We start from the raw sequence: 54,637 nt of genomic DNA, 5'->3' as shown, positions 1-54,637 counted from the left end.
TCGGCAAAGTCGAAGAAATGCGGTTCGAGCAATTCCTTGGGCGGGTCGAAACTCGGGCGGATGCCGAGGTTCGCGGCGCCTTTGAGGATGCGTCCGTCGGGCAGCTTTCCGGTAACGGCATAAATGCCGTAGCGCGGGCGCAGATATTGCCCCATTTCGAGGTTCGCAGTGGGAAAGCCGAGCAGGCGGCCGTTCTTGTCGCCGTGCTGCACCACATTGCGCACGGTGAAGGGGCGGGTCAGGAGACGCGTCGCGGCGGCGCAGTCACCCGCCTGCAGTGCCTCGCGAATGCGGCTCGACGAGATCACCTCTTCGCTATCGTCGACCGGGGAGACCATCTCGGTGAAGAAGCCGAGGCGACGGGCATGGTCGGCGAGGGTGACGACATCGCCGCCGCGGCCCTTGCCGAAGACGAAGTCAGCGCCGGTGACGACGCCGGCTGCGCCGTAGCGATCGAGCAAAAGCCCGGTGATGAAATCCTCGGCGGTCGTCGCGGCGAGCGTTGCGTCGAAGGGCAGGACGAGCATCGCGTCGGCGCCGGCGTCGGCGAACAATTCGAGCCGCTGCGCGAGCGTGGTCAAACGAAAGGGCGGGACGTCGGGCTTGAAGAAGCGCACCGGATGCGGGTCGAAGGTCGCCACGATCGCGGGGCGACCCTCGTCGCGGGCATGGCGCACCGCGCGGCCGACGACCGCCTGATGCCCCGCGTGAAAGCCGTCGAAATTGCCGAGCGCGATCACCCCGCCGCGCAGATCGCCTTCGATGCGCTGGTGGCCGTCGAGGCGGATCATGGGGCCGACGTGCTGGACGGGGGCGGCGTCAGCGGAACGAGCCCCGCCTTGAGCACGCGGATCGCATTGTCGCCCATCGCTGCGCGGATTTCATCGTCGGAAAAGTCCGCGTCGATCAGCGCCTGCGTTACCTGCACCAGCTTCGACGTGTCGAAACGCACGGTCGTCGCACCATCATAGTCGCTGCCGAGCGCGACATATTGGATGCCGACGAGGTCGCGGACATGCTTCATCGCTTTCGCGATGCTCGCTGGCGACGTGTCGCAGACTGCGGCGTCCCAGTATCCGATGCCGATCAGCCCGCCCGTCGCGGCGACGCCCCTGATTTGCGTATCGTCGAGGTTACGGTTGACCTTGCACGTCGCCTGTACGCCGCCGTGGCTCGATACGACAGGGCGGCGCGCGATCTTGAGGATGTCGGCGACGCAGGCCTTCGAGCAATGTGCGACGTCGACGATCATGCCCTTCGCTTCCATCGTTTCGACAACCTGCCGTCCGATTGGGGTCAGCCCGCCCTTCTTCAGCCCGTGCATCGATCCCGCGAGGTCATTGTCGAAGAAATGGGTCAGTCCCGCCATCCGGAAGCCCGCGGCGTATAGCTTGTCGAGGTTGGCGAGCTCGCCCTCGAGCCCGTGCAGCCCCTCGATGCTGAGCATCGCACCGACCGGCGGCACCTTGCCGCGGCGCGCGGCGAGCAGCGTGTCGATATCCTTGGGCGTATCGACCGCGCGCAACTGGCCCGCCGATGCGGCGACCGCGCGGTGCAGCTTTTCGGCATGCCAGAGCGAGCGTTCGAGCAGCGAGTTCCACGTCCGCACCGGCTGTTGCTGCGCGATCACGAGCGCGGTGATATTGTCGGTGTCGGCGCCGTTGGCGTCGTAATTCTGACCCTTGGGCGACTTGGTTGTGCTCGCGAGCACCTGCAGCGCGACATTGCCGTCCTCGAGCCGCGGCAGGTCCATATGGCCGCGGTCGGCGCGATCGAGGATGTTCCGCTTCCAAAGCAAGGTGTCGCTGTGGAGGTCGACGATCGTCAGCGTCCGGTGCAGCGCTTTCGCGCGTTCGCTGACCGTCGGCAGCGGTTTGCCGTCAACCTTGTTCATCCCGCGCTCGAGCATGCCGGGGGCGAGGGTGAAGAAAGCCAGCGCCGCAACCGCGACAGCGAGCAATATGCCGATCAGCCAGCGACGCATGGGCCTATGTCCTTGTCAGCGTGACGAAGCTGTACGCCGGGCGGCCGGCCTCGTCGGCGGGATGATCCTCGCGCGCAATTTCCTGCCAGTCCGCAGCGGCGGGATAATCGATCACCGCGTCACCTTTCGGTTCGAGCGCGACCTCGGTCAGTTCGATGCGGTCGGCGAGGGGAAGGAATAGGCGATAGATTTCGGCGCCGCCGATCACCATCACGTGCGGCGCATTGGCGAGTTTGAGCGCTTCCTCGATCGTTGCAACGGGTTCGGCACCCTCGTCCTGCCATTCGGGGTCGCGGGTGAGGACGATGTGGCGGCGGCCTTCGAGGATCGCGGGCAGGCTGTCGAAGGTCTTGCGACCCATGATCATCGGGCGCCCCATCGTCAACTGCTTGAAACGGCGGAGGTCGGCGGGCAGGTGCCAGGGCATCTTCCCGCCGGCGCCGATCACGCCGTTGGCGGCGCGCGCGAGGACCAGCGTGATTTCCGGACGGTTCATGCGGGGCTGGCTCCGGACCATGTGGCGTGTCCGAGCTTGCGCCCCTCACGCACCCCGGTCTTGCTGTAATGATGGACGTGGCAGTTTTCGTCGGCGAGCAGTGCCGGGATGTCCGCGATATCGGTACCAAGCAGGTTGCGCATCGTGACGGGCAGGGTGCGCGTCGCGGTGCTGCCGAGCGGCAGGCCGGCGACCGCGCGAATATGGTTTTCGAACTGGCTGGCGACCGCACCCTCGATCGTCCAGTGGCCGCTATTGTGGACGCGCGGCGCCATTTCGTTGAACACCGGCCCGTTTTCGGTCGCGAAAAACTCCCCGGTGAGCACACCGACATAGCCGAGTTCCTCGGCGATCCGCGCCATCAGCGTGCGCGCCTCGTCCTGTTGGTCGGCGACGACCTGCGGCGGCGGCAGGCTGGATGTTGCGAGAATGCCGGCTTCGTGGACGTTCACGGGGCTGTCCCAGAAACGCACTTCGCCATCGATTCCGCGGACAAGGATCACCGAAAATTCGTGCGCGAAGGTCACAAAGCCTTCGAGCACGGCGGAATGGCGATCGATGCCGTCCCACGCCGCGTCGGCGTCAGCGGGCGCCATGATGCGCGCCTGCCCCTTGCCGTCATAACCCATGCGTACCGTCTTGAGGATCGCGGGCGCGCCGATTTCGGTCAGCGCTGCATCGAGCGAGGCGCGGTCGGGGACCGCCGCGAACGGCGCGGGGCGCCCGCCGAGGCCAACGACGAAATTCTTCTCGGTCAGGCGGTCCTGTGCGATTTCGAGGCCGGCGGCCCCGGGGCGCACCGCCACATGGCCCGAGAGGAAGCGCACGGTGTCCACGGGAACATTTTCGAATTCATAGGTGACGACGTCGCACGCCGCGGCAAAGGCGGCGAGGCGCGGTTCGTCGTCCCACGCTGCCTGGCTGTGATGTGCGGTGACCTCGGCCGCGACGCTTTCGGCGTCGGGGGCATAGATATGGACCTTGTAGCCGAGCTGCGCCGCCGCGACCGCGAGCATGCGTCCGAGCTGGCCGCCGCCCAATATGCCGATCGTCGAGCCCGGTGGCAGCAAGGCGGTCAGCCTTCGCGAACCGGAACGGGGGCGACGCCGTTCGTCTGCGCTTCGCGCCAGGCGACCAGCTTGTCCGCGAGGCCGGCATCCTCGTTCGCCAGCAGTGCGGCGGCGAACAGGCCGGCGTTGGTCGCACCCGCCTTGCCGATCGCAAAGGTCGCGACGGGAATGCCGCCGGGCATCTGGACGATCGAATAAAGGCTGTCGACCCCGCTGAGCGCCGCCGACTGGACGGGAACTCCGAGCACGGGAACGCGCGTCATTGACGCCACCATGCCGGGCAGATGTGCGGCGCCGCCTGCGCCCGCGATGATTGCCTTGAGCCCGCGCTCCGCCGCGCTCTTGGCATAAGCGACAAGGCGATCGGGGGTGCGGTGCGCCGAGACGATCTGCACCTCGTGCGCTATCCCGAATTCTTCGAGGATCTGGACCGCGTGCGCCATCGTCGGCCAGTCCGACTGGCTGCCCATGATCACACCGACTTGCGGCGCGCTATCGCCCATCACCCGATCCCTCCTGTGGGCCGCGATGAATCGCTGCCGCCTTCCCCCTAGCGACTGCTTGGCCTGCGGGCAACGCCGCGCAATTGATGCCTTCGCGTTTACCGATTGGTATCAAGTCGCGGCTAGGGTCGTCACACGATATCCGCCGGCATCCGGCTGGCGGAAGATGAGGGCGCGCCGGGGACAAGGCATGGATAGCGTAGGGGGGGCGCGGCTGGCGGTTGACCATTTCGGCACCGTTGCCGTCGACTCCATCGAGGACCAGCTGCGTGAAATACGCCGGGAACGCGACGCCTTGCGCCGCGAAAACCGCGTATTGAAGATCGCCGTCGCCGAGCTCGAACGCGTGTCCGAGCGCGATACGCTCACGCCGTTGTTCAACCGCCGCTATTTCCTGACCGCGATCCATCATCGCATGGCGCGGTTCGAACGGCACGCCGAACGCGCGGCGGTCGTGTTCATCGACGTCAACCAGCTCAAATATATCAACGACAGTTTCGGCCACGCTGCGGGCGACTTCGCACTGATGGAAATCGCGAAGCGGCTTGCGGGTTCGATCCGCGCGACCGATGTCGCCGCGCGTATCGGCGGCGACGAATTCGGGCTGATTCTCGACCAGTCGAGCGAAGATGGCGCACGCGCGCAGGTCGATCGTCTGTGCGCCGTGCTGACTGCGACGCCGGCCGAATATGACGGGCACGAAATCGCTCTGTCGGCGTGCTTCGGGATTGCGATGCTGCAGACCGGAATGACCGAATCGGACATATTGGCCGCCGCCGACCGCGACATGTATCGCAGCAAACAGGGCCTGGGCGGTCTTCCGGGGCACCGCTGACGGTCTGCTAACCGCGCGTTAACCAAAAGAGCGCATCGTTCCCGATACGAACAGGGGGTGGACGATGCGAAACCAGACCGACCCATATCTCGATATTCAGAACCGGATCACCGGACAGATCGGGGCGCTCGCCGAAGCGTTGCCGCATTGTGCGCTTGCGCAGATCGTGCAGGGGATCGATGACATCCGCTGCCTCGCGCGCGACAATGGCTTTGCTGCGGTCGAAACGCTCGCCAGCCGTCTCGAATCAGCGGTTGCGGGCGGCGGATATCGTGCCGCGATCCTGACCTATCTCGACGCGATGAGCGATGCTGCGGCGGTTCCGCGCGGTACGCTTTCCGCCGCGGCGCACGAGGCCTGGCTGGCATCGGTCGCAGTGCGGCTGGGGCATTGACCGCGCCCACCTGACACGCCAGATCCGACGACATGGATGCAATCATGCTTGCGCTGGTGGCGGTGCTGCTCGCCAACGCCGACGGGCGGAGCGGGATCGCGCTGTCGCGATTGCTGAGCGCGCGCGTCGACCGACGTGTCACGGTCGTCATCGCTTTCGGAGCTTTCCTTGTTAACGCCGTCATCGCCGCCGTGGCCGGAGCGGTCGCGAACGGAATGATCGGGCAGGGCGTGGCAGCCTTGCTCGTCGCGCTGGCGATGCTTTCGGCGGCGGTTGCCTTGATATGGCGGATGAGGCCCGTAGCCGACGCGGGTGTTGCCGAAGCTTCGCCGGTCGTCCTCGCGGGTCGGATGTGTGTGGCGCAATTCGGCGACCGCAGCCATTTTCTGATCGGTGCTCTTGCTGCGACGAGTGGCGCGGGCCAATGGGCCGCCGCGGGCGGATTCGTCGGCTGGGTGCTCGCGATGCTGCCTTTCCTCGCCTTCGGCCCGACGCTCGCCGAGCGCCGCATGGCTCGAAACCTGCGTTGGCTGGCGGCGGCGATTCTGACTCTCTGGGGTATTCGAACCGCGATGGGGGCGTTTGGACTGATCGGATAGTCCGTCGGTATGAATTTGTTTCATCGTTTTTGTCGATGAAACTCACCCAAAGGTTCAATGGGAAAGCGGAGGGCGGCTTCGCTATATCGGCGGGGCAACAGAAAGGATGCTCCCATGTCCGACAAAGATGACAATGCCCCCGCCGTCGCCGATGCGCTGAACGCGCTCCTTGCCGACAGTTTCGCCCTCTATCTGAAGACCAAAAACTATCACTGGCACGTGCAGGGGCCGCAGTTCCGTGAACTGCACCTGCTGTTCGACGAGCAGGCGGCGCAGATTTTTGCGACGACCGACCTGATCGCGGAGCGGGTGCGCAAGAATGGCGCACCGACATTGCGCTCGATCGGCGACATCAGCCGCCGCGCATCGATCCGCGACGACGATGCCACGGGTGTCGGTGCCGAGGCGATGATCCGTAGTCTTGCGGGTGACAACAAGATTCTGCTCGGGCAGTTGAAGGAAGTGAAGGCCGCCGCCGAGGCTGGCGGTGATATCGCAACGAGTGGGCTGGTCGACGGCTGGGTCGACGAGACGCAGCAGCGGATCTGGTTTCTGGAGGCGACGCTGGGCTATTGAACCAGCCATCGTCCCGCCCTCGCGAGGGTGTATAAACAAAAAGGGCGGCTCGAGAGCCGCCCTTTTCGTTTTAGCTGTCCGGCCGATCAGTCCTGATGCGGCTGGATGTTCACCGCCGCGAACTTGCCGCGATCATCGACTTCGATGTCGAACGCGACGCGGTCGCCTTCGTCGAGGCCCGCCATGCCGGCGCGCTGCACGGCGCTGATGTGGACAAAGGCATCCGCCTGTCCGTCATCGCGCGCGATGAAGCCGAAGCCCTTGGTGGTGTTGAAGAATTTGACGGTGCCCGAGGTGCGTTCACCGGTCAGCTGGCGACGGCCGCGGGCGCCGCCCGGGGCGCCGCCGGGGCCGCGATCGTCACGCTGGCGCGGGGCGAATTCCTCGATCGGCATCGGTTCGCCTTCGATCTTGAGATCGATGGCCGAAACCTTGCCGTTGCGTTCGACGAGGGTGAAGGCCATCGGCTGGCCCGAGGCGAGGCCCTGAAGGCCCGCCTGTTCGACCGCACTGATGTGCACGAACACGTCTTCGCCGCCATCGTCGCGCGCGACGAAGCCGAAGCCCTTGGCTGCGTTGAAGAATTTCACCGTGCCATTGCCTTCGCCAACGACCTGCGCCGGCATGCCGCCGCCACGTCCGCCGCCGAAGCCGCCACCGCCACGATCGCCGCCGCCGAAGCCGCCGCGGTCGCCGCCGCCGAAGCCACCACGATCGCCGCCGCCAAAGCCGCCGCGATCACGGTCGCCGAAACCGCCGCGTCCGCCGCCGTAGCTGTCGCCGCCATAGGGTGCAGGTTCGAAGCTGTCGAAATTGCCGAAATCATCGCGCTTGCCGCGCCCACGCTGGCCGCGCCGATCCTTGTTGAAACTCATAGTCTGTTAGTCGCTTTCGGTCGTCCACACCCCATTCAACCGGCTCATTGCGCCGGACGGGGACGCAGTTCACCACAGGCACGGACTCGCCCCATGCCACCAAGGGCGTAATATATAGCCTAATAATCCACAGGCTGCGAACAGAAAATTTCAGAAAGATGATGCGGAATTTTGCACGCTTTGCCGCAGGCTGCAGGCCCTCCGCCATGGTCGTGAAAACCAGTCATTGAGCGGCACGGCTGCTTGGCCTAAAGCGAGGCCATGACTGTCTATTTCCACGAAGAAGATCTGCCCGAGGGCGCGCTGGGCCCCGGCGCGGTCGCGATCGATACCGAAACCATGGGTCTGAACCCGCTGCGTGACCGGCTGTGCCTGGTCCAGATCAGCGACGGGTCGGGCGACGAGCATCTCGTGCGTTTCAAGCCCGGGAGCAGCTATGATGCCCCGGTGCTGAAAGCGATATTGACCGATCCCAACAGATTGAAATTATTTCATTTTGCTCGCTTCGACATCGCGGCGATGCAGCAGGCGCTCGGCGTCGTGACGGCGCCGGTCTATTGCACCAAGATCGCGTCAAAACTGATCCGTACCTACACCGACCGCCACGGACTCAAGGAACTGGTGCGCGAACTGCTGGGACAGGAAGTGTCGAAACAGCAGCAATCGAGCGATTGGGGTGCCGCCGAACTCAGCGACGCCCAGCGCGATTATGCCGCGAGCGATGTGCGCTTCCTGCACGCCATGAAAGAGATTCTCGACAAGCGGCTGGCGCGCGAAGGGCGTACCGAACTGGCGCAGGCCTGTTTTGATTTTCTGCCGACTCGCGCGGCGCTCGATCTTGCGGGATGGCCCGAGGTCGACATTTTCGCACACAGCTAAGAGTGATTCGCACAGGGTTTCTATGAATGTCCGAACGCGCCGATCTTGATCGCACGATGCGCCGGATGTGGGCGACCAGCGGGTCGAGCCACGACCGGGTGGTGCGCATCTTGCGCTATGGCTTGCCGCTCGTGATCGGCGTGGTCGCCGCAGTGCTGGTCTTCTCGCCCTTCACCCAGCGCACCGAGATCAGCTTTCTGCTCGCCAAGGACAAGGTCGATATGGCGAGCGAGCGGATGAAGGTGACGCGCGCCGAATATCGCGGTCAGGATGCGAAGGGGCAGCCGTTCGCCCTGCTCGCGGGTAGCGCAGTCCAGAAAAGTTCGGCCGAGCCGATCGTGCGGATGACCGACCTGTCGGGAGCGATTCGACTGAACGACGGTCCCGCGACGATCGTCGCAAAAGAAAGTGCCTATAATATGGACACCGAAAAGGTTGCGGTGCCGGGGCTGGTCCAGGTGCGCAGCGCGAACGGTTACAGGATCGATGCAAACAACGTCGCGGTGGACCTCAAGACGCGCAGCCTCGTCGGGCAGGGCGGCGTCAACGGCGCATTGAATATCGGTCAGTTTTCGGCCAGCCAGCTCTCGGCCGACCTCGACCAGCGCGTCGTGCGCCTTCAGGGTAATGCGCGGCTCAGGATCAATCAGGGAGTGCTCAAATGAACCGGCTTTGGACGATGAAGAGCACGGCGCTTGCGGGTGTGGGCTTTGCCCTGACCAGTCTCGCGATCCTGTCGTCGGGCGGCGGTGACGCCGCGCAGGCGCAGGCGCTCGCCAATCATAACAGCAACGCGCCGGTCGATTTCGCGGCAGGCAGCATTGAGGTGCAGGACCGCGCCGACCGCGTCGTTCTCGCGGGCAATGTTCGCGTGACGCAGGCGGGGCTGACGGTCACCGCACCGCGGATGACGGTCGCCTACACGCGGAGCGGCGGCACCGACGTCAACCGGCTCGACGCGACGGGCGGCGTAACGGTGGTGAAGGGCGATGAGACCGCGAAGGGCAATGTCGCCATTTATGACCTCGACCGGCGGTTGATCACGATGGTCGGCAATGTCGAACTGCGCCAGCGCGGCAACAACCTGCGCGGCGGACGATTGGTCATCGACCTGAGCAGCGGTCGCGCGACGGTCGACGGGCGCGGCGCAGCGCGCGGGCCCGACGGCAATCCGGTGCAGGGCGGCACCGGTGGGCGCGTTACCGGCACTTTCACAGTACCGGAAAGAAAGCAGTAACCAGATAGTTTGAATGATCTGCAACCACGCGCCTTCACCAAGGGTGCGGGACCAGATCATCGTGGAGCCGGGGGGCGACGCCGCATAAAGTGAAAGCAGCCCCCATGCGCTTTTCCCCCATCGTCCCGCCTCGACGTCCGCTGTTCGGCCGGCGTCAGGAACCGCCTGCGGCGATTGTGCCCACCCCGACATCCGAAGAACGGCGGCTGATCGATCGCATCATCCGCCACGCGGGGTATCGCGAGTCGCGCTAAGCGTTGTTCGCGCGGCGCATCGCCCCTACATGGGGCGCGCATGCCGCCTGATACCTCCACGTCCGCCGACGCCAACCGCGAACCGCCCGTCCTTGCGACGCTGCGGCGCTTCCTGCCCTATCTGTGGCCGGCGGGGCAGGCGGAAGCGAAGGTCCGCATTGTCATTGCGGGGCTCATCGTGCTCGCGTCGAAGGGCGTGCAGCTGTCGATGGGTTTTCTCTATGGCGCCGCGATCGACAAGATGGTCCCGGGGATGGAGGAGGGCGCCGCGCTCGCGATCGGGCTGGTGCTGGCATACGCGGGCGCGCGTTTTGCAGGGGTGCTGTTCGATAATCTTCGCAACGTCGTGTTCGAGCGCGTCGGGCAGGATGCGACGCGCGAGCTTGCGATTACGACGTTCAGCCACCTTCATGCGCTGAGCCTGCGCTTTCATCTGGCGCGGCGGACGGGTGAGGTCACCAAGGTGATCGAGCGCGGCACCAAGAGCATCGATACGATGCTCTATTTCCTGCTGTTCAACATCGCGCCGACGATCATCGAACTTGCCGCGGTGTTGATCATTTTCTGGACCAAGTTCAGTTTCGGGCTCGCCGGCGCAACCGCGCTGATGGTGGTCGTCTATATCATCTTCACGCGCAAGGTGACCGACTGGCGCAATGCGCTGCGCACGCGAATGAACGACCTCGATACGCTGACGATCGGGCGCAGTGTCGACAGCTTGCTGAATTACGAAACGGTCAAATATTTCGGCGCTGAGGAGCGCGAGGAATCGCGCTATCGCGACGTCGCCGACCAATATGCAAAAGCAGCGGTCAAGAGCGAGAACAGCCTCGCGTGGCTCAACATCGGGCAGAGCCTGATCACCAACGCCGCGCTCGCGGGTGCAATGGCCTACACCGTGTGGGGCTGGTCGACTGGCGAGTATAAGGTCGGCGACGTCGTGCTGGTGAACACGCTGCTGGCCCAGCTCTTCCGCCCGCTTGACATGCTCGGCATGGTCTATCGCGTGATCCGGCAGGGTTTGATCGACATGGAGGCGATGTTCCGCCTGATCGATACCCCGCCCGAGATCGCCGATGCCCCGGATTCCTCGGCGCTAGTCGTGAACGGCGGTGCGGTGGCGTTCGAGAATGTCGTTTTCGGGTATGAGCCTGATCGGACGATCCTGAACGGCGTGAGCTTCGCGGTCGGCGCGGGCGAAACGCTGGCGATCGTCGGTCCGTCGGGGGCAGGCAAGTCCACGATCGCGCGATTGCTCTTCCGCTTTTATGACCCGCAGGACGGACGTGTGCTGATCGACGATCAGGATATCGCCAAGGTGACACAGAAAAGCCTGCGCGCCGAGATCGGCATCGTGCCGCAGGACACGGTGCTGTTCAACGACAGCATCGGTTACAATATCGCCTATGGATGCGAGGGCGCGAGCGCCGATGCGATTGCCGACGCGGCCGAGGGGGCGGCGATCGACGGCTTCATCGCGCTGTTGCCGCAAGGTTACGAGACCGAGGTTGGCGAACGCGGGCTGAAGCTGTCGGGCGGCGAGAAGCAGCGCGTCGCGATCGCGCGCACCCTGCTCAAGAACCCGCCGGTGCTGATCCTCGACGAAGCGACGAGCGCGCTCGACAGCCGTACCGAGGCGGCGATTCAGGACACGCTCGAACGCATTGCCGCGCGCCGCACCACGCTGGTGATCGCGCACCGCCTGTCGACGGTGGTGAATGCCGACAGGATCATCGTGCTCGAGCGGGGGCGCGTCGCCGAGACAGGGACGCACGACCAACTGCTCGCTATGCGCGGGCTCTATGCCGATATGTGGGCGCGGCAACAGGCGGAGAAGGAAGAGGGGACGGTCTAGGTCCCGATTCCGGGCCCCGATTCTAGGCGAGGTCGAGCAGCAGGTTTTTCGAGGCCCAGCTCGCAAGCGGCTCGCCCTTGATGTCGACGATCGGCGGGACGGGGGCGGAATTCTCGTCGCAATAGACGTCGATCATGTCCAGCCGGCCATCGACGCCGGAAAACAGCGTGACCGTCAGCATGCGCCCGTCGTGCATCCGGAAATCGGTACCGAAAACGGCCCCGCCCGTTTTGGCGGGGCGGACGAGCGTCACGTCGGTCGGCGAGCGGACGGCAAAGCTGTTGCAACCGCACGGGCAAAATCCCTCGAAGCGGCAATCGTCGAACTGGGCGGCGAGCCGCCGCGGTGCGGGATAACCGCAGCGAGCAAGGATGAAATCGCGCCAGAAGGCGGCCCGGGCGGCGTCGTTGGCCATCGTCAGGGTCTAGCCGCACTGTGTCAGCCGAACAATATCGCCGGTCGAGGCACTGCGGCAACCGGCGATATTTACAATTTTGTAAGTGATTTCCACCAATTGCCCTTTCAGGACCAGTTCGCCGGCTCGCCGGAGATATGATGCGAAAGGTGGGATTTTGATCAGGCTGGCGATGTGTATCGCGATCGACCACGATCCGTGGCTCGTGGCGCTTGCGGTTGCGATTTGCGGCATCGGGGCCTTCGCGATCGTGCAGATGTTCGAGCGCGCGCGCGAGGCGCAGCGCGCGCAGGGTATCGCTTGGGCCTTTCTCGTCGCCGTTGCAGCCAGTGCGACGATCTGGTGTACCCATTTCGTTGCGATGCTTGCCTTTGAGGCCAAGGCCCCGGTGACACTCGATCCGGTGCTGACCATTGCGTCGCTGATGGTCGCGATGGTCGGCTCCTTTGCCGGCTTTGCCGTTGCCGCCTGGGGCAAGAACGAGATTTTCGGCGCGATCGGGGGCACGCTGTTCGGCGCCGCGATCGCCGCGATGCACTTTACCGGGATGATCGCGTACCGCGTCGACGGTATCGTCGCGTGGGACGGCAATTATATCGCCGCCGCGGTGATCAGTGGCATGGCATTTGCAGCCGCCGCGCTGACGGTGCTGCGCACGAGTCGTGCCGTGCGGTATCGCGTGCCGCTCGCGACTTTGCTGATCGTGCTTGCGATCGCTTCGCTCCACTTCCTCGCGATGACCGCGATGCGGATCACGCCGATGGCGCTCGACGAGACGCCGCTGCGTCCGTCGGAATTCAACGCGCTGGCGCTCGCGACGGTTTTGGTCGGCGGCATCGTGATCGCGGCGGGGGTGTTCGCGGCAATGCTCGACCGCCAGACACGCTCGGAAGCGTTGCGCGAACTGACGCGGATGGCGATGAACGACGCTCTGACGGGCCTTCCCAATCGCGTGGCGTTTCGCGCCGAACTGTCGCGCCAGATCGGCGCCGCGCTGGTGAGCGGCGAGCGCGTTGGCCTGTGCGCGATCGATCTCGACCGTTTCAAGGAAATCAACGACGTCCACGGCCATAAGGCGGGCGACGAGGTGCTTGCGCGGATTGCGCAGCGGATGCGCGACACACTCGGGCACAATGAGTTCGTCGCACGTCTTGGCGGCGACGAGTTTGTCGCGCTCACACGTTTCACCGAGCGTGCGCAGCTGGCGGCGTTTGCGGCGCGGCTCGATGCCGAACTCAAGGCGCCGCTCGTCTTTGCCGATTTCGAGGCGCGGCTCGGCGCCAGTATCGGCGTCGCCGTCTTCCCCGACGATGCGGCGACCGCCGAGATGCTGGCAAACAATGCCGACCTTGCGATGTACCGCGCCAAGGCCGACGCCGCGACCGTGCCCTGCCACTATGACTGGCAGCTCGATGAGGCGATCCGCGACCAGCGCGAGCTGGCCACCGACCTGCGCGGTGCGATCGACCGCAACCAGCTCGACGTCCACTATCAGGTCCAGACCTCGGTCACGACGGGCGAAGTCACGGGTTATGAAGCGTTGCTGCGCTGGACGCATCCGGTGCGCGGGCCGATTCCGCCGGCGACCTTCATCCCGCTGGCCGAGGCGAACGGCTTCATCCTGACGCTCGGCGAATGGGTGATGCGGCGCGCTTGCGCCGATGCCGCAGCGTGGCCGCACGGATCGAAGGTCGCGGTCAACGTCTCGCCGCTCCAGCTCGCACACGTCGACCTGCCACGACTGTTCCACCAGATATTACTCGATACCGGCCTTCCGCCGCGGCGGCTGGAGATCGAGCTGACCGAGACCGCGATCATCGCCGACCGCGAACGGGCGCTGCATGTGCTGCGCCAGATCAAGGCGCTTGGCATCGGTGTTGCGCTCGACGATTTCGGCACCGGCTATTCGTCGCTCGAGACGCTGCGCGCCTTTCCGTTCGACAAGATCAAGCTCGACCGCTTCTTCGCCGCCGAACTGGAAGGCAATATCCAGTCGACCGCGATCCTGCGCGCGGTGCTCGCGCTCGGTAAGAGCCTGTCGATACCGATCCTCGCCGAAGGAATCGAGACGCCCGAACAACTCGACGTGCTGCGCCGTGAAGGCTGTGACGAAGCGCAGGGTTTCCTGATCGGGCGCCCGGGACGCTCAGCGGCGCGGGGCGATGAGGGGCCGCAGGTCGCGGTCGCTTAAATCGTTTCCCAATAGGGCGGATCGCGGAACGCCGCCTTCAGATGGTCGCGTAGCGCGCGGAGTTTCGCCGACGGATCGCGGCCCTGTGCGTGCGCCATGTAGATCCACTCTTCGTCCGGAGCGAGGTCGAGGGGAATCGCGACCAGCTTGCCAGCCCGGATCGCCGGGCCAGCAATGAAGGCGGGAAGCATCGCGATGCCGAGCCCGGCGGCGACCGCGTCGCGGATCATGTCGCCGTTGTTGACGCCCAAGGCCTGTTTGGCCTGAACCGTGACCGGGCCATTTGCCGTGCGGAAGTGCCAGTCGCTGGCGCCGCGATTGGTGTAGAAGATACCGCGGTGGTGGCGCAGATCCTCGAAGCAGGTCGGTGTGCCATGCTCGGCCAGATAGTCGGCGGAGGAGACCAGTATGCGCCGGCTTTTCGCCAGCTTCCAGACGACGAGGCGCGTATCGTCGATCACGCCCTGCCGGATGATCGCATCATGGCCGCTCGAGGCGACGTCGATGCGGCGGTCGTCGAGGTCGAGCGTGAGCTGGATTTCAGGATGGCTCTTCAGGAACGGATAGAGTGCGGGACCAAGATGCATATGGCCGAAGGTTACGGGCGCGGCGATGCGCAGCGCGCCTGCGAGCGTCCCGCGGCGTTCGGCGATATCGGCGGCGGCCTCAATCACGTCGCGCGTGATCCGCTGCGCACGCGGGAGGAAGGCGCTGCCGTCCTCGGTCAGGCTGAGCTTGCGCGTGGTGCGGTGGAGCAGCGCGCTTCCGAGCGAACGTTCAAGCTCGGCGAGGCGTTCGCTCACGACCGATTTCGACAGGCGGAGCTGGCGCGCGGCGCCGCTGATCGAACCATGTTCGACCGTGGCGACAAATGCTGCGATGCCTTCGATGCGGATCATTGTTCGGTAATTCCGAATTATAGAACCAAGAGTTGCTGCCTATTCCGAACGCTAGGCAAAGTCCATCTTCGCTTCATCGACCACGGGCATCGGGCCCGCCGCCGAACAGGAGAAAGATCATGGATCGTTTGCTGAACAAGGTTGCGATCGTCGCTGGCGCCAGCTCGGGCATCGGCCGCGAAACCGCGAAACTCTTTGCCGCCGAGGGCGCCTCGGTCGTCGTCGGCGCGCGCCGTCAGGCCGAACTCGATGCGCTCGTCGCCGAAATCACTGCCGCTGGCGGTAAAGCCGTCGCGGTTGCCGGCGACGTCCGCGACGAAGCTTTCCATGAAGCGCTGGTTCGCGCCGCAGTGGAAAATTACGGTCGGCTCGACATCGCTTTCAACAATGCCGGGGTGTTCGGTGAAGCGGGGCCGAGCACCGAGGTGTCGGGCGCCGGATTCGCCGATGCGCTCGCGGTCAACCTCACCGGATCGTTCCTCGGCGCGAAGCACCAGATCGCCGAGATGGTGAAACATGGCGGCGGCTCGGTGATCTTCACCTCGACCTTCGTAGGTTACAGTTTCTCCTTCCCGGGCAGCGCCGCTTACTCGGCGAGTAAATCGGGGCTGATCGGGCTGACGCAGGCACTCGCGGCCGAGTTCGGGGCGCAGAATGTGCGCGTCAACGCGGTACTCCCCGGCGGCGTTGCGACCGACATGTTCGAGGCGGTCAACGACAGCGCCGAAAAGCAGGATTTCGTGACCAACCTGCATGCGCTGAAACGCGTTGCGCAGCCGATCGAGATCGCCAAGTCGGTGCTCTATCTCGCCTCGGACGATGCGAGCTTCGTGACCGGGACGGCTTCGCTGCTCGACGGCGGGGCATCGATCACGCGCAGCTAAACCCGAAGCGCGACAAAAAACGGGCGGGGGTTCCAAAGCGAACCTCCGCCCGAATTCCGTCGCGATGCCGCTAATCGCAACTAAATTACTTGCCTTGGGTTGACCCCTTGCGCCCGCGCCCTTTACGCAAGGACCATGCCGCACGACACCACCCTGATCGGCACCGTGGTTGCCGGGCTGGGCGTTGCCTTCTTGATGGGCGCGCTCGCACATAGACTCAAGATTTCGCCGATCGCGGGCTATCTGCTCGCGGGCATATTGGTCGGGCCGTTCACCCCGGGATTCGTCGCCGATACCGGGCTGGCGATGCAACTCGCCGAGATCGGCGTGATCCTGCTGATGTTCGGCGTCGGCCTGCATTTCTCGCTGAAAGACCTGCTCTCGGTTCGCAAGATCGCGGTCCCGGGAGCGATCGCACAGATTGCGGTCGCAACCGCGCTCGGGATGATGCTCGGGCTGTGGCTCGGTTGGTCGGTCGAGGGCAGCGCGGTGTTCGGGCTGGCGCTGTCGGTCGCTTCGACCGTCGTGCTGCTGCGCGCATTGCAGGCGCGCGACATGGTCGAGACCGAAAAGGGGCGGATCGCGGTCGGCTGGCTGATCGTCGAGGATCTCGTCATGGTGCTCGCGCTCGTGCTTCTGCCGGCGATGTTCGGCGATCGCGGCGATGAGGGGGGCTCTGCGGGGCTGCTCCAGTCTGCGGGCATCGTGCTGGTCAAGGTCGTCGGTTTCGTCGCCTTCATGTTCGTGATCGCGCGGAGGGTTCTGCCATGGGTGCTCCACTGGGTCGCGCATTCGGGCTCGCGCGAGCTGTTCCGGCTCGCCGTACTCGCGATTGCGCTCGGGGTCGCGTTCGGCGCAGCGATCATTTTCGATGTGAGCTTCGCGCTTGGTGCCTTTTTTGCCGGGATGATCCTCGGCGAGACGCAGCTTTCGCGGCGCGCCGCGGAGGAAACGCTGCCGCTGCGCGACGCGTTCGCGGTGCTGTTCTTCGTGTCGGTCGGGATGCTGTTCGATCCCAAGGTGCTGATCGAACAGCCGGGGCCGGTGCTCGCGACGGTCGCGATCATCGTCGTCGGCAAATCGGTCGCCGCCTATGCGCTCGTCCGCGCCTTCGGTCATAATTCGGGAACCGCGCTGACGGTGTCGGTCAGCCTGGCGCAGATCGGCGAATTTTCGTTCATCCTTGCGGGGCTCGGCGTGGGGCTGAAAGTGCTGCCCGAGACGGGGCGCGACCTCATCCTTGCGGGGTCGTTGCTCTCGATCCTGTTCAACCCGATCCTCTTTTCGCTCGCGGTCAAGCGCATGCGCTCCGACGAGCCCGAAGAGGTCGAGGCGGAAGGCGTCGACACGCCCGCGCCGTGCAACGCCGGCGTCGTGCTGATCGGCTATGGCCGCGTTGGCAGTCATATTGGCAGCCTGATCTGCGGCCGCGGCGAGGGGCTGACGGTGATCGAGGACCAGAAGGACATGGCCGCGTCGGCGACGGCGGCGGGCGCGACCGTGATTATCGGCGATGCCACGAAGGAAAGCGTCTTGCGACAGGCCGGAATCGATACGGCTGCGACCTTGTTGATAGCGATTCCCGAGGGGGTCGAGGCGGGAGCGATCGTGCGGCGGGCACGCGCGATCAATCCCAAGCTGGTGATCGTCGCGCGCGCGCATTCGGACGAAGAGGTCGACGATCTGGTGCGTCGCGGCGCCGATCATGTGGTGATGGCCGAACGCGTCACCGCGTCGCGGATGGCCGAGCGGGCGATGCTGACGCTGGCTTAATCATTGAACCGGAGGAGTCCGGGGCTTCCCTCTCCTCATCATCCGCCCTATCGCCCTTCGACAATGTCTGCCGACGCGCTTCTCCCGCTCCTCAAGTCCACCTTCGGTTTCGATGCCTTTCGCGGGCGTCAGGGCGAGGTCGTCGATCGCGTGATGGCGGGTGCGCGGACGCTTGCGGTGATGCCGACCGGGGCGGGCAAGTCGCTGACGTACCAGTTGCCCGCGGTCGCACTGAACGGCTGCGTCGTCGTCGTGTCGCCGCTGATCGCATTGATGCACGATCAGCTCCGCGGCGCGCGCGCTGCGGGGATCCGCGCCGCGAGCCTGACCAGCGTCGATGCCGACTGGGCCGACACACGGCAGGCATATCGCGACGGACAGCTCGACCTGCTTTACGTCGCGCCCGAGCGTGCGACGGGCGAGGGGTTCCGGAATTTGCTCGAAGCGCAGACGCCCGCGCTGTTCGCGATCGACGAAGCGCATTGCGTGTCCGAATGGGGGCATGACTTCCGCCCGGACTACCGCTTGTTGCGCCCACTGCTCGATGCGTTTCCGGCGGTGCCGAGGCTTGCGCTCACCGCGACCGCCGACAAGCACACGCGCGAGGATATCCTCGTCCAGCTCGGGATTCCGGTCGACGGGTTGATCCTTGCCGGCTTCGACCGGCCGAACATTCGCTATGCGATCCGCCCGCGGGTCAGCCCGGCGAAGCAACTCGTCGATTTCATCGCCGCCAATCCGGGGCCGGGGATTGTCTATGCGCCGACGCGCAACGGCACCGAGCGGCTCGCCGAGCAGATCGCGGCGGCGACGGGGCGGAGCGTTGCCGCCTATCATGCCGGGCTCGATCCCGAACTCCGCGCGCGCGTGCAGCATGATTTTGTCGCATCGGAGGATGGCATCGTCACCGCGACGGTCGCCTTTGGGATGGGGATCGACAAGCCCGATGTGCGCTTTGTCGCGCACGCCGGGCTGCCGAAATCGATCGAGAGCTATTATCAGGAAACCGGCCGCGCCGGGCGCGACGGCGATCCGGCCGAGGCGATGATGCTGTGGGGCGCCGACGATTTCGCGCGCGCGCGGATGCGACTTTCGGAGCTGCCCGAGGCACGCGTCGCGGGCGAGCGGGTGCGCCTCAATGCGCTCGCGGCGCTGGTCGAGACGGTCGAGTGTCGCCGCGCGCTGCTGCTGCGGCACTTTGGCGAGAACCCGCCCGAACGCTGCGGCAATTGCGACAATTGCCTTGAGCCTGCCGCCCAGGTCGATGCGACGGTGCTCGCCCAGAAATTGCTCTCGGCGGTCTATCGTACCGGGCAGAGCTTTGGTGCCGGGCATATCGAGGCGGTCTTGTGCGGGCGGAGCGACGGACGGATCGCGAGCCGCGGGCATGACAAATTGTCGGTGTTCGGGATCGTCGCGGGTGAGGAGGCGCGGCTGATCAAGCCGCTGGTGCGTAGCCTGATGGCGCGCGAGGCGCTCGACACCACCGAGCATGGCGGGCTGATGCTCGGCCCCGCAGCGCGCGCGATGATGAAGGGCGAGACCGCGGTGCTGATGGCCGAACCGCCAGTGAAGCGGACGCAAAGGGCTGGGCGCGGCGGGGCGAGCGCCACACCCAATCCGGTCGGCGACCCCTTGTTCGACGCCTTGCGCGTGATGCGGCGCGAACTCGCCGCCGAGGCTGGTGTGCCGCCCTATGTCATCTTCCATGACGCGGTGCTCCGCGCGATGGCGAGCGAGCGTCCGGCAACGCGGAGCGCGCTGGCGGACATCCCGGGAGTCGGCGGCAAGAAGCTCGACGCGTGGGGCGACGCGTTCCTGGGCGTGATCCGCCAGTTTTGATCCTCCGCTTCCCCCTCCAAGCAGACGTTCCCATCGAGCCGGCACCTTCATGCTTGTCAGCAACTATCCGGCGGGAGTAGATCGGCGCCATGAGCGATTTCAGACCCCTGTCCGCCGACTTCAGCGTCGCCCCGCAAATCAGCATCGAGGATGTCGCGGAGGCGAAGGCCGCAGGCTTTGCGATGCTGATCAACAACCGCCCCGATGGCGAGGAGCCGTCGGCGCCGCAGGGCGGCGATATTGCGCATGCCGCCGCGGCCGAAGGGCTTGCTTACGCCGCAATCCCGATCGGTCATGCCGGTTTCAGCCATGCGCAGATCGACGCGCTGGATAAATTGCTGACCGATGCAACGGGGCCGATCCTCGCCTATTGCCGGTCGGGTACGCGCTCGACGCACCTCTGGGCGCTGACTCGCGCGCGCGCGGGCGACGATGTCGATGGCATTGTCGAAGCCGCGGCAAAGGCGGGTTATGACCTGACCGGGCTGCGGCCGATGCTGGATGCGCTCGCGGGGGAAAAATGAATCAGGCCGAGCTGATCCAGCTGGGTGCATCGCTGGTCGCGGTCCTTTTCGTTGCCTGGCTGGTCCGCAAGATCGGACTCGGCGCCGATCCGCGGATTGCCGATGCCGAGCATGCGATCCGGCTGGCCGAAGAGGCCGAGGCGGGGTTTCGCGGCACCGAAGTTGCGCGCGATCGCGCAGGATTCGCCGCGCTCGTGCGCAATGCCGAGGGGCGGATGATGCTGGTGCGTGCGCATGGCAATTTCTTTGCTGCGCGGCCGGTGGACGCCAGCGTCATCGGGCGGCTCGACAAGGATTTCCTGACATTGACGACGCCGGAGAGGACATTCGGCGCGGTGACGTTGCAATTGGGGAAGGATGCGGGGATGTGGGCGTCTCGAATGCGCGAGTTCAACCGTGGATAAGCTGCCGGATCCGGTAACCTATGCCGTTCCCGCCTTCATCCTGTTGCTTCTCGCCGAGATGATCTTTTCACTGCGGCGCGACAAAAGCCGTTATGAGGCGCGCGATACGCTGACTTCGCTGATGCTCGGCACGGTCAGCCAGGTCGCGGGCGCGCTCGTTGGCGCGGCGGTCGTCGGCATGTCGGTGTTGGTGTACCAATACCGCCTGTTCGACATCGGGATCGAATTCCAGAGCTGGTGGTGGGCGTGGATACTCTGCTTCTTCCTCGACGATCTGGCTTATTATGCCTTTCATCGCAGCGCACACCGCGTGCGCTGGTTCTGGGCGAGCCATGTCATCCATCACAGCTCGCAGCATTATAATCTGTCGACCGCGCTTCGGCAGACATGGACGGGCTTTTTCAGCCTGACCTTCCTGTTCCGCCTGCCCTTGTTCCTGATCGGCTTTCCGCCCGCGATGGTCTTTTTCTGCGCGGGGCTGAACCTGATCTACCAGTTCTGGATCCATACCGAAGCGATCAAGCGGCTGCCACGCTGGTTCGAGGCGGTGATGAACACCCCGTCGCACCACCGCGTCCATCATGGCGTGAACCCGCGCTATCTCGATGCCAATTATGCCGGCGTCTTCATCATCTGGGACAAGATGTTCGGCAGTTTCGTTCCCGAACGCGACGACGAGCCGGTGCGCTATGGCATCGTCAAGCAGCTAGGCAGCTTCAACATATTGTGGGCCGCGGTCCATGAATGGGTCGGGATCGCGAAAGATGTGTGGGCCGCGCCGTGGAAGCACAAACTCGACTATATGTGGCGCGAACCCGGCTGGAGCCACGACGGCAGCCGCCAAACAAGTGCGATGATCAAGGAACGCTGGGCGGCGGGGCGGCCGGTGGAGGAACCGGCGGAGTGAAGCTGCCTGATCTAGCAGCTTGCCTCTCCCGCTAATGACATTCATGTAAGCATCCGGGTGACCGCCAGCAGGCGGCGCGAGGGAGAGTCGCAAACATGGATCAGTTCGACATCATCGTTATCGGCGGGGGCAGCGCGGGGAGCGCTGCGGCGGGGCGGCTTGCCGAGGATGGCAAGCGGTCGGTGTGCCTCGTCGAAGCGGGCGGGCGCAACGACACCATGCGCGTGAAGACACCGGGCTTCATGCCCTTCATCCCCGACGCGTCGAACTATCGTTACGAGACGGTGCCGCAAAGGGGGCTGAACGGCCGTACCGGATACCAGCCGCGCGGGCGCGGGCTGGGCGGGTCGAGCGCGATCAACGCGATGGTTTATATCCGCGGCCATGCCTTCGACTACGACCAATGGGCTGCGCTCGGCGCCACGGGGTGGAGCTATGCCGACGTGCTGCCCTTTTTCAAGCGCAGCGAGGGCAACGAGCGCGGCGGCGACGAATTTCACGGCGCCGGGGGGCCGCTCAATGTCATGGACCAGCGCTGGCCCAATGTGACGAGCCGGCGCTTCATCGAAAGCGCGGCGTCGCTGCAATTGCCGCGCACGGCGGATTTCAACGGGGCGAGCCAAGAGGGTTTCGGCCTCTATCAGGTGACGCAGAAGGACGGCGAGCGTTGGTCGGCGGCGCGCGCCTATGTCGAACCGCTGCGCGAGCATGGCAATTTTGCGGTGCGTACCGATGCGCTGGTCGAGAAGATCATCGTCGAAAACGCGCGCGCGACCGGCGTGGTGATCCGTCGCGGTTCACGGCGCGAGACGCTGCACGCGCGGGGCGGCGTGATCCTGTCGGCGGGTGCGTTCAACAGTCCGCAGATACTGATGCTGTCCGGGATCGGGCCCGGCGCGCATCTGAAGGACAAGGGGATCGACGTGGCGCTCGATCGTGCCGGGGTCGGCGACAATCTGCAGGACCATATCGATTATGTGTCGAGCTGGGAGACGCGCTCGACCGAGCCGTTCGGTGACAGCTTGGGCGGGACATGGCGAATGGCGAAGGCGGTTTTCGAGCACCGCACCCGGCGTACCGGGATCATGACGACCTGTTTCGCCGAGGCGGGGGGCTTTTGGAAATCGCACCCCGACCTGCCCGCGCCCGACATCCAGTATCATTTCGTCCCCGCGATGCTGGAGGATCACGGGCGCACCAAGGTGAAGGGCCACGGCTTTTCGTGCCACGCCTGTGTGCTTCGGCCCGAAAGCCGCGGGACGGTTCGGCTGGCGTCGGACGATGCCGCGGCGGCGCCCGTGATCGACCCGGGTTTCCTGACCGACGAGCGCGATATGGCGACCCTGCGTGCGGGCGTTCGGATGATGCATCGCATCGCTGCTGCGCCGCCGCTTTCGGACTATGCCGGGGTCGACCGGCATCCGGTGAATATCGACGATGATGGGGCGCTCGATGCGTTGATCCGCGCCCGCGCCGATACCGTCTATCATCCCGTCGGCACGTGCCGGATGGGAAGCGATGCCGATGCGGTTGTTGATCCGACGCTGAGGCTGGGCGGCATAGACGGGCTGTGGGTTGCCGATGCGAGCGTCATGCCGCGGCTGGTGTCGGGCAACACCAACGCGCCGAGCATCATGATCGGCGAGCGCGCGGCGGATTTCGTGAAGGCGGCTCTGGCGGGCTAAAGTCAAGCCGGTCGAATCCGGGCGCAAAATGCTCCGTCCTTGCCAACCCGGCGTGGCCGACGCGGAGATCGGGAACGGCTGCCGGCCGCACCGAAGCCGTTGCTCGCCTATGGCGGCACGCACCTTATCGGCTGGGTAAATGCGGCAAAATGGTGTCGCATTGGAGCCGTGCCGACGTCGAAATCGGCCGATCGGTCTATGCCCTTGGAAGCCGAAGACAGACTCGTCGACAGCGATTCGATTTTGCAGGGTGGCGACAGCGGGCGTGCCTTTTCGATGCTGCGCCAGACGTGCACAAGTCGCGGAAAACCGTCGTTTTTCTGCGGTATCTGTGTTGCGCACAAAAAAAGAGGGCCGGGACTTGCGTCCCGGCCCAGCCTTTCAGGCTCTCCCCTCCTGAAACTGTTGACGCAATGAATGCCATATTAATGTCATGTTGGAAAGGGCAAAATTGCGGCAATGCTGCACAAAATTTGTGCAGCATTTCAGGGCGTAAAAAGCGGCCTTACGGAGGCGGCGCGCGTAGCCGTTACCGCCGAAATTTTAAGAAAAGCCGGGGATGAGCGCCGGGCCCGTGGCTGTGTGGTCACAAACAAAAAAAGGCCGGGGACAAGCCCCGGCCAGTGGTTCGCAGGAGGAACCTCGGTAGGATCCCGCCGTCGCCGTTTGAAAGGAGAGAGAGCGAACGGCGGCGGGTATCCTGTCTCGTTGATCAGTAGTTGTAGGCGCGCTCGCCATGCTCGCCGAGGTCGAGGCCTTCGCGTTCGACCTCTTCCGAAACGCGGAGGCCGGTGAGGAGCTTGGCGACATAGATGGCGATCACGGTGCCGATGCTGGCCCAGACAATCGTCGCGGCGACGGCCGAGATCTGGGTCACGAGCTGCGGACCCATGGCGAAGTCTTCGGGGCCGGGGCCGCCGAGGCTGGGGGCATAGACGATGCCGGTGCCGATCGCGCCGACGATGCCGCCGACGCCGTGGATGCCGAAGGCGTCGAGCGAGTCGTCATAGCCGAGCTTGGGCTTGAGGACGGTCACCGCGTAGAAAGCGATCAGCGATGCAACCGCGCCGAGGACGATGGCACCGAACGGTCCCGAATTGCCCGCAGCGGGAGTCACCGCGACGAGGCCGGCGATGATGCCCGAACAGAAGCCGAGCGCCGAAGGCTTGTGGCCTGCGAGCTTTTCGGCGAGCATCCAGAACAGGCCGGCGGACGCGGTGGCGACGAGCGTATTGATCATCGCGAGCGCGGCCGAGCCATTGGCTTCGAGCGCCGAGCCGGCGTTGAAGCCGAACCAGCCCACCCACAGCATGCCGGTGCCGACCATGGTGAGGGTCAGCGAGTGCGGCGCCATGATTTCCTTCTGGTACCCGATGCGCTTGCCCAGGATCATCGCCGCAACGAGCGCCGAGACGCCTGCGTTGATGTGGACGACGGTACCGCCGGCGAAATCGAGCGCGCCCATTTCGAAGAAGAGGCCGCCGGCCGCCCACACCATGTGCGCGATCGGGAAATAGACGATGGTCAGCCAGACAGCGCCGAACACCATCACCGCCGCGAACTTCATGCGCTCAACGACCGAGCCGAGGACGAGCGCGAGGGTGATCGCGGCAAAGGTCATCTGGAAGCTGATGAACACATATTCGGGCAGCTTGAAGCCGTCGCTGAACGTGTCGGCGAGACTGTCGGGCGTGACGCCGGCGAGGAAGAATTTGCCCCACGCGATGAAGGCGTTGCCTTCGGGACCGAAAGCGAGACCATAGCCGTAGATCACCCAGATCAGCATCGCGAGACAGGCGGCAGCGCCGATCTGCGTCATCGTCGACAGCATGTTCTTGGTGCGCGTGAGGCCGCCGTAGAAGAGCGCGAGGCCCGGCAGGATCATCAGCAGCACGAGGACGGTCGAGGTCATCATCCAGGCGGTATCGCCCTTGTCGACGACGGCTTCGGGGGCCGCGGCGGCGGCTTCCTGCGCCCAGGCGGGCAGCGCGGCGAACAGCGAAAGGCCAACGGCCCCGGCGCCGGCCGCAAATTTGTTTGCGAACGTCATATTTTCCCCCTTCGTCATTACAGAGCCGCCTCGCCGGTCTCGCCGGTGCGGATGCGCACGGCCTGACCCACGTCGAGCACGAAAATCTTGCCGTCGCCGATCGAACCGGTGCCGGCCGTCTGCTGCAGCGTTTCAACGACCCGCGGTGCGAGCGCGTCGTCGCAGACGAGTTCGATCTTCACCTTCGGAACCATGTTGGTGGCATATTCGGCACCGCGATAGATTTCGGTCTGCCCCTTTTGCCGGCCGAAGCCTTTGACCTCGGTCACGGTCATGCCGGCGATGCCGAGTCCGGTGAGCGCCTCGCGCACCTCGTCGAGCTTGAATGGTTTGATAATGGCCAGGATCAGCTTCATGACGCCCCCTTTTGCTAATGGCACCATGTTGCACTGCAACGGGCGTGCCAGATTACGCAGGGCGCGCGAAAGTTGACATTTTGTGACGGTTTGGTGGCAGGGCAGCGAACAATCGTTCGTTCGCTAAGCAGGTGAGGCAGGCCTTTGCCTAAATTTTAGGCAGGATCGCGGGCCGCCTTGAACCGGGCCCAGATCGGGAGATGGTCCGATGCGCGTGCCGCAAGCGCGCTGCGGTGAACCCCGGCGTCGACCGGTTCGAGGTCGGGGGTCGCAAAGATGCGGTCGAGCTTGGCGACCGGGCGGCGGCTGTGAAAACTGTGTCCGGTGTCGACGAGCCGGTGCTGCGCGCCGAAATCGGCGAGGCAGCCGCCCGTTGCCCGCCATTCGTTGCAGTCGCCCATCAGGATCGTCGGCAGGTCCTCGCCTTCGGACACATGATGGAGAATAGCGCGCGCCTGCTGGCGGCGGCGTAGCCCCGAAATGTCGAGATGCATGCCCACGACGCGGAGACGCGTGTCGCCGATACGGATCGTTGCCGCGACCGCGCCGCGGGGTTCGAGCGTCGGCAAATGGAGCGCGTGGCTTTCCTCGACCTCGGCACCCTTGCGCACGAGTAGCGCATTGCCGTGCCAGCCGATCGCATAGGGGCGCCCGCTGAGCAGGTCGACGGGCACATAGTCGCTATGCTCTTCGAACATGTGCGGCGGGATCGCGCTTGCCCGCGTGCCGAAGCGGCGGTCGGCCTCCTGCAGTGCGACAATATCGGCGTCGACTTCGCGCAGCACCGACAGCACCCGCCCGGGGTCACGGCGCCGGTCGAGCCCGATGCCCTTGCGGATATTGTAACTGGCGACCTTGATCATAACGTGCTTTTCAAGCGCTCAGGCCGCGTTTCCGTTCCCGCCAGCTTCGAATTCGACAATCAGGGCCTGCGCCTCGGCCAGATCCTCGTCGAGCACCATGATGCGGACGGGAATGAGCAATCCCACGCTTTCGGCGATATTCATGCCCGCGTCGAAGCAGACCGCATGAACGCCCGCGCTTTCGAGGCGGCCGCGCAACAGCTCGGCCTCGGCGCCATTAGGAAGGCGTGTCAGTTCGACCAATGGCATCAGGCGTCGCCCGCGATGAAGCGGTCGGTCGGGCGCGTTGGCAGGCCGTCGATGCTTTTCGTGCGGCCCTTGAATTTTTCGACCCACAGGTCGCGGTCGGCCTGGCGGTGATATTTCTGCAGCGTGTCGCGTTCGTGCTGGAGTTCCATCATCGGGACGCCCCAGCCGCAGCTCGTCTGCACGCTCTCGATGTCGATCACGAATATCTGGCGCGTGCCCGGGATCAGCGTGAAATTGGCGGCGAGCCCGTCCCATTCGGCATCCTGCGGCAGCACGGGACGGCCGCGGCCATAGATACGCAGGATCAGCGCGGTGCGGTCAAAGGCGCAGAACATGATCGTGATGCGCCCGTCCGCGGCGAGATGCGCGTGAGTTTCGTTGCCCGATCCGCCGAGATCGAGATAGGCGACCTGCGTATCGGACAGAATCTTGAAGCTGTCGGTATAACCCTTGGGGGACAGGTTGATCCGCGCATCGGCGGCGGCGGTTGCGGTGAAATAGACCGGCTGCTTCTCGATGAACGCGATATGCTTGTCGTTCAGCGTTTCGGTGAATTCGGCCATGGCTGTCCTCCGTATCGCGCGGTGCCTATCACCAATTCTTGCCCTCTTCTATCGCAGCTTCCTCATCGGGCCGCGTTGCACGGCCCAGCGCTTCGTTGCGATGCGGAAAGCGGCCGAAGCGATCGACGACGTCGAAATGCTTCCGGGCATAATCCTGGAACATCGGATCGTCGAATTGCGCGAAAAGGCGTAGCGATTCGCGCTGGTCGTCCATATTTTCGCTGTGCTGGAAGGGCAGACAGGCGAACTGGCGCCGTGCGTCGGACCAGTTTTCGTGCCAGCCGTGCGCGACGATGCCGTGCGCGATCGCGCGCGCCAGATCGTCGGTCGCAAAGGCGTCGGCGTGGCCGCGATAGATGTTGCGCGGCACCTGATCGAACAGGATCGTCGCAGCAAGCGCGGTGTCGGGGTCGGTCAGGAATGCCTCGGCCGGCTGCGATCGCAGCGCCTCATACCATCCTTCCGCCAACGCACGGACTGCGTCGTCGAATTCAGCGCCGCCGCCATACCAGTCATCCATGTCGTGCGCATCGAACCAGAATGCGAGCAATTGCTGCGCCCAGTCGGCGGGAGGCGGATTTTCATTCTCGGCCAAGATCATCGGTTTCCTGAAGAATCGTCCCGGCGAGGGCCGGAATCTCCACGTGGCGATCCGTCACCAGGTGGAGATCCGACCTTCGCCGGGAGACAATATAGCTGTCAGCGTTGCGGACTCATTCACCCTTCGCACGGCGATAGGGCACGAATTCGCCTAGCGATACGAAGCCGCTATACATATGGCTCGTGCGGTCGTGCAGTTCGAGCGTGTCGATGCTGCACAGCTGGCTTCCCGAGGTCTTGAGGACGAGGATATCGTCGTCGTCGAGCGATTCGGCTCCGCCCTTGGGGCGATTGACCCACAATGTGCTGCCGACTCGATAGACGATCGCCGTCTTGTCGATGATCTGCGAACTGCGCGTCGTTGAAAGCGGGATGCAGTCCTGCGGCTTGCCGGCGACGCGGCCTTCGAGCAGCTTGGCGAGTTGATCCTCGGGCGCCAGCTTTTCGCGGGCGGTGGCGGGAGCAGCGGCAAGCGCTGCGGCGACAAAAAGCGTCGGGATGAGGTGACGCATGGTTTCGACTCCTGTCTTCATCATCCCCTACCCGCGGCCCCCATAGGCGCGCGCGGGTGAACAGGGGCTGACTCGCCGCTGATTCAGCACGCCCCGTCGGGAAGCGGGATGCCGAGCGGGCCTTTGCATTTCTTTTTCTTCGCGGGTTCGGCCGGGGTGCTGCCGCCAGTCGACGACCCGCCCATACCGCCGAAATCGGCACCGACCAGCAGCATCGTGTGCGAACGGAAGCGGACCTTTGCGGTCCAGTCGATGTTCCACACCGCATTGCCCGCGGGCTTCGGCGGATAGGAGAAATTGGCTTCGGGGCCGAAGGCGTTAAGGTTGCCCATCAGCATCTCGCCCGACGCCTTCTTGACCTCGGCCGGAATCTGGCAGCTCGTCTGGCTCGGCGGCATCACGATTTTCTTGGTGATGAGGTTCGCGACGACCGATGGCGGCAGCCAGTCCCACAGGCCGCCACCGAATTCTTTCGACGCGCTGCTGGTCCACCACACGATGTCGCCCATATCATTCTTGCCGCTGCCATTGCCCATGCCGCCGATCGTCCATGCGACATAGCCCGTCGCGTTCGGCACCGCATTCCAGCGGACCATCACCGACTGGTCGCCCTGGATCGCGGTCGAGGCGCTGAGCCCCTGCATATAATCCTGTGCGAGGGTGAAGTTGATGTCGGGTCCGATATTGCTCGCAACGCGGTGCGCGCCGAGCAGCGACGATCCCGATCCGGGCTGCCGGCCGCCCTTCTTGTTCGGCCAGTCGATATAGGAGCGGCTGTTCGCCTTGCTCACTTCGCGGATCACCGGGACCGCGCTCGAGAAAAGGTTGGGCGGGACCTGCCCCGCGGCGACCTTGGCGAAATCGATGACCACCGGCTGGCCGGGCCCCGCCTTGGCGCCGCAGCCCCAATAGAGGAGCAGGCGGCCCTTCGGGCGTTCGAAGGTTTCCGTTCCGGGCGTTTCCTTGCCTTCCTCCCAGAAAAGCGGGACCGATTTGCCCATCTTGGCCTGCGGCAGGAAGAAATGGTCGCCCTTCGGCGGCGGTGCGGTGGCGGCATCGTTCGAGCCGAGGCGCAGCAGCAATTGGTGAGCGACCTTGCTCGACGGGTCGCCGCCGAACATCATCCCCATCGCGCCGCCGAGCCCGCCCTTGCCGCCGCCCGCCATCGCGGCAAAGCCCGACATCGTCGCGACGTCCATCTCGTAACGTTCCTTGGGGCCGGTGGTCTTTTGCGCCGAGCCGGGAACGGCGGCGAGGATCGCGGCGACGGTCGCCACGGAAACGAAACGCAGACTCGAACGCATATTATCCTCCCTGTTGCAGGGAGTGCCCCCGCGGATGATGCGACCCGATTCTTCTTTTGTTGGGCTTTTCTATATGCGCGGGAGACGCGAACGCCAAGTGAGGGCGGTCACAGACGAAATTCGCCGGCAGAAGCCAGTTCCGCGTTTGTCGAAACTGGACCCCGGCTTTTCGCCGGGGGACCGCATCAGGCAGTGCCGCCGACGGTCAGCCCGTTGACCAGCAGGGTGGGCTGGCCGACACCCGCGGGGACGCTCTGGCCGCCCTTGCCGCAGATGCCGATGCCTTCGTCGATCGCCATATCATTGCCGATGCCGGTGACCTTGGTGAGCACGCTCGGCCCGTCGCCGATCAAGGTTGCGCCCTTGATCGAATCGCCCAGCTTGCCGTTCTCGATCTTGTACGCCTCGGTGCAACTGAAAACGAACTTGCCCGACACGATGTCGACCTGTCCGCCGCCAAAGCTTTTGGCGAAGATTCCATTCTTAACGCGCGACAGAAGCTCGGCGGGATCGTCGTTGCCGCCCTTCATGAAGGTGTTGGTCATGCGCGGCATCGGGGCGTGCGCAAAGCTTTCGCGGCGGCCGTTGCCGGTGGGCTCGACCCCCATCAGGCGCGCGTTGAGGCGGTCCTGCATATAGCCCTTGAGGATGCCGTCCTCGATCAGCACGGTCTCGCCGGTCGGCGTGCCTTCGTCGTCGATCGAAAGCGAGCCGCGGCGCCCGCCGCCGACCGGGCTGTCCATCGCGCCGTCGTCGACCACGGTGACGCCGGGTGCGGCGACGCGCTCTCCTATTCTGCCCGAAAATGCGCTGGTGCCCTTGCGGTTGAAATCGCCCTCGAGCCCGTGGCCGACCGCTTCATGCAGCAGCACACCGGGCCAGCCGGGGCCGAGCAATACGGTGAATTCGCCCGCAGGCGCATCAACCGCGCGGAGGTTGACGAGCGCCTGCGCCAGCGCCTCGTCGATCGCGCGGTTCCACTGCGCGGGCTCGAACAGATGGTCGTACATGTAGCGGCCGCCCAAGCCGAAATAGCCGGTTTCGCGGCGGCCGTTTTCCTCGACGACGATCGAGACGTTGAGGCGGACGAGCGGGCGGATATCGGTCGCAAGGAAGCCGTCGGCACGGACGATCTCGACCACCGACCAGCTACCCGCGAGCGCAACCGAAACCTGGACGATGCGCGGATCGCGCGCGCGCGCGGCGGCGTCGATTTCCTGGCAGAGCGCGACCTTCTTCGCGAAGGGGACCAGGTCGAGCGGGTTGGCCTCGTCATACAGATGGCGGTTGGTGCGCGGCGGCGGCGCGGCGTGCGCCTGATTCGAAGGGTCGAGCAGCGCAAGCGTCTCGGCGGCGCGGCGGATCGCGCCGGCGCTGATGTCGCTGGCATGGGCAAAGCCCGTCATCTCGCCCGACACGGCGCGAAGCCCGAAACCGGCGTCGGTCGAATAGTCGGCGGTCTTCAGGCGGCCGTCGTCGAAGCCGAAGCTCTCGGTGGCGCGATATTGCAGATAGAGCTCGCCGTCGTCGGCCTTCGCGAGCGCCTCTTTCGCAAGTTTCTGCGCCAGATCGGGGTCGAGCGCATCGGCGCGATAGAGGAAGCGGCGGGGATCGGTCGGGCTTGTCATTTGCCCGATATAGGCACGCGCGTCCCCCGACGCCAGCGGTCAGAGATAATTGACGGTCAGCGTGAAGGTGCCGCTGTAATCGCCATCGGGCTGGTTGGCGGGAACGGTGAGGGTGCCGCCGATATAATAGGTCTGAACGCCGCTGGGCAATAACGTCCCGCCGACCAGCGCGATCCCGCCGCCGCTGGTGCTCGCGGCGCGGACGAGGCTGGCAGTCATCGGCGCAGCGCCGCCGCCGGCGCGGGTAAGCGAGACCGACGTGCTTCCCGATACGGTGATCAGCAAGATGCCGCCGGTGCCCTGGAATACGGCGCGCTGCGCCGCCGAACCCACCGGGGTCACGCCGCCGCTGGTCGTGCGTGCATTGGTGACGGGGTTGATCGTAACCGTGCCGCCGGTCGCGCCGCTGATCAGCGTGCCGAAATCGAGATCGTCGGTCTTGATCAGCGTGTTCGGGCGCACGACCGCCGCATTGGCGGTGCCGGGCATGTCGGCGGCAAAGGCCGGTCCGCAAAGCGCCGCGCTCGCCATGGTCATGGCGATGGTCAGGGCGCAAGCCGCGCCCTGACAGTTTTTGGTCCCTTGAATCCCCACAGATTCTGCTCCTGTCTGGCACATCTTATGCCAGCCGGGTCTTCATCACTGATGCATGGGGTTGGTGAATCGGCCGTTTACTTCCGGCGGCCGGTTTACGCCGACGTTTAACCTTTGTCGGCAACGCCGCCGATCAGAATGAAGCGGCGGTCGCAATAGCCGCAGTCGGCAAACCCTTCGTCCGTGTCGATTTCGAGCCAAACGCGCGGGTGGCCGAGCGCCGCATTGGCGAGGCCGTCGCCGGTGCCGTCGCAGGCGATGCGGGTCTTGGGCGTGCGGATGGTTTCGGGTGCGGGCTGGGTCATCGACCGCGCCCATAGCAAGGCCGCGAGGGCTCGGCAATCGGCTCTGCGATTGCGATGGGGCCGTGACGGCACCGGCGCAGGCGTCCTTTCGGGCGCAAGTGGTCCCCGGTGCCGTCTTCCCCCCACAGGAAGCCTTAAAGATAATTCAAGGTGATCGTGAATGTGCCGCTGTAGTCGCCCGGCGTCTGGTTGGCGCCGACTTCGAGCGTGCCCCCGACCGGGAAGTTATAATTGCCGAGCGCGCTCGCGATGCTGAAGCGCGTCGGGGTCGTCGACAGGATCGCGGTCGGCGTGCTGCCGATCTCGAAATCGCGCACGCGCATGCGCACCCCCGGTCCGGTGATCCAGATCGTGTTCGATCCGAGCGAAATATTGACCTGGCGATTCGGCGTGCCGAGCCCGGCAAAGCGCGCGGGTTCGCCGCCATCGCCGGCAAGTGTCACGCCGCCGGTGCGGGTTCGCGTGCCGTCAGGGGCAAGCCGGACCGTCCCCGACGTTCCCGACGCGATGATGCTGCCGAAATCGAGGTCGTTGACCTTGAAGAAGGAAAGCGGGCGAAGCACGATGGCTTCGGCTTCGCCTTGCGCGCTATTCTGTGCCAGCGCCGGAGCGGCGGGCAAAAGCAAAAGCGCAAAAATGGCTAGGCCGCACTGCTTGCGCAGCGGGCGAATGATGTGGCTGGTCCTCACATCCGCCGATCTAGCGGCGAGTCGCCAATTTAGCGTTAACGCGGCGCTTATGAAAAATTAGCGGGCTTTCACACGCCGGGGTGCGCGGCTATGGAAGCGGCCATGAGTGAAGCCGCCATCCGCATCGACGCCGTCTCCAAACTTTATGCCGGCGGCAAGCAGGCGCTGGACAATGTCAGTTTCGACGTGCCGCGCGGCCAGATCTTCGGACTGCTCGGGCCCAACGGCGCGGGCAAGTCGACGCTGATCAACATCCTCGCAGGTCTCGTCAACAAGACGAGCGGGTCGGCGAGCATCTGGGGTTTCGACATCGACGCCGATCCGCGCAACGCAAAATATTCGATTGGCATCGTCCCCCAGGAAATTGTCTTCGATCCCTTTTTCACGCCCTATGAAACGCTGGAAAATCAGGCGGGACTGTATGGCGTGCCCAAGGACAAGCGGATTTCGGACGAGTTGCTCGCAGCGGTCCACCTGTCGGACAAGCGCGACGCCTATGCGCGCACGCTGTCGGGCGGCATGAAGCGGCGCTTGCTCGTCGCCAAGGCGATGGTGCATTCGCCGCCGATCATCGTGCTCGACGAACCGACCGCCGGCGTCGACATAGAACTGCGCCAGCAGCTCTGGGAATATGTGCAGAGCCTCAACGACCGCGGCGTTACCGTCGTGCTGACGACGCATTATCTGGAGGAAGCCGAGGAGCTTTGCGACCGGATTGCGATCATCAACCATGGCAAGCTGATCGCGAACAAGCCGACGCGCGAGCTGGTCGACATGGCGCGCGAGAAGATCGTCGTCGTGACGCTCGATGCCGATGTGACGGCGCTGCCGACGCATCCGGCATTCGAGAAAGTCGAGCGCGATGGGACACGCGGTCTCGCGATCAGCTACAACAAGGACCGGATGAACGCGGGCGAGGTGCTCGCCGCGGTCAACGCAATGGGGCATGGCATCGTCGACGTGTCGACGCGCGAGGCCGACCTCGAAGATGTGTTCCTCAATCTGACGCGCGCCGCGAATGGCTGAGGCGCTCGCTCACGACGTCATCATCGTCGGCTCGGGCGCTGCCGGGCTGACCGCCGCGATCGCGCTCGCCGATCATTGCCGCGTGCTCGTGCTCGCGAAGGGCGAACTCACCGGCGGGTCGACCGCGTGGGCACAGGGCGGCATCGCCGCAGTGCTTGACGCAGGCGATACGTTCGAAAATCATATCGAGGACACGATGATCGCGGGCGGCGGCCTCAACCGCCGCGAGACGGTCGAGTTCGTCGTCGAGAACGCCCCGCACGCGATCGAGCGGCTCGTCGAAATGGGCGTGCCGTTCAACAAGGACGCCGAGGCGCTGCACCTGACGCGTGAGGGCGGCCATTCGCACCGCCGCATCGTCCATGTCGACGACGCGACGGGCTGGGCGGTGCAGGCGGCGCTGCTGAAGACCGCCGAGGCGCATCCGAACATCACCCTGCTGCCGGGGCAGGCGTGCATCGACCTGATCACCGGGCGGCACGAGGAACGCTACTCAGGCTCGGGGCGCGTCTGGGGCGTCTATGCGCTCGACGAGAAGAGCGGCAAGGTCCACGCGCATATCGGCCGCGCGACGATCCTCGCGAGCGGCGGCGCGGGGCGCGTGTACCAATTCTCGACCGCGCCCAGAGGCGCGACGGGCGACGGCATCGCGATGGCGTGGCGCGCGGGCTGCCGCGTCTCGAACATGGAGATGATGCAGTTCCACCCGACCTGCCTCTATAATCTCGACGTCAAGAATTTCCTGATCACCGAGGCGGTGCGCGGCGAGGGGGGCATATTGAAGCACCCGGTCACCGGCCACCGCTATATGCCCGATTATGACGCGCGCGCCGAACTCGCGCCGCGCGACGTGGTGGCGCGCGCGAATGACGATCAGATCAAGCGGTCGGGGCTCGATTATGTCCATCTCGACATCAGTCACCTCGATCCCGATTTCGTCGCGGGGCATTTCCCGAACATCTATGAGAAACTGCTGACGCTCGGCATCGACATGACGAAGCAGCCGATTCCGGTGGTGCCCGCGCAACATTATACGTGCGGCGGGGTGCTGATCGACCTCGACGGGCGCACCGATCTGCCGGGGCTATATGCGGCGGGCGAGTGCACCGAGAGCGGGCTGCACGGCGCCAATCGCCTCGCGTCAAACTCGCTGCTCGAATGTTTCGTGTTCGGCGAGGCGGCCGCAAAGCATATCATCCAGTGCTGGGACAAACTCGATGCGCCGCCCGCGATCCGCCCGTGGGACGCGAGCCGCGTGACCGACTCCGACGAAGAGGTCGTCATCAAGCAGAACTGGACCGAGATCCGCCGCTTCATGTGGAATTATGTCGGTATCGTCCGCACGACCAAGAGGCTGGAGCGCGCGCGCCACCGCATCGACATGATGACGCACGAGGTTGAGGATTATTACGGCCATTTCCGTGTCACGACCGACCTGATCGAGCTGCGCAACTTGCTGCAATGCGCCGAATTGATCGTCCGCAGCGCGCTCCACCGCAAGGAAAGCCGCGGGCTGCACTATACGCTCGATTATCCCGACCTACTGCCGCAGGCGGTCGATACGGTGCTGGTACCCTAACCGCCGATCCCGAGCAGCCGGCCGACGAGAATCAGGACGATCGCCCCGATCACCGACGCGAGGCAGCCCGCACGGTGAAAATCGCCGCGGCCGCGCGAGGTTGCGAGACCTGCGAGCAGCGATCCCCCGATGCCGAGCAGGATCGTCGCGACCCACCCCATTTCGACCGCACCGGGATAGAAGAAGCGCGCTAGCGCCCCGATGATGAGGCCTGAGAGAATCGCGCCGATGATATTGATCATGCGTTGAATCCTTCATTGAGGAAGCGTTCGGCCAGCGCCGCATGCAGCGCGGCGCCGCGCGCCATTACGCTCTCGTCGAGCACCATATGGTTCGAGTGCAGCCCGCAGCATTGGCGCCAGTCGCTGCCCGCCTCGCTCGCGCCGAGCCAGAACATCGCGCCGGGCACTTTTTCGAGGACATAGGAGAAATCCTCGGCGCCCATCACCGGATTGTCCATCGTCAGCCAGGCTTGCTCGCCGAAAGTCTCCTCGACGACCGACTGGCCGAAGCTGACAGCGCGCGCGTCGCAGATAGTGACAGGAAAGCCCTCGACGATCTCGACCTCCGCCGTGCAGCCATGCGCCTCGGCGATCGCGGGTGCGAGGCGCTTCAGCTCGCGCGCGACCATCGCGCGCCTTTCCGGGGAAAGCGTGCGGATCGTGCCCTGCATGTCGGCCGTTTCGGGGATGATATTGTTCGTCGTGCCCGCGGAGATCTTCGCGATGGTGATGACTGCCGGATCAAATACCGAGATGCGGCGCGTGACCATCGTCTGGATCGCGGTGACGATCGAACAGGCGACGGGGATCGGGTCGATGCTGTCGTGCGGCATCGAGGCGTGCCCGCCCGCGCCCTTGACGGTGATCGAGAGCACGTCCGACGAGGCGAGCAGCGGACCCGCGCGCCCCGCGAAGATCCCGTGCGGCGCATTGGGCATGATGTGGAGCGCGAAGGCGGCGTCGGGCAGTGGGTCGATGATCCCGTCGTCGAGCATGAAGCGCGCGCCATGATGCCCCTCCTCGCCGGGCTGGAACATGAACATCACGGTGCCGGGCAGGCGATCGCGCGCCGCGCAGAGCAGCTTCGCCGCGCCGACGAGCATCGCGACATGCGTATCGTGCCCGCATGCGTGCATCGCGCCGGTGATTTCAGAGGTGAAGTCGAGCCCGGTCTCTTCGAGCAAGGGCAGGGCGTCCATGTCTCCGCGCAGCAGCACGGTGCGCCCGTTCGCGGGGCCGCGCAGGATCGCGACCAGCCCCGTCGTCGACGGGCCTTCGCGAAATTCGAGCGGCAGTCCGGCGAGCGCGTCCTTGATCTTCGCGAGCGTCTTCGGGTTCTGGAGACCCAGTTCGGGCTCGCGGTGGATCGCGCGGCGGAGGTCGACGAGATCATCGAGCAGGGTCTCGGCCTCGGCGGGCCAGCTATGCGATAGGGTGTCCATGTGGCGACTGTGCCGCGAAGCCGGGCTCGTGTCGAGGGACCTCGGTGAGCCCATTGCGCAAGCCCATCGTGTCGGGCGTGCGGACGTTCCAGATCAGCCCGAACCGTTTACACAGGCGAATGAAGGCGTACCCCCAGTCGCTCTGCCCCGGATGCAATCCGATGCGCGCCGAGCCGGGATAGGCGTGGTGATTGTTATGCCAAGCCTCGCCCATCGTCGGGACTGCGGCCCATGGGACATCGAACGCCTGCACACCGTGCGCGTCGACCGTCCAATGCTGCGGACCGCGATTGTGCGCGAGATGGCCGACGAGCCAGTGCCCGTGGTTCGCGACCGCGACGCGCGCCGCGACGCCCCAGACGACCCAGCCCCAGCCGCCGATCGCGAAGAAAAGAAGCGCGACGGGCAGTTGCTGCCAGCGCCATGTCGCCTCGAGCCAGCGGTAGAAGGGGTCGCGGTCGAGTTCGGCAAAATCGAAACGCGGCGGGCAGTCTAGATCGAGGCGGCAGTAGATCTGCCACCATGCGTCGCGCAGGATATGCGTTTTGTGCGCGAGGAACGGATGGCAGTCGGCCTGACGCTGCGCCCAGTCGCGCGTATCGTGGGCGCGGATGATGCCATAGGGGCCCGCCATGCCGACGAACGCGCCGAACCAGACGAGCGTGCGTGTCAGCCAGCGGGGCGCGGCAAAGCTGCCATGGATCATCATGCGGTGATAACCGACGCTGTGGCCGAGCAGCAGCGCCGCGCCGGTGGCGACGACAAAAAGAAGGATCGCCGAGGGGGTTGCGAAGAAGGGACCCGCGACGAGAGCGGTCACGGCCATGCCGCCGTTCCAGACGATGCTTGGCATGTCAGCGCGGACGCGGCCCCCGCGCGGGTCGGGTCCGTCCTCGTCGATCAGAAAATTGACGGCATGGGGATCCTGATCATTGCGCATCGCCCGACTCCTGATTGAAAAGAATATAAGTAATTACTTAAATAAATTATTTCTTGTCAAGTCAGCCTGCGATGCCCATTTCGGGACGCATGGAACGGGTTTTTCAGGCATTGGCATCGACGCCGCGGCGCAAGATTCTCGCCTATCTGGCGCATGCCGAACTGAGCGCGGGTGACATTGCCGCGCGATTCGAAATGAGCAAACCGGCGGTGTCGCAACATCTGTCGGTGCTGGAAAACGCCGGACTGATCGTCAGCGAGAAGCGCGGCCAGTTTGTTTTCTACCGCTTGTTGCCCGACGCGCTGACCAATGTGCTCAATGGCTATGTGCAGGAAGTCTGTCCGGTGTCGCGCCCGCTCAAGGCCGAATCGCGCGCGCTGGCCGACAAGCAGCGCGAAGAGGGCTAGCGCTTTCCGCCGAAGAGTTGCCGACCCGCTAGGTCGAGCATGATTTCCTCGCTACCTCCCCCGATGGCATTGACGCGAACTTCGCGATAGATGCGTTCGACCTTGCTTCCGGTGATATAGGAAGCGCCGCCGAGTATCTGTGCGGCCTCACGCGCGACGGCCTCCAGCATCCGTGTCGCCTGCACCTTCAGCATCGCGAAGTCGGCGGGGCGATCCTTGCCTTCTTTCACCTGCCAGGCGCAGAGGTCGACCCAGGCTTGTGTCGCCTCGATCTGGCGTTCCATGTCGGCGAGCTTGATACGGATCGACTGGTGGCCGACGAGCTGTTTGCCGAAGGTCTCGCGGTTCTGCGCCCATTCGGCGGCCTCGGCCATCGCGACGCGGGCGTAGGCGCAGCAGCCCATCGCCATGCCGAGCCGCTCCGAATTGAAGTTGCGCATGATGCCGATGAAGCCGCCATTCTCGGGACCGATCAGATTGTCGGCGGGGACGCGGACGTCGCTGAAATGGATCGCGGCGGTGTCGCTGCAACGCCAGCCCATCTTGTCGAGCCTTGTGCGCTCGACCCCGGGGCTGCTCATGTCGATCAGCAGCAGCGAGATGCCCGCGGCGCCGGGGCCGCCGGTGCGCACCGCGCAGGTCAGCCAGTCGGCGCGCATGCCGCTGGTGATGAACATCTTGCCGCCGTTGACGATGTAGCTGTCGCCGTCGCGGACAGCCGTCGTCTTGAGATTGGCGACGTCGCTGCCGCCGCCTGCCTCGGTGATGCCGAGCGCGATGATTTTGTCGCCCCCGAGCACGGGCGGCGCGACGCGTTGCTTCAATTCCTCGGAACCCAAGGCAAGGATCGGGGGCAGGCCGATGCCGTGCGTCATCAACGAAGCGCCAAGCCCGCCCGCGCCGACCGCCGCGAGTTCCTCGGTCAGCACTAACCCGTGAAAATTGTCGAAGCCCTCGCTGTGCCCGCCATATTGTTCGGGGTAGCGCAGGCCGAGGATACCGGCTTCGGCGGCTTTCTTGTGGAGGTTGCGCGGCAGTTCGCCCTCAGCCTCCCATCGGTCGATGTTGGGCGCGATCTCGCGCGCCACGAAACGGCGGACGCTTTGCGCCAGCGCTTCGTGCGTTTCGTCATAATAGGGCGAACGGGCGCGCCAGTCGTCGAAGGCTGTCATCGGGCAATGCTGCGCGGCGTTGACGTTCCCGTCAAGTGAGGCTTGCGCTGCGGCAACAAGCACTTAAGGTCGCGCGCCATGAACAAGCCCTCCCTGCTCGCCGGCCTTGCCGCTCTCGCCCTGATCTCCACTCCCGCTACGGCGCAGAAATCGCCTGAAGCCATCGCCGAGGCCGCGCTCAAAAAGGCGCCGGTGTTCGATGGGCATAATGACGTGCCGTGGGAACTGCGGGGCAGCGTCGGCAATGTGATCAACAGCTTCGATTTTCGCGACACGACCAAGCCCAAGCCCGACGGAACGGTGATGCACACCGATATCCAGCGCCTGCGCAAGGGGCATGTTGGCGCGCAATTCTGGTCGGTCTATGTGCCGTCGAACACGAATGAGCAGCAGGCGGTGCAGCAGACGATCGAGCAGATCGACGTCGCGAAGCGACTGATCGCGCGTTACCCGAACGATCTTGGTTTCGCGTTGACCTCGGCCGAACTCGAAAGCCAAATGAAGGCCGGCAAGGTCGCCGGCATGCTCGGCGCCGAGGGCGGCCAGTCGATCGGCTCGTCGCTCGCCGTCCTGCGCGAGCTTTACGGTATGGGCGTGCGCTACATGACGCTGACCCATGGCAAGACGACGCCTTGGGCCGACAGCGCGACCGACGCGCCGCAGCATGACGGGCTCACCGATTTCGGCAAGCAGGTCGTTCGCGAAATGAACCGCATCGGCATGATCGTCGATCTGAGCCATGTCAGCGAAGCGACGATGAAGGACGCGCTCGAGGTCTCGCACGCGCCGGTGATGTTCAGCCATTCGGGCGTGCGCGGCGTCAACGACCATCCGCGCAACGTGCCCGACAGCGTGCTGCCCGCGGTGAAGGCCAATGGCGGCGTTATCATGGTGGTGCTCTATGCCGCCTTCCTCGACCCCAAGCTGCGCGCGCACGGGCTTTCGCGCACGGCCGAAAAGGCGCGGCTCGACGCGCTGTATGTCGGCAATCCCGATGCCGTCGCCCCGGCGCTGAAAGCATGGGACGCGGCGAATCCGGCGCCGCAGGTGCCGATCGGAATCGCGGCGGACCATATCGACCATATCAAGAAGACGATCGGCGTCGATCATATCGGCATCGGCGGCGATTATGACGGGATGGACGCGACCCCGGTCGGGCTGGAGGATGTCACAGGCTATCCGCGCCTGTTCGCCGAACTGGCGCGGCGCGGCTATACGCAGGCTGAGCTGGAAAAGATTTCGAGCGGCAACATGCTGCGCGTGCTGAAGGCGGTCGAGGCCTATGCGGCGAGCCAGAAGGGCCAGCCGCCGATCGAAACGCCAGTCGCGAAATAGGGACTATAAATAAGGACTAGGGGCGGCGGCGAAACGGCCAGTCGGTCGCGCCGCTCGCCCACAGCGCCCACCAGATGATCAGCGGCTGCGCGGCGAGGCGCGGGCCATGGTACCACCAGCCGAGCGTCTCGCCGCCGATCGCGATATTGGCAAGCGCGTGGTGGAAATTCGCGGGCCAGACGCACAGTGCATAGAGCGCGAGGCCCCAGCCGGCGGCCTTGCGCGTCGCCGGGATCATCAGCCCGACCGCGCCTGCGATCTCGGCGATGCCGGTCGCCGCGACAACCAGCGGGGCCTCCGGGACCCATGGCGGGGTGATTGCACGGAACGGCTCAGGTGTCGCGAGATGGCGATAGCCTGCATAGCCATAGGCGAGCGCGAGCAGCCAACGCAGGATGGTGCGGACGCGCGCTGTCACCGCCCGATGGCTTGCAACATCGCCTCGATGCTCGTGAATTTCTCGCGGGGGCGTCCCTCGAGCGCGGCGGCGACCTCGGCCTCCTCGATCCGGCGCCAGTCGCGGAAGGTGACGGGCGTGATGTTGCGGCTCGCGAGTAACGCGTCGAGCCCCGGACGTCCCGCCTTGCCGGCGCCGCGCCCGATATCCTCCAGCACCATCTCGCCGATACGCGCGCCGTCGGGTTTGTTGGTGCCGATCGTTCCCGACGGTCCGCGCCGTGCCCAACCGACGGCATAGAGGCCGGGCAGGATGCGCCCCTCATCGCTCGCAAAGCGGCCGCGGCCGTGCTCGTAGGGCACGCCCGGGATCGGCGGGGTTTGATAGCCGATGCAGCTGACGATCAGGCCTGCGTCGACCGCATAGGTCTCGCCCGTGCCATGGCTGGTGAGGTCGGCGTCGAGTGTTGTGCGCTCGACAATCACGCGCTGCACCCTGCCATCGCCTTCGATCGCAATCGGCATGGCGAAGAAGTCGAAATCGATCGTCACCGGCTTGGCGACCGGATTGGCGCTGAAGCTGCGCAAATGGGTCACCGACTTGCGCATACCCGGTTCGAGCATGGCGTCGTCGCCTTCGGGCGGCAGGTCGGCGGGGTCGACGCGCGGGCTGGCGCGTTCGAGATGGCCGAGTTCGCCGAGTTCCTTCGGGGTCATCGCGATCTGGTGCGGGCCGCGCCGACCGAGGATCTGGATATGGCGCACCGCACTCGCCGCCAAGGCATCGCGGGCGTGGGCGACGATGTCGCTCCCGGCAAACTCGGCCGGCGTCTTGGCAAGGATGCGCGCGACGTCGAGCGCGACATTGCCATTGCCGATCACGGCGACGCCGGGCGCGTCGAGCGGCGGATTGAGGTCGGCGAAATCGGGGTGGCCATTGTACCAGCCGACAAAGGCCGCGCTTCCGATCACGCCGGGGAGGTCGGCGCCCGGAATATCGAGCGGCCGGTCGTTCGGCGCGCCGGTCGCCAGCACCACGGCGTCGTAAAGGCCGACGAGTTCATCGATCGTGATGTCGCTGCCGACCGACACATGGCCGACGAAGCGGACATTGTCGGTGAGCGCCGTGCCCTCATAGCGGCGAGACACCGCCTTGATCGACTGGTGATCGGGCGCGACCCCGGTGCGGATCAGGCCATAGGGAACAGGAAGCCGGTCGATGACGTCGACCGCTATGTCGTCGGCCTTCTGCAATGTTTCGGCAGTGTAATAACCCGCAGGGCCCGACCCGACGATCGCGACATGACGCATCAACCCACTCCTTCGGGCATCCGCGCGGGCGCGCGGCCCCCTTCTTTTGTTATTGGGTGATGCTAGCGGCGAAATGCGTCAGGGCAAGCAGGCTTGTGCGGGCCGTCACCGCCTTCGATCGCCACATCGTCACAATTTAACCCCCTTGACCGGCTCTAATCTGCCGCTTATTGGCGCCCGCTCCTGCCCCGTCGTCTAATGGTAAGACTACGGATTCTGATTCCGTCTATTGAGGTTCGAATCCTCACGGGGCATCCAGATTTCTGCCATATTCCACCGGAGACCGCTCATCTTTTCAAATTGAGCGGCCTCCTCGGCGTGCGTCGAGGAAACGCCGGTTTGAGACCGGATCGGCCGTGACTCTGCGCACCACCATCCTTTTCTTGTTGTACCGGCCGCGACGAGGCTAAGGCTCTTCGCGAGTCTGGAAAGGTCGCCCATGAAACAATTGTTCGCTACCCTGGCATCGTCGTTCGTTGTCTTCGCTTCGCCCGCGCTTGCCGCCCCGGCGCAGGGCGATGTCATTATCCGCCACGTGACGATCGTCGATGTCGAAGCGGCAAAAACGGTGGCTGGGCAAGCCGTGGTGCTGAAAGGCGACGATATCGTTGCGGTGGGTGCCGACGCTGCGATTGCCAAGGGCTGGCGCGCCGACCGCACCGTCGAAGGCAAGGGGCGCTACCTGATCCCCGGCCTGTGGGACATGCACGTCCATTTCGGCGGCGGGCCCGACCTGATCGAAGAGAATAGGGCGTTGCTGCCGCTCTATGTCGCGAACGGGATCACCACGATCCGCGATTGCTCGGGCGACCTGCCCGAGCAGGTGCTCGCATGGCGCGGGGAAATCGCGAACGGCGGCCTCTTCGGTCCGCGCCTCCTGACCTCGGGCGCCAAGATCGAGGGTATTGCGCCGGTGTGGAAGGGGACGATCGAAGTCGGTAGCGAGGCGGATGTCGATGCTGCGCTCTATCGCCTGAAGACGCGCGACAAGGTCGATTTCGTCAAGATAACCGACAGCACGCTGAAACCCGAATTGTTCCTCTACGCGCTTGGGCGGGCCAAGGCGCTCGGACTCCGCACGTCGGGCCATATCCCGATGGCGCTGACGACCGAGCAGGCGGTCGACGCCGGGATCAGTTCGATCGAACATCTCGACTATGCCTATAATGCCGGCGCGAAGGATGAAGCCGCGATTGCGGCCGATTTTGCCGCGGGTCGTATCGATCGCGCCGAGGCGAACCGGCGCCTCGATGCGGGATTCGACCGCGAAACAGCGATGACCGCTTATCGGCATTTCGCCAGCAAGGGCGTTTTTGTGACGCCGACGCTCAACGGCAGCCGCATTATCGCCTATCTTGATCGCGACGACCATTCGAAGGACGCGGGGCTCGCCTATATCGGGCCGAAGCTGCGCAAGACATATGACTGGCGGATCGAACGCGCCGCCAAGGCCGACGCCGCGGCGATTGCCGCGCGGCACAAGGCGATCGAGGATGTCGGGACGATCCTGCCGATGCTGGCCGAGGCGGGCGTGCCGATCATCGCGGGGACCGACGCGGGTTTCCTCAACAGCTTCAATTATCCCGGCTTCGGCCTGCATGACGAGGTCGAACTGTTCCAGCAAAAGGGACTGACCCCGGCGCAGGCGCTCGCCTCGGCGACGCGCGCGGGTCCCGCATGGTTCGGCTGGCTCGATCGCTATGGCGCGGTGAAGCCCGGCATGGCGGCCGATCTGGTCCTGCTGCGCGCCAATCCGCTCGAGGATATCGCGGCGACGCGTGCGATCGATGCGGTGGTGATGCGTGGTACTGTGCAGGACCGGGCCGCGCTCGACAAGATGCTCGCTGACACGCGCGCGCAAGTCGCGGCATGGAACGCAGCGGCCAAGCCTTGAGGGATATTCGCTAGGGAACGATGGCGCGCGCCGCTTGCCGGGCGCGCCACACGCTCCACAGCGTAAGGACGCCCATGCCCGCCCAGACGACGTTGAGGACGGCCGACGGGATCGCGCCATTATAGCCTGAATTGATGACGAAGCCGCCGGCGCCGATCACGTTCATCCATTGATAAAGATAGCTGCGTCCCTCGAGCTTGCCGAGCGACAGCAGGATATAGGCGGCAAGGATGATCGCAGCCGCGGTCCAGCCGACGGTCTCGATGATAATGACCTCCGCGCTCATGCGCTCCCTCTCCAAATGAAAACGCCCGCCCCGGTGAGGGGGCGGGCGCTCATAGCATCAGCAAGTGGCCGCGTCAGGCTGCAAGCTTGCGCAGCACATAATGCAGGATGCCGCCGTTCATGTAATATTCGACCTCGTTCGCCGTATCGATGCGGCAGAGCGTGTCGAAGCTGAAGGTCGAACCGTCGGCGCGGGTGACGTTCACGGTGACCGTCTGGCGCGGCTTGAGGTCCGCGACGCCGGTGATGGTGAACTGGTCGTCGCCGGTCAGGCCCAGCGTCTCGCGGCTCTGGCCTTCGAGGAACTGCAGCGGCAGCACGCCCATGCCGACGAGGTTCGAGCGGTGAATGCGCTCGAAGCTCTCGACGACCACCGCGCGGACGCCGAGCAGGTTCGTGCCCTTCGCCGCCCAGTCGCGCGACGAGCCGGTACCATATTCCTTACCCGCGATGACGACGAGCGGGGTGCCGTCGGCCTTGTGGCGCATCGCGGCGTCATAGATCGGCATGACCTCCGAACCGTAGCGCGACATGCCGCCTTCGATGCCGGGGACCATTTCATTCTTGATGCGGATGTTGGCGAAAGTGCCGCGCATCATCACGTCGTGGTGGCCGCGGCGGGCGCCGTAGCTGTTGAAGTCGGCCTTGCTAACCTGATGTTCCATAAGCCATTTTCCGGCCGGCGAGTCCGCCTTGATGCTGCCCGCGGGGCTGATGTGGTCGGTCGTGATGCTGTCGCCGAGGATCGCGAGCGGCTTGGCGTTCACGATGTCCGACACCGGCGCCGGGGTCATCGTCATGCCCTCGAAGTACGGCGGGTTGGCGACATAGGTCGATCCCGCGCGCCACTGATAGGTGTCCGAGCCTTCGACCGAAATCTTCTGCCAATGCTCGTCGCCCTTGTAGACATGCGCATAGCGCGCGACGAACATGTCGCGGTCGACCGCGCCCGCCACCGCATCGGCCACTTCCAGATTGGTCGGCCAGATGTCGGCGAGGAAGACGTCCTTGCCCGACTGGTCCTGGCCAATGGGCGTGGTGGTGAAATCCTCGATCACCGTGCCCTTCAGCGCGTAAGCGACGACGAGCGGCGGCGAGGCGAGGAAGTTCGCGCGCACGTCGGGCGACACGCGGCCCTCGAAGTTGCGGTTGCCCGAGATCACGGCCGCGGCGACCAGCCCATTCTCGTTGATCGCCTTCGAAATCGGCTCGGCCAGCGGACCCGAATTGCCGATGCAGGTGGTGCAGCCATAGCCGACGAGGTTGAAGCCGATATTGTCGAGATGCTTCTGCAGCCCGGCCTTTTCGAGATAGTCGGTCACGACCTGCGACCCCGGCGCGAGGCTGGTCTTGACCCACGGCTTGGGCTTCAGCCCCAGCGCGTCGGCCTTTTTCGCGACGAGCCCCGCGGCGACGAGCACGCCGGGGTTCGAGGTGTTGGTGCAGCTGGTGATCGCGGCGATGGTGACGTCGCCGTCGCCGATGTCGAAATCCTTGCCCTCGACCGGCACGCGCGTCTGCGCCTTCTTATAGGTGTTGACCATGTCGGCGTTGAACACATCGTCGACGTCGGGAAGCGAGACGCGGTCCTGCGGCCGCTTCGGCCCCGCGAGCGACGGGACGACGGTGCCCAGGTCGAGTTCGAGCGTGTCGGTGAACACCGGGTCCGCGGCGCCCTCGACGATCCACAGTCCCTGCGCCTTGGCATAGGCCTCGACCAGCGCGATATTCTCGTCGCTGCGCCCGGTCAGGCGCATGTAATCGAGCGTCTTGTCGTCGACGCCGAAGAAGCCGCAGGTCGCGCCATATTCGGGCGCCATGTTCGCGAGCGTCGCGCGGTCGGCGAGCGACAGCGACGACAGGCCGGGGCCGAAATATTCGACGAAGCGGCCGACGACGCCCTTGGCGCGCAGCATCTGCGTCGCGGTGAGCACGAGGTCGGTCGCGGTGACGCCTTCCTTCAGCGCGCCGGTGAATTTGAAGCCGACGACTTCGGGGATCAGCATCGACACGGGCTGGCCGAGCATCGCGGCCTCGGCCTCGATCCCGCCGACGCCCCAGCCGAGCACGCCGAGGCCGTTGATCATCGTCGTGTGGCTGTCGGTGCCGACGCAGGTGTCGGGATAGGCGACGGTTTCACCCGATCCGTCGACGCTCGACCACACCGCCTGCGCGATATGTTCGAGGTTGACCTGGTGACAGATGCCGGTGCCCGGGGGAACCGCCTTGAAATTGTCGAGCGACTTCGAACCCCATTTCAGGAAGTCGTAGCGTTCGCCGTTGCGATAATATTCGATCTCGACATTCTGTTCGAACGCCTTGGGGTGGCCGAATTCGTCGACCATGACCGAGTGGTCGATGACGAGGTGGACGGGGACCAGCGGGTTGATCTTGGTCGTGTCGCCGCCGAGCTTCGCGATCGCATCGCGCATTGCTGCCAAGTCGACGACGCAGGGAACGCCGGTGAAATCCTGAAGCAGCACGCGCGCGGGGCGATACTGGATCTCGCGGTTCGAATGCGGATCCTTCTGCCAGTCGACGAGCGCCTGCACGTCATCCTTCGACACGGTGAAGCCGCCATCTTCGAAGCGCAGCAGGTTTTCGAGCAGCACCTTCATCGAGAAGGGCAGGCGCGAGACGTCGCCGAGCTGTGCCGCGGCCTTGTCGAGCGAATAATAAGCATAATTCTTGCCGCCGACGCTCAGCGTCGAACGGGTGCCCAGCGTGTCGTTGCCCGTGGTGGTCATAGGATTGCAGTCCCCATGTTGGCGCGGCGGGGAATGACGGCCGAGGCCCGTTCGGGAGAGCGGGGCCAAGCGGAGTCGCACGCGCAGGTTTATGTCCGCGCCGCCTTACGCCGGGGGGTGGGAAATGCAAGGGGGTGGGGGAAGGACTTGCAGCGACAATCTTGGTTGGATAGCATCTCAGAAAAATAGGGTAGCGCCTCGCTTCGTATCGGCGAATTAGCTCCAGTATTTTTTTGGGCCTTTGAAAGGCATGAGGGAATTGGGTGATCCTGTGAAAATAGAATCTCTTGAAATATTGGGTTTCTTGGATCGAAAGAGCCAGTTAAAGATCGATTTTCATTCAGATCTTAACATAATAACAGGATTCAACGGCGCCGGCAAAACTAATCTTTTAAAGCTTATATGGTATACTGTGAGCGGAAATACTCACGCTTTGTTGAACGAAGTAGAATTTTCTTCATTTAGTATGAAGACAAGCAAGTACCAAGTATCCATACAGAAGTTGTATACACATACTTGCAGGGGTACTTTTGTCGATGAGCATGGTGACGAATTTGACGTAGAAGACACTATTGACGACGATGATGAAGAAGAGTCATTTGACGCTCGGGACAAATTCAATCATTTTCTCTCTCAGCACGGGGCGTCTCTATTTTTCCCAACATTTAGGAGAATTGAAGGCGGGTTTACGACAACGCAAAATGCTCGAACCCGAAATCCCCTTCTATTTAATTCCACGAAAGGAAAGGGTGAGCTTCAAGAGGCTCTTGCTTCAGTTTCACGCAAATTGTCCAATGGCGATCACACTTTCGTCACGTCCATATCAACGTTCGATATTGCTGAGCTTCTTCTCAGGCACTTTAACGAGCTTTCCGAGGAGGCGAACGGCCTTCAGACTAAGATGTCGCAAGATGTCATTGAAAAAATTCGTGATTTTCGTCGTGATACGCAATTCGACAGCTTGGAAAAAATAGGGCAGGAAGCGGTCGAGGCTCTAGATGGTATTAAAACCCTTATTGAAAGCGTTGATCGACAACGAGATCGAGTGATGTCACCAAATGTTTTCCCATCTTGAGCAGGATATTAGGGGTTTCTTTCGGGAGGCAGCGGGAATTTAGTGCCTCAGCCACTGCAAAATGGAAACTCGCCGTAGCACACCACACAAAAGCGCTTTCCTACATTATCCAAATAGGTTCAAAATCATTCCGATTAATTCCAAGTGATTCGGGAGATGGAGCTATGGGGCGTAAGGTGGCGCAGGGTTCGCGGAGGAAATCGGGAGTTTCTGAGGGAAGCGAGGTGGCGCCCGCCGCTGGGCCCCGGATCAAGTCCGGGGTTCATAAGCGCGACAATCCCCTGATGCCCGGCCTCCGCGTTCGCGAGGATGGGTGGACGGAGGCGCGGACGCGGGTGTTTCTGGCTGTGCTCGCGCAGACGGGGTGCGTCGCCGATGCGGCGCGGATCGCCGGGGTCAGCACGACTTCGGTCAATCGCTCGCGGGGGCTGTTTCCACTCTTTGACAAGGCGTGCGTCGAGGCGCTGGCGAATGCGCTGCGCGGGCTGGAGGCGGTCGCTTATCAGCGCGCGGTCGTGGGGCGCGAGACGGTGATTTACCGGGGCGGCAAGGAGTATGAGCGGCGGATCATGCCGTCGGACAATCTGCTGCGGCTGCTGATCAGGCGCGGTGACCTGTCGGGTGCTCTGGGGCGGGCGCTGAGCCCCGCCGAGGCCGAGGCGTTCGTGCTGCCCGAGGCGGTGCGGCACCGCTTTATCGACCGCACCGAGTTTGAGAGCGGCATCGTCTTCGAACGCGGGGTGAAGCGGCGGCGCCATATCGCGACGCAGGAGGAAACCGACGCGGCGCTGATCAAGCGCATCCAGATGGTCGGGGAGGCGAAGCGGCGTGCCGGCCGGGCCGAGCCGCGGTGCGAGGCGTGCGGCCAGCTCATGCCGCTGACCGACGCCGAGTGGCAGACGCTCGACGCGGAGTGGGCGGTGCAGCAGGCCCCCGATACGCAACGCTATTTGTCGCCGCCGGCGGACTGAGCCCGGATGCCGGGGTCGCTTGCAAGTCCGCGCGCGCTGTCACCTTTGCTTTCGGCCCACCGAACAGGGGGGCGGCGGATCGTGCGAATGGCGGAGAGAAAGCGATGGCGATGCGGGTGGCGATGATGGGCGCGATGCTGGCGGCGGGGCTGGTCGCGGCGCGGGTGGCTGCGGTCAGTTCAGCGCATCGTTGATCGTGTTGAAGATGTTCGCCAGATTGAGCCCGAGCATCTGGAAGGCGATGATGCACGCGAGCGAAATCAGCGCGGCGATCAGCCCATATTCGATCGCCGTCGCGGCGCGCTCGTCGCGAAGGAGGTCCGGTGTTCCTTTGGTCCGCATGTTCCTGTTCCCTTGTTCGCTGTTCCGTCCATGGTCCCGCAGCCGGGATAGCCGGCCGCGCTGGGGCTTTCCCTGCCGAAGAGGATTAATGCGCTGATAAGTGAAGATCATTGCGGCCGCCTTGATTCCCATGAGTCCGTCGCGGCGAAGAGAGGCTGGCCATCGCGCGCCGCTGCTGTCAGGCTGACGCTTTCACAGGCAGGCGACGGGATGCGGATCATGCGGTGGACGATGATAGCGATGATGGCGGCAGGGCTGGTCGCCCCGGCGCCGACGATGGCGCGCGAGGCGGACAAGGTGCTGATGGCCGAAAATGCCGAGGCGCGGGCGTTTCAGGAGGCGGTGGGCTATGCCGAGGCGGTGATCGCGGGCGACACCATCTATCTGTCGGGGGTGGTCGCGGCGCCGGCGGGTGAGGGGCAGGCCGGGCTCGACGCGGGATATGACCGCGCGTTCAAACATATCGCCGCGACGCTGGCGCGCGCGGGGGCGAGCTGGGACGATGTCGTCGACATCACGACCTTTCACACCGATTTGCCTGCGCACATCGACGGCTTTGCGGCGGTGAAGAATCGTTATGTAAGGCGCCCTTTCCGGCGTGGACCGCGATCGGCGTGTCGCGGCTGTACGAGCCGACCGCGGTGGTCGAGATCAAGGTGGTGGCGGTGAAGCCGAAGCGATAGCGCCGCGGGCTAGCCGCCATTGGCGGTGAGGCGCACGGGCTTTGGCGTATAGGTGCGGACGCGATTGCGGCCGGTGCGCTTGGCTTCGTAGAGCGCCTGATCGGCCTCCTGCATCAGCGCGGAGAGCGTCGCGCCGGGGGGGGCGATCGCGATGCCGAGGCTGGCGGTGGGGCAGAGGCTGGCGGGGATGCGGTCGGTGCACGCGGCTTGCAGGCCGGTGCGGACCGCCTCGGCGAGCTGGCGCGCCGCCTCGATCCCCGCGCCGGGAACGAGCAGCGCAAACTCCTCGCCGCCGATGCGCCCCGCGACCATATGGGCGGGACCGATCTGGCGGACATGCGCGCCGAACGCCGCGATGATCGCGTCGCCGACCGCGTGGCCGTGATTGTCGTTGATCGACTTGAACCGGTCGAGGTCGGCGACGAGCAGCGCGACGGGCTGCGCTTCGTCGTGGCAGCGGCGGAGCGCGGCGTCCGCCTGCGCCTCGAACCCGCGGCGGTTGAGCAGGCCCGAGAGATTGTCGCCGTCGGCCTCGCGGCGCAGCTCCGCAATCTGGTCGATCGCGACCGCGACCATCAGGCTGATCGCCGCGGCGACCGACACCATCGCCTGTGTGAACTGGACGGTCGTCCAGTAGATCGACTGCTGGAAACCGACATAATTGTCGAAGCCGCCGCGCAGCGAGAGCAGCACGACGGGGCGGACGATCAGGTTGAGCGCCGAGAAGGCGGCGACCCAGAACAGCACCCGGTCGATCAGGTGGCGCTTTTCGACCGGCCAGAGCGCGACGACGACCATGGATGCGATGATGCCCGCGCCGATGCTGATCGTCAGGATGCGCGCGGCGATGCCCGGCTGGCCGAGGAGGAACCAGATGAAGATGGCGGTCGATACGGCGGTTGTGACGCCCATCGCGCGCCAGGGGACGGGCAGGTCGTAACGCTTGATGATCGCGGCGGCGAACAGCACGCCCGTCAGGAGGAAGCCGACATTGGCGGGAAGGCGCTGCAGCTCCATCGGCAGCACCGGGCCGACGTCCTGGATCAGGAAAGCGAGGGCGGAGGCGGTATAGGCGCCGGCGGCATAGGCGACATAGCGTTCGCGCCGGTTCAGCCACAGCAGGAAAAAGGCGATGGCGAACAGGAAGCCGATGCCCGGGTTGAGCAGCGAGATGAAAAATTGACCGTTCACACTACCGCTTTCTGCCCCCACCCCATGGGTAGCAAGGATGTAGATAATGAAGTGTTACTTTTCGGGGAGTTAAGTCACGGTAACGCGGCTTTTACGCGGTCCCGCGCACGACGAGATGGACAGGGATGCGGGTGCCGCTGCGCGTATGCTCGTCATCCTCGAGCGCCATCGCGACGAGCGCCTCGCCCGCGGCGTCGAGATCGGGTTCGAGCGTGGTGAGCGCGGGGTCGGCGAGCGTGCCCGCGCGGATGCCGTCGAAACCGATCAGCGCGACGTCCTGCGGCACACGGCGCCCCGCGTCCTTGAGCCCCTGCAAGACCCCCAGTGCGAGCATGTCCGATGCCGCGAAGATCGCGTCGGTTTCGGGATGCGCCTCGAGCAGCGCCTGCACGGCGGCGACGCCCTGCGCGTGACGGTCGGCGGCGGCGGGCGGCTCGGCGACGAAGGGGGTGATGCCCTCTGCGGCGAGCGCGGCGGTAAAGCCATCGCGGCGCTCGTCGAACTGGCGTTGCGGCGATTGCTGCGGCCCGACGAAGGCGATGTGGCGGCGGCCCGTCTTGATGAAATGTTCGGCCGCCTGCTGCCCGCCGATGTCGTTTTCGCTGCGCATCCAGTGGAAGGGGCTGCCCGGGCTGCCCCAGCAGACGAAATCGAGCCCCGACGCTTGCGCATCGGCGAAATATTTCCACGCCTCGCGATTGCTGGTCGTGCCGATGACGATCATCGCGTCGGCAAGCCCCGAGGCGACGAAATCGGCGCGGAAATTGTCGGCATTTTCCTGGAACGAGACGAGCAGGTTGAATCCCCGCGCCGATGTCGCGGCGGCGATGCTGCCGAGAAGCGCGAAATAGAAGGGGTTGATCGCGCTGCGGTCCTCGCCGGGGCGGCAGATGGTGACGAGAGCGATCGTCTCGCTGCTTTTCAGGCGTAGCGAAGAGGCGTGGCGATCGACGACATAGCCAAGCTCGCGCGCGGCGGCGGAAACACGCGCGCGGGTTTCGGCATTGACGCCCGGCGAGTTGCGGAGCGCGCGCGACACGGTCGATTGCGAGACCCCGGCGCGTTCGGCGACGTCGAACGAGGTCGGGCGCAGCGTCTTCATTGGCAGTCCTTCATCCCTTTGCGCCGTCTCTCGCCGCGCGGGGGAGGCTTGTCAATCGGCGAGGCCGCGCTCATTTCCGGAACGACGGCCTAAAGGCCGTCGAGCGCAAGCAGCGCGAAGCTTGCGAGCCAATGCTCGCCCATATAGTCGCCGGTGACGTGAGGGAGCGCGGCGGCGATGTGGCGCTGCGCTGCGGCTTCGGCGACGGGCGCGACCGGATGCGTGGCACCGAGCGCCGAAGCGATCGCGCGCCAGTTCCATGCGCGGCTGAGGCCCAGGCCGTCGAGGTGGGCGATCTTGCCGTCGCTGCGGTCGGACACGGTGGCGGGGGTGAAGAGGGTGGCGGGTTGTTCCTGCGCGGCGCGGGGAAGGAAGGCATCGAACCATGGCGTGAAATCGTTGCCGAGGACGACCGCCATCAGATGCGCCTCGGTCAGCGCGGACGAAAGAAATTCGTCGCCGCCCGGTTCCCACGCCTGACAGTCGCGGTCTTGCCCGAACCAGTCGCGGGCGCGCGTGTCGATCAACGCCACCAACGCAGGATCGCGGCTCTCGGCCCAATGGCGCGCGAGGAGGAGCGCGAAGCTGATATTGAAATGAGTGCCGACGCGCAGCGGATAGGTGAGCTTTGGCAGGAAGGCGTGGAAGCGCGCGGCGAAGGCGAGCGCCAGCGGTTCGAGCGCGGCGGCCCATGGCGCGTCGTGGCGCTCGGCCTCGGCATGGAGCGCGAGGAGCCACGCCCAGCCATAGGGTCGCTCGAAGGCGGCCGAATAGGGACGATCGAGGAAGGCGAGTTCGCCGGCAACCTTTTCGGGGACGAGCATCGCATCGGCGCGGGCGACGATATCGGCGGCGACGGGGAGGCCCGGAAAGCGGCGCGCGAGGCGGAGGATCTGCCACCAGCCGTGGACGCAGCTGTGCCAGTCGAAGCTGCCGTGGAAAATCGGGTGATGCTCGCGCGGGGGCTTTGCGTCCTCGGGGCCGAGGAGGACGAGGTCCATCTTGTACGGATATTCGCGGCCGAGATGGGCGAGCGTGGCGGTCGCGAAGCGGGCGGCGTGGTCGGGGGTGAGATGCATGGGAACCTAGAAAGCAAAGAGCCAGATGAAGACGATGTTGACCGCCAGCAGCGGCAGCGCGGTGCCGATCTGCGCGCGGATCACGCCATAGGGGTTTTTGAGTTCGAGCAGCGCGGCGGGGACGAGGTTGAAGTTCGCCGCCATCGGCGTCATCAGCGTGCCGCAGAAGCCCGCGAGCATGCCGATCGCCGCGACCACGGCGGGGTCGCCGTCATATTGCTTGATGAGCAGGGGCAGCCCGACCGCGGCCATCATCACCGGAAAGGCGGCGAAGGCGTTGCCCATCACCATCGTGAAGAGCGCCATGCCGAGCCCGAAGGCGAGCGTCGCGCCGAACAGGCTGCCCTCCGGGATCGCGGTGCCGATGAGGCCCCCGACGACCTCGCCGACGCCGGCAAGCGCGAAGACCGCGCCGAGGCTGGCGAGCATTTGGGGCAGGATCGCGGCCCAGCCGACCGAATCGAGCAGGCGCCGGCCCTGCTGCAGCGGGAGCAAGGCTGGTGGCTTGAGGCGCGCCATGCCGACAGCGAGCGCGATCAGCACGCCGAGCGCAAGCGAGATCAAGGTCGCCTGCTTGGGGTCGGCGAGGCCGGGAACCCATTTGAACAGGAAGGTGCCCGCGAGCGCGGCGGCGGGGATGATCAACGCGACGAGGAGAAGGAAATTGCCGTGTTTCGCGGCGCGTTCGGCTTGCGCCTCGACCGGGATATCGCCGCCAGGCGCGCGGCCGATCTGGCCCGTTCCGGCGATCGCGACGAGCGCGAGGACGAGCAGTCCGTTGCCGAAATCGCCGAGATAATCGCCCGCGAGCATCGAAAGCGCGAGCAGGCCCCAGAAGGCGGCGTTGCCGAAGCGTTTGGGGTT

The 54,637-nt window shown here is 65.0% G+C and carries 58 protein-coding genes and 1 tRNA gene (2 of these 59 only partly in view); 26 read left to right on the top strand and 33 right to left on the bottom strand.

The window, feature by feature from the left end; all coding sequences use genetic code 11:
- The 5 genes in view from BLW56_RS06010 to purE are tightly spaced (at most 5 nt apart) and all read right to left on the bottom strand, a layout consistent with a single transcriptional unit that may run on beyond the window.
- Positions 1–791, bottom strand: the 5' portion of a protein-coding gene (locus BLW56_RS06010; RefSeq protein ID WP_093509688.1) for a bifunctional riboflavin kinase/FAD synthetase. It extends 139 nt beyond the left edge of the window; 791 of the gene's 930 nt are visible here — the first part of the coding sequence; its start codon is at positions 789–791; its stop codon lies off the left edge, out of view.
- Positions 788–1,984, bottom strand: coding sequence for a dipeptidase (locus tag BLW56_RS06005; RefSeq protein WP_093509687.1), 1,197 nt, complete (start codon positions 1,982–1,984; stop codon positions 788–790). Before BLW56_RS06005 ends, BLW56_RS06010 begins: the two co-directional genes overlap by 4 nt.
- A 4-nt stretch (positions 1,985–1,988) precedes the next feature.
- Positions 1,989–2,480, bottom strand: coding sequence for a dihydrofolate reductase (locus tag BLW56_RS06000; RefSeq protein ID WP_093509686.1), 492 nt, complete (start codon positions 2,478–2,480; stop codon positions 1,989–1,991).
- Positions 2,477–3,550: a 5-(carboxyamino)imidazole ribonucleotide synthase gene (locus BLW56_RS05995; protein ID WP_093509685.1), complete on the bottom strand. Its 1,074-nt coding sequence runs from the start codon at positions 3,548–3,550 to the stop codon at positions 2,477–2,479. The genes BLW56_RS06000 and BLW56_RS05995 overlap by 4 nt, the downstream gene beginning before the upstream one ends.
- A 5-nt stretch (positions 3,551–3,555) precedes the next feature.
- A complete protein-coding gene (purE, locus tag BLW56_RS05990) occupies positions 3,556–4,053 on the bottom strand; it encodes a 5-(carboxyamino)imidazole ribonucleotide mutase (RefSeq protein WP_093509684.1) in 498 nt (165 codons plus the stop codon).
- 190 nt (positions 4,054–4,243) lie between these two features.
- Between purE and BLW56_RS05985 the strand changes: the two genes are divergently transcribed.
- The 4 genes from BLW56_RS05985 (at position 4,244) to BLW56_RS05970 (ending at position 6,457) form a co-directional block, all read left to right on the top strand.
- Positions 4,244–4,888, top strand: a complete 645-nt coding sequence (locus tag BLW56_RS05985; protein ID WP_093509683.1) for a GGDEF domain-containing protein — start codon at positions 4,244–4,246, stop codon at positions 4,886–4,888.
- A 64-nt stretch (positions 4,889–4,952) separates the two neighbouring features.
- Positions 4,953–5,282 (top strand): hypothetical protein, encoded by a 330-nt coding sequence (locus BLW56_RS05980; RefSeq protein WP_093509682.1) that lies wholly within the window; start codon positions 4,953–4,955, stop codon positions 5,280–5,282.
- Positions 5,283–5,314: 32 nt separating this feature from the next.
- Entirely contained in the window at positions 5,315–5,881 is a 567-nt protein-coding gene (locus tag BLW56_RS05975) for a TMEM165/GDT1 family protein (RefSeq protein ID WP_093509681.1), read from the top strand.
- Positions 5,882–5,995: 114 nt separating this feature from the next.
- Positions 5,996–6,457 (top strand): Dps family protein, encoded by a 462-nt coding sequence (locus BLW56_RS05970; protein WP_093509680.1) that lies wholly within the window; start codon positions 5,996–5,998, stop codon positions 6,455–6,457.
- Positions 6,458–6,543: 86 nt separating this feature from the next.
- Here BLW56_RS05970 and BLW56_RS20995 read toward each other — a convergent pair whose 3' ends face one another.
- Positions 6,544–7,332, bottom strand: a complete 789-nt coding sequence (locus tag BLW56_RS20995) for a cold-shock protein (RefSeq protein ID WP_093509679.1) — start codon at positions 7,330–7,332, stop codon at positions 6,544–6,546.
- A gap of 261 nt (positions 7,333–7,593) precedes the next feature.
- Here BLW56_RS20995 and BLW56_RS05960 point away from each other — a divergent pair, with 261 nt between their 5' ends.
- The 5 genes from BLW56_RS05960 (at position 7,594) to BLW56_RS05945 (ending at position 11,557) form a co-directional block, all read left to right on the top strand.
- On the top strand, positions 7,594–8,211 hold the full coding sequence (locus tag BLW56_RS05960; protein WP_093509678.1) for a ribonuclease D: 618 nt from the start codon (positions 7,594–7,596) through the stop codon (positions 8,209–8,211).
- Positions 8,212–8,237: 26 nt separating this feature from the next.
- The gene (gene lptC, locus BLW56_RS05955; RefSeq protein ID WP_093509677.1) at positions 8,238–8,876 is read left to right on the top strand and encodes an LPS export ABC transporter periplasmic protein LptC; all 639 of its coding nucleotides are present in this window, start codon (positions 8,238–8,240) and stop codon (positions 8,874–8,876) included.
- Entirely contained in the window at positions 8,873–9,448 is a 576-nt protein-coding gene (locus tag BLW56_RS05950; RefSeq protein ID WP_177175845.1) for an LptA/OstA family protein, read from the top strand. Before lptC ends, BLW56_RS05950 begins: the two co-directional genes overlap by 4 nt.
- A 104-nt stretch (positions 9,449–9,552) precedes the next feature.
- On the top strand, positions 9,553–9,702 hold the full coding sequence (locus tag BLW56_RS20590; protein WP_177175844.1) for a hypothetical protein: 150 nt from the start codon (positions 9,553–9,555) through the stop codon (positions 9,700–9,702).
- Positions 9,703–9,742: 40 nt separating this feature from the next.
- Complete coding sequence (locus tag BLW56_RS05945; RefSeq protein ID WP_093509676.1) at positions 9,743–11,557, top strand: ABCB family ABC transporter ATP-binding protein/permease; 1,815 nt, start codon at positions 9,743–9,745, stop codon at positions 11,555–11,557.
- A gap of 22 nt (positions 11,558–11,579) precedes the next feature.
- On the opposite strand, the gene BLW56_RS05940 is transcribed toward BLW56_RS05945, so the two are convergent.
- Positions 11,580–11,972 (bottom strand): hypothetical protein, encoded by a 393-nt coding sequence (locus tag BLW56_RS05940; RefSeq protein WP_093509675.1) that lies wholly within the window; start codon positions 11,970–11,972, stop codon positions 11,580–11,582.
- A 172-nt stretch (positions 11,973–12,144) separates the two neighbouring features.
- Here BLW56_RS05940 and BLW56_RS05935 point away from each other — a divergent pair, with 172 nt between their 5' ends.
- Positions 12,145–14,163: a putative bifunctional diguanylate cyclase/phosphodiesterase gene (locus BLW56_RS05935; protein WP_218140491.1), complete on the top strand. Its 2,019-nt coding sequence runs from the start codon at positions 12,145–12,147 to the stop codon at positions 14,161–14,163.
- On the opposite strand, the gene BLW56_RS05930 is transcribed toward BLW56_RS05935, so the two are convergent.
- Positions 14,160–15,062 carry a LysR family transcriptional regulator gene (locus tag BLW56_RS05930; RefSeq protein WP_093509674.1) on the bottom strand — a complete coding sequence of 301 codons (903 nt, stop codon included), beginning with the start codon at positions 15,060–15,062 and terminating at the stop codon, positions 14,160–14,162. The genes BLW56_RS05935 and BLW56_RS05930 overlap by 4 nt on opposite strands.
- A gap of 119 nt (positions 15,063–15,181) precedes the next feature.
- Here BLW56_RS05930 and BLW56_RS05925 point away from each other — a divergent pair, with 119 nt between their 5' ends.
- From BLW56_RS05925 to BLW56_RS05895, 7 genes are all read left to right on the top strand, one after another.
- Positions 15,182–15,946, top strand: coding sequence for an SDR family oxidoreductase (locus BLW56_RS05925; protein ID WP_093509673.1), 765 nt, complete (start codon positions 15,182–15,184; stop codon positions 15,944–15,946).
- A gap of 135 nt (positions 15,947–16,081) precedes the next feature.
- Complete coding sequence (gene ybaL, locus BLW56_RS05920; protein ID WP_093509672.1) at positions 16,082–17,719, top strand: YbaL family putative K(+) efflux transporter; 1,638 nt, start codon at positions 16,082–16,084, stop codon at positions 17,717–17,719.
- 63 nt (positions 17,720–17,782) lie between these two features.
- Complete coding sequence (recQ, locus tag BLW56_RS05915; RefSeq protein ID WP_093509671.1) at positions 17,783–19,561, top strand: DNA helicase RecQ; 1,779 nt, start codon at positions 17,783–17,785, stop codon at positions 19,559–19,561.
- An 89-nt stretch (positions 19,562–19,650) separates the two neighbouring features.
- Positions 19,651–20,085 (top strand): TIGR01244 family sulfur transferase, encoded by a 435-nt coding sequence (locus BLW56_RS05910; RefSeq protein WP_093509670.1) that lies wholly within the window; start codon positions 19,651–19,653, stop codon positions 20,083–20,085.
- Positions 20,082–20,489 (top strand): hypothetical protein, encoded by a 408-nt coding sequence (locus tag BLW56_RS05905; RefSeq protein WP_093509669.1) that lies wholly within the window; start codon positions 20,082–20,084, stop codon positions 20,487–20,489. Before BLW56_RS05910 ends, BLW56_RS05905 begins: the two co-directional genes overlap by 4 nt.
- Positions 20,482–21,396: a sterol desaturase family protein gene (locus BLW56_RS05900; RefSeq protein WP_093509668.1), complete on the top strand. Its 915-nt coding sequence runs from the start codon at positions 20,482–20,484 to the stop codon at positions 21,394–21,396. The genes BLW56_RS05905 and BLW56_RS05900 overlap by 8 nt, the downstream gene beginning before the upstream one ends.
- Before the next feature lie 95 nt (positions 21,397–21,491).
- Positions 21,492–23,081: a GMC family oxidoreductase gene (locus BLW56_RS05895; protein ID WP_093509667.1), complete on the top strand. Its 1,590-nt coding sequence runs from the start codon at positions 21,492–21,494 to the stop codon at positions 23,079–23,081.
- A 712-nt stretch (positions 23,082–23,793) separates the two neighbouring features.
- Here BLW56_RS05895 and BLW56_RS05890 read toward each other — a convergent pair.
- From BLW56_RS05890 to BLW56_RS05835, 12 genes are all read right to left on the bottom strand, one after another.
- Positions 23,794–25,131 (bottom strand): ammonium transporter, encoded by a 1,338-nt coding sequence (locus tag BLW56_RS05890; protein ID WP_093510814.1) that lies wholly within the window; start codon positions 25,129–25,131, stop codon positions 23,794–23,796.
- Positions 25,132–25,148: 17 nt separating this feature from the next.
- Complete coding sequence (locus tag BLW56_RS05885; protein WP_037513494.1) at positions 25,149–25,487, bottom strand: P-II family nitrogen regulator; 339 nt, start codon at positions 25,485–25,487, stop codon at positions 25,149–25,151.
- Between the two features lie 155 nt (positions 25,488–25,642).
- Entirely contained in the window at positions 25,643–26,350 is a 708-nt protein-coding gene (locus BLW56_RS05880) for an endonuclease/exonuclease/phosphatase family protein (protein WP_093509666.1), read from the bottom strand.
- 18 nt (positions 26,351–26,368) lie between these two features.
- Positions 26,369–26,599 (bottom strand): putative signal transducing protein, encoded by a 231-nt coding sequence (locus BLW56_RS05875; RefSeq protein WP_093509665.1) that lies wholly within the window; start codon positions 26,597–26,599, stop codon positions 26,369–26,371.
- Positions 26,599–27,162 (bottom strand): pyridoxamine 5'-phosphate oxidase family protein, encoded by a 564-nt coding sequence (locus tag BLW56_RS05870; protein ID WP_093509664.1) that lies wholly within the window; start codon positions 27,160–27,162, stop codon positions 26,599–26,601. Before BLW56_RS05870 ends, BLW56_RS05875 begins: the two co-directional genes overlap by 1 nt.
- 28 nt (positions 27,163–27,190) lie before the next feature.
- Positions 27,191–27,757: a DUF924 family protein gene (locus BLW56_RS05865; protein WP_256203319.1), complete on the bottom strand. Its 567-nt coding sequence runs from the start codon at positions 27,755–27,757 to the stop codon at positions 27,191–27,193.
- 118 nt (positions 27,758–27,875) lie between these two features.
- Positions 27,876–28,274, bottom strand: coding sequence for a hypothetical protein (locus tag BLW56_RS05860; RefSeq protein WP_093510813.1), 399 nt, complete (start codon positions 28,272–28,274; stop codon positions 27,876–27,878).
- 83 nt (positions 28,275–28,357) lie between these two features.
- Complete coding sequence (locus BLW56_RS05855) at positions 28,358–29,578, bottom strand: hypothetical protein (RefSeq protein ID WP_093509662.1); 1,221 nt, start codon at positions 29,576–29,578, stop codon at positions 28,358–28,360.
- Positions 29,579–29,763: 185 nt separating this feature from the next.
- Positions 29,764–31,206, bottom strand: a complete 1,443-nt coding sequence (gene tldD / locus BLW56_RS05850; RefSeq protein ID WP_093509661.1) for a metalloprotease TldD — start codon at positions 31,204–31,206, stop codon at positions 29,764–29,766.
- A 39-nt stretch (positions 31,207–31,245) separates the two neighbouring features.
- Positions 31,246–31,743: a DUF4402 domain-containing protein gene (locus tag BLW56_RS05845; RefSeq protein ID WP_218140490.1), complete on the bottom strand. Its 498-nt coding sequence runs from the start codon at positions 31,741–31,743 to the stop codon at positions 31,246–31,248.
- A gap of 164 nt (positions 31,744–31,907) precedes the next feature.
- The gene (locus tag BLW56_RS05840) at positions 31,908–32,105 is read right to left on the bottom strand and encodes a zinc-finger domain-containing protein (protein ID WP_093509659.1); all 198 of its coding nucleotides are present in this window, start codon (positions 32,103–32,105) and stop codon (positions 31,908–31,910) included.
- 134 nt (positions 32,106–32,239) lie between these two features.
- Positions 32,240–32,794, bottom strand: coding sequence for a DUF4402 domain-containing protein (locus BLW56_RS05835; protein ID WP_093509658.1), 555 nt, complete (start codon positions 32,792–32,794; stop codon positions 32,240–32,242).
- Between the two features lie 102 nt (positions 32,795–32,896).
- Here BLW56_RS05835 and BLW56_RS05830 point away from each other — a divergent pair, with 102 nt between their 5' ends.
- Positions 32,897–33,820: an ABC transporter ATP-binding protein gene (locus BLW56_RS05830; RefSeq protein ID WP_093510812.1), complete on the top strand. Its 924-nt coding sequence runs from the start codon at positions 32,897–32,899 to the stop codon at positions 33,818–33,820.
- Entirely contained in the window at positions 33,813–35,399 is a 1,587-nt protein-coding gene (gene nadB, locus BLW56_RS05825) for an L-aspartate oxidase (protein ID WP_093509657.1), read from the top strand. Before BLW56_RS05830 ends, nadB begins: the two co-directional genes overlap by 8 nt.
- Here nadB and BLW56_RS05820 read toward each other — a convergent pair.
- From BLW56_RS05820 to BLW56_RS05810, 3 genes are read right to left on the bottom strand one after another with little or no spacing between them, the layout of a single operon-like run.
- The gene (locus tag BLW56_RS05820) at positions 35,396–35,641 is read right to left on the bottom strand and encodes a GlsB/YeaQ/YmgE family stress response membrane protein (RefSeq protein ID WP_093509656.1); all 246 of its coding nucleotides are present in this window, start codon (positions 35,639–35,641) and stop codon (positions 35,396–35,398) included. The genes nadB and BLW56_RS05820 overlap by 4 nt on opposite strands.
- On the bottom strand, positions 35,638–36,843 hold the full coding sequence (locus tag BLW56_RS05815; RefSeq protein WP_093509655.1) for a M20 metallopeptidase family protein: 1,206 nt from the start codon (positions 36,841–36,843) through the stop codon (positions 35,638–35,640). Before BLW56_RS05815 ends, BLW56_RS05820 begins: the two co-directional genes overlap by 4 nt.
- On the bottom strand, positions 36,824–37,783 hold the full coding sequence (locus BLW56_RS05810) for an acyl-CoA desaturase (RefSeq protein ID WP_093509654.1): 960 nt from the start codon (positions 37,781–37,783) through the stop codon (positions 36,824–36,826). The genes BLW56_RS05815 and BLW56_RS05810 overlap by 20 nt, the downstream gene beginning before the upstream one ends.
- A gap of 89 nt (positions 37,784–37,872) precedes the next feature.
- Between BLW56_RS05810 and BLW56_RS05805 the strand changes: the two genes are divergently transcribed.
- Positions 37,873–38,190: a metalloregulator ArsR/SmtB family transcription factor gene (locus tag BLW56_RS05805; protein WP_093509653.1), complete on the top strand. Its 318-nt coding sequence runs from the start codon at positions 37,873–37,875 to the stop codon at positions 38,188–38,190.
- On the opposite strand, the gene BLW56_RS05800 is transcribed toward BLW56_RS05805, so the two are convergent.
- Positions 38,187–39,362 carry an acyl-CoA dehydrogenase family protein gene (locus BLW56_RS05800; protein ID WP_093509652.1) on the bottom strand — a complete coding sequence of 392 codons (1,176 nt, stop codon included), beginning with the start codon at positions 39,360–39,362 and terminating at the stop codon, positions 38,187–38,189. The two genes, BLW56_RS05805 and BLW56_RS05800, sit on opposite strands and share 4 nt — an antisense overlap.
- A gap of 78 nt (positions 39,363–39,440) precedes the next feature.
- Here BLW56_RS05800 and BLW56_RS05795 point away from each other — a divergent pair, with 78 nt between their 5' ends.
- Positions 39,441–40,697, top strand: a complete 1,257-nt coding sequence (locus BLW56_RS05795) for a dipeptidase (RefSeq protein ID WP_093509651.1) — start codon at positions 39,441–39,443, stop codon at positions 40,695–40,697.
- Positions 40,698–40,713: 16 nt separating this feature from the next.
- On the opposite strand, the gene BLW56_RS05790 is transcribed toward BLW56_RS05795, so the two are convergent.
- Positions 40,714–41,115, bottom strand: a complete 402-nt coding sequence (locus BLW56_RS05790; protein WP_177175841.1) for a DoxX family protein — start codon at positions 41,113–41,115, stop codon at positions 40,714–40,716.
- Positions 41,112–42,404 carry an FAD-dependent oxidoreductase gene (locus BLW56_RS05785; protein ID WP_093509650.1) on the bottom strand — a complete coding sequence of 431 codons (1,293 nt, stop codon included), beginning with the start codon at positions 42,402–42,404 and terminating at the stop codon, positions 41,112–41,114. Before BLW56_RS05785 ends, BLW56_RS05790 begins: the two co-directional genes overlap by 4 nt.
- Before the next feature lie 184 nt (positions 42,405–42,588).
- On the opposite strand from BLW56_RS05785, the gene BLW56_RS05780 reads away from it, so the two are divergent.
- Together BLW56_RS05780 and BLW56_RS05775 are read left to right on the top strand one after the other, a co-directional pair.
- Positions 42,589–42,662 (top strand) — tRNA-Gln (locus tag BLW56_RS05780).
- Between the two features lie 181 nt (positions 42,663–42,843).
- Positions 42,844–44,298, top strand: coding sequence for an amidohydrolase family protein (locus tag BLW56_RS05775; RefSeq protein WP_177175840.1), 1,455 nt, complete (start codon positions 42,844–42,846; stop codon positions 44,296–44,298).
- A gap of 10 nt (positions 44,299–44,308) precedes the next feature.
- On the opposite strand, the gene BLW56_RS05770 is transcribed toward BLW56_RS05775, so the two are convergent.
- On the bottom strand, positions 44,309–44,584 hold the full coding sequence (locus tag BLW56_RS05770) for a CBU_0592 family membrane protein (protein WP_093509649.1): 276 nt from the start codon (positions 44,582–44,584) through the stop codon (positions 44,309–44,311).
- Positions 44,585–44,657: 73 nt separating this feature from the next.
- Entirely contained in the window at positions 44,658–47,330 is a 2,673-nt protein-coding gene (gene acnA, locus BLW56_RS05765) for an aconitate hydratase AcnA (protein WP_093509648.1), read from the bottom strand.
- A gap of 250 nt (positions 47,331–47,580) precedes the next feature.
- Here acnA and BLW56_RS05760 point away from each other — a divergent pair, with 250 nt between their 5' ends.
- Together BLW56_RS05760 and BLW56_RS05755 are read left to right on the top strand one after the other, a co-directional pair.
- Positions 47,581–48,405 (top strand): AAA family ATPase, encoded by an 825-nt coding sequence (locus tag BLW56_RS05760; RefSeq protein WP_093509647.1) that lies wholly within the window; start codon positions 47,581–47,583, stop codon positions 48,403–48,405.
- Between the two features lie 284 nt (positions 48,406–48,689).
- The gene (locus BLW56_RS05755; protein WP_143043388.1) at positions 48,690–49,376 is read left to right on the top strand and encodes a hypothetical protein; all 687 of its coding nucleotides are present in this window, start codon (positions 48,690–48,692) and stop codon (positions 49,374–49,376) included.
- Positions 49,377–49,550: 174 nt separating this feature from the next.
- On the opposite strand, the gene BLW56_RS05750 is transcribed toward BLW56_RS05755, so the two are convergent.
- Positions 49,551–49,718 (bottom strand): Flp family type IVb pilin, encoded by a 168-nt coding sequence (locus tag BLW56_RS05750; protein WP_093509645.1) that lies wholly within the window; start codon positions 49,716–49,718, stop codon positions 49,551–49,553.
- A 210-nt stretch (positions 49,719–49,928) separates the two neighbouring features.
- Between BLW56_RS05750 and BLW56_RS05745 the strand changes: the two genes are divergently transcribed.
- Positions 49,929–50,387, top strand: a complete 459-nt coding sequence (locus tag BLW56_RS05745) for a Rid family hydrolase (RefSeq protein ID WP_093509644.1) — start codon at positions 49,929–49,931, stop codon at positions 50,385–50,387.
- Positions 50,388–50,410: 23 nt separating this feature from the next.
- Here the strand turns inward: BLW56_RS05745 and BLW56_RS05740 are convergent, their stop codons facing one another.
- The 4 genes from BLW56_RS05740 to BLW56_RS05725 form a co-directional block, all read right to left on the bottom strand.
- Positions 50,411–51,592, bottom strand: coding sequence for a GGDEF domain-containing protein (locus tag BLW56_RS05740; RefSeq protein ID WP_093509643.1), 1,182 nt, complete (start codon positions 51,590–51,592; stop codon positions 50,411–50,413).
- A 91-nt stretch (positions 51,593–51,683) separates the two neighbouring features.
- The gene (locus tag BLW56_RS05735) at positions 51,684–52,694 is read right to left on the bottom strand and encodes a LacI family DNA-binding transcriptional regulator (RefSeq protein ID WP_093509642.1); all 1,011 of its coding nucleotides are present in this window, start codon (positions 52,692–52,694) and stop codon (positions 51,684–51,686) included.
- Positions 52,695–52,783: 89 nt separating this feature from the next.
- On the bottom strand, positions 52,784–53,773 hold the full coding sequence (locus BLW56_RS05730) for a DUF2891 domain-containing protein (RefSeq protein WP_093509641.1): 990 nt from the start codon (positions 53,771–53,773) through the stop codon (positions 52,784–52,786).
- Positions 53,774–53,779: 6 nt separating this feature from the next.
- Positions 53,780–54,637, bottom strand: partial view of a DUF979 domain-containing protein gene (locus BLW56_RS05725; RefSeq protein ID WP_093509640.1) — the 3' portion only. The gene runs 81 nt beyond the window's last position; the window shows 858 of its 939 coding nt (coding positions 82–939); the start codon falls outside the window, past its right edge; the stop codon is at positions 53,780–53,782.

It is taken from the genome of Sphingopyxis sp. YR583 (assembly GCF_900108295.1).
Taxonomy (GTDB): domain Bacteria; phylum Pseudomonadota; class Alphaproteobacteria; order Sphingomonadales; family Sphingomonadaceae; genus Sphingopyxis.
This window is presented reverse-complemented; position numbering and strand designations above follow the sequence as displayed.

Bases quoted from the DNA above. Each gene is read 5' to 3' on its own strand.
- BLW56_RS06005 (WP_093509687.1), bottom strand. From the start codon at position 1,984: ATGCGTCGCTGGCTGATCGGCATATTGCTCGCTGTCGCGGTTGCGGCG.
- BLW56_RS06000 (WP_093509686.1), bottom strand. From the start codon at position 2,480: ATGAACCGTCCGGAAATCACGCTGGTCCTCGCGCGCGCCGCCAACGGC.
- purE (WP_093509684.1), bottom strand. From the start codon at position 4,053: ATGGGCGATAGCGCGCCGCAAGTCGGTGTGATCATGGGCAGCCAGTCG.
- BLW56_RS05985 (WP_093509683.1), top strand. From the start codon at position 4,244: ATGGATAGCGTAGGGGGGGCGCGGCTGGCGGTTGACCATTTCGGCACC.
- BLW56_RS05980 (WP_093509682.1), top strand. From the start codon at position 4,953: ATGCGAAACCAGACCGACCCATATCTCGATATTCAGAACCGGATCACC.
- BLW56_RS05975 (WP_093509681.1), top strand. From the start codon at position 5,315: ATGGATGCAATCATGCTTGCGCTGGTGGCGGTGCTGCTCGCCAACGCC.
- BLW56_RS05970 (WP_093509680.1), top strand. From the start codon at position 5,996: ATGTCCGACAAAGATGACAATGCCCCCGCCGTCGCCGATGCGCTGAAC.
- BLW56_RS20995 (WP_093509679.1), bottom strand. From the start codon at position 7,332: ATGAGTTTCAACAAGGATCGGCGCGGCCAGCGTGGGCGCGGCAAGCGC.
- BLW56_RS05960 (WP_093509678.1), top strand. From the start codon at position 7,594: ATGACTGTCTATTTCCACGAAGAAGATCTGCCCGAGGGCGCGCTGGGC.
- lptC (WP_093509677.1), top strand. From the start codon at position 8,238: ATGTCCGAACGCGCCGATCTTGATCGCACGATGCGCCGGATGTGGGCG.
- BLW56_RS05950 (WP_177175845.1), top strand. From the start codon at position 8,873: ATGAACCGGCTTTGGACGATGAAGAGCACGGCGCTTGCGGGTGTGGGC.
- BLW56_RS20590 (WP_177175844.1), top strand. From the start codon at position 9,553: ATGCGCTTTTCCCCCATCGTCCCGCCTCGACGTCCGCTGTTCGGCCGG.
- BLW56_RS05945 (WP_093509676.1), top strand. From the start codon at position 9,743: ATGCCGCCTGATACCTCCACGTCCGCCGACGCCAACCGCGAACCGCCC.
- BLW56_RS05940 (WP_093509675.1), bottom strand. From the start codon at position 11,972: ATGGCCAACGACGCCGCCCGGGCCGCCTTCTGGCGCGATTTCATCCTT.
- BLW56_RS05935 (WP_218140491.1), top strand. From the start codon at position 12,145: ATGTGTATCGCGATCGACCACGATCCGTGGCTCGTGGCGCTTGCGGTT.
- BLW56_RS05930 (WP_093509674.1), bottom strand. From the start codon at position 15,062: ATGATCCGCATCGAAGGCATCGCAGCATTTGTCGCCACGGTCGAACAT.
- BLW56_RS05925 (WP_093509673.1), top strand. From the start codon at position 15,182: ATGGATCGTTTGCTGAACAAGGTTGCGATCGTCGCTGGCGCCAGCTCG.
- ybaL (WP_093509672.1), top strand. From the start codon at position 16,082: ATGCCGCACGACACCACCCTGATCGGCACCGTGGTTGCCGGGCTGGGC.
- recQ (WP_093509671.1), top strand. From the start codon at position 17,783: ATGTCTGCCGACGCGCTTCTCCCGCTCCTCAAGTCCACCTTCGGTTTC.
- BLW56_RS05910 (WP_093509670.1), top strand. From the start codon at position 19,651: ATGAGCGATTTCAGACCCCTGTCCGCCGACTTCAGCGTCGCCCCGCAA.
- BLW56_RS05905 (WP_093509669.1), top strand. From the start codon at position 20,082: ATGAATCAGGCCGAGCTGATCCAGCTGGGTGCATCGCTGGTCGCGGTC.
- BLW56_RS05895 (WP_093509667.1), top strand. From the start codon at position 21,492: ATGGATCAGTTCGACATCATCGTTATCGGCGGGGGCAGCGCGGGGAGC.
- BLW56_RS05890 (WP_093510814.1), bottom strand. From the start codon at position 25,131: ATGACGTTCGCAAACAAATTTGCGGCCGGCGCCGGGGCCGTTGGCCTT.
- BLW56_RS05885 (WP_037513494.1), bottom strand. From the start codon at position 25,487: ATGAAGCTGATCCTGGCCATTATCAAACCATTCAAGCTCGACGAGGTG.
- BLW56_RS05880 (WP_093509666.1), bottom strand. From the start codon at position 26,350: ATGATCAAGGTCGCCAGTTACAATATCCGCAAGGGCATCGGGCTCGAC.
- BLW56_RS05875 (WP_093509665.1), bottom strand. From the start codon at position 26,599: ATGCCATTGGTCGAACTGACACGCCTTCCTAATGGCGCCGAGGCCGAG.
- BLW56_RS05870 (WP_093509664.1), bottom strand. From the start codon at position 27,162: ATGGCCGAATTCACCGAAACGCTGAACGACAAGCATATCGCGTTCATC.
- BLW56_RS05860 (WP_093510813.1), bottom strand. From the start codon at position 28,274: ATGCGTCACCTCATCCCGACGCTTTTTGTCGCCGCAGCGCTTGCCGCT.
- BLW56_RS05855 (WP_093509662.1), bottom strand. From the start codon at position 29,578: ATGCGTTCGAGTCTGCGTTTCGTTTCCGTGGCGACCGTCGCCGCGATC.
- tldD (WP_093509661.1), bottom strand. From the start codon at position 31,206: ATGACAAGCCCGACCGATCCCCGCCGCTTCCTCTATCGCGCCGATGCG.
- BLW56_RS05845 (WP_218140490.1), bottom strand. From the start codon at position 31,743: ATGACCATGGCGAGCGCGGCGCTTTGCGGACCGGCCTTTGCCGCCGAC.
- BLW56_RS05840 (WP_093509659.1), bottom strand. From the start codon at position 32,105: ATGACCCAGCCCGCACCCGAAACCATCCGCACGCCCAAGACCCGCATC.
- BLW56_RS05830 (WP_093510812.1), top strand. From the start codon at position 32,897: ATGAGTGAAGCCGCCATCCGCATCGACGCCGTCTCCAAACTTTATGCC.
- nadB (WP_093509657.1), top strand. From the start codon at position 33,813: ATGGCTGAGGCGCTCGCTCACGACGTCATCATCGTCGGCTCGGGCGCT.
- BLW56_RS05820 (WP_093509656.1), bottom strand. From the start codon at position 35,641: ATGATCAATATCATCGGCGCGATTCTCTCAGGCCTCATCATCGGGGCG.
- BLW56_RS05815 (WP_093509655.1), bottom strand. From the start codon at position 36,843: ATGGACACCCTATCGCATAGCTGGCCCGCCGAGGCCGAGACCCTGCTC.
- BLW56_RS05810 (WP_093509654.1), bottom strand. From the start codon at position 37,783: ATGCGCAATGATCAGGATCCCCATGCCGTCAATTTTCTGATCGACGAG.
- BLW56_RS05805 (WP_093509653.1), top strand. From the start codon at position 37,873: ATGGAACGGGTTTTTCAGGCATTGGCATCGACGCCGCGGCGCAAGATT.
- BLW56_RS05800 (WP_093509652.1), bottom strand. From the start codon at position 39,362: ATGACAGCCTTCGACGACTGGCGCGCCCGTTCGCCCTATTATGACGAA.
- BLW56_RS05795 (WP_093509651.1), top strand. From the start codon at position 39,441: ATGAACAAGCCCTCCCTGCTCGCCGGCCTTGCCGCTCTCGCCCTGATC.
- BLW56_RS05785 (WP_093509650.1), bottom strand. From the start codon at position 42,404: ATGCGTCATGTCGCGATCGTCGGGTCGGGCCCTGCGGGTTATTACACT.
- BLW56_RS05775 (WP_177175840.1), top strand. From the start codon at position 42,844: ATGAAACAATTGTTCGCTACCCTGGCATCGTCGTTCGTTGTCTTCGCT.
- BLW56_RS05770 (WP_093509649.1), bottom strand. From the start codon at position 44,584: ATGAGCGCGGAGGTCATTATCATCGAGACCGTCGGCTGGACCGCGGCT.
- acnA (WP_093509648.1), bottom strand. From the start codon at position 47,330: ATGACCACCACGGGCAACGACACGCTGGGCACCCGTTCGACGCTGAGC.
- BLW56_RS05760 (WP_093509647.1), top strand. From the start codon at position 47,581: ATGAGGGAATTGGGTGATCCTGTGAAAATAGAATCTCTTGAAATATTG.
- BLW56_RS05755 (WP_143043388.1), top strand. From the start codon at position 48,690: ATGCCCGGCCTCCGCGTTCGCGAGGATGGGTGGACGGAGGCGCGGACG.
- BLW56_RS05750 (WP_093509645.1), bottom strand. From the start codon at position 49,718: ATGCGGACCAAAGGAACACCGGACCTCCTTCGCGACGAGCGCGCCGCG.
- BLW56_RS05745 (WP_093509644.1), top strand. From the start codon at position 49,929: ATGCGGATCATGCGGTGGACGATGATAGCGATGATGGCGGCAGGGCTG.
- BLW56_RS05735 (WP_093509642.1), bottom strand. From the start codon at position 52,694: ATGAAGACGCTGCGCCCGACCTCGTTCGACGTCGCCGAACGCGCCGGG.
- BLW56_RS05730 (WP_093509641.1), bottom strand. From the start codon at position 53,773: ATGCATCTCACCCCCGACCACGCCGCCCGCTTCGCGACCGCCACGCTC.